At 74.2% G+C, this 57,671-nt stretch carries 46 protein-coding genes (1 of these 46 running past the window's edge); 28 read left to right on the top strand and 18 right to left on the bottom strand.

The window, feature by feature from the left end:
* From hisG to ACIQVT_RS16490, 4 genes are all read left to right on the top strand, one after another.
* Positions 1 to 328, top strand: partial view of an ATP phosphoribosyltransferase gene (hisG, locus tag ACIQVT_RS16505; protein WP_403753142.1) — the final stretch only. 521 nt of this gene lie to the left of the window's left edge; 328 of the gene's 849 nt are visible here — the last part of the coding sequence; its start codon lies off the left edge, out of view; it ends in the stop codon at positions 326 to 328.
* Between the two features lie 16 nt (positions 329 to 344).
* Positions 345 to 809 carry a PH domain-containing protein gene (locus ACIQVT_RS16500; protein WP_403753139.1) on the top strand — a complete coding sequence of 155 codons (465 nt, stop codon included), beginning with the start codon at positions 345 to 347 and terminating at the stop codon, positions 807 to 809.
* 226 nt (positions 810 to 1,035) lie between these two features.
* Complete coding sequence (locus ACIQVT_RS16495; RefSeq protein WP_403753136.1) at positions 1,036 to 2,370, top strand: hemolysin family protein; 1,335 nt, start codon at positions 1,036 to 1,038, stop codon at positions 2,368 to 2,370.
* Positions 2,367 to 3,455, top strand: coding sequence for a hemolysin family protein (locus ACIQVT_RS16490; protein WP_403753133.1), 1,089 nt, complete (start codon positions 2,367 to 2,369; stop codon positions 3,453 to 3,455). Before ACIQVT_RS16495 ends, ACIQVT_RS16490 begins: the two co-directional genes overlap by 4 nt.
* A 65-nt stretch (positions 3,456 to 3,520) precedes the next feature.
* On the opposite strand, the gene ACIQVT_RS16485 is transcribed toward ACIQVT_RS16490, so the two are convergent.
* Both ACIQVT_RS16485 and ACIQVT_RS16480 read right to left on the bottom strand, forming a co-directional pair.
* Complete coding sequence (locus tag ACIQVT_RS16485; RefSeq protein ID WP_403753130.1) at positions 3,521 to 5,383, bottom strand: AAA family ATPase; 1,863 nt, start codon at positions 5,381 to 5,383, stop codon at positions 3,521 to 3,523.
* 465 nt (positions 5,384 to 5,848) lie between these two features.
* Complete coding sequence (locus tag ACIQVT_RS16480; protein ID WP_403754076.1) at positions 5,849 to 6,433, bottom strand: uridine kinase; 585 nt, start codon at positions 6,431 to 6,433, stop codon at positions 5,849 to 5,851.
* A gap of 215 nt (positions 6,434 to 6,648) precedes the next feature.
* Here ACIQVT_RS16480 and ACIQVT_RS16475 point away from each other — a divergent pair, with 215 nt between their 5' ends.
* The 5 genes from ACIQVT_RS16475 (at position 6,649) to ACIQVT_RS16455 (ending at position 11,758) form a co-directional block, all read left to right on the top strand.
* Positions 6,649 to 7,605 (top strand): hypothetical protein, encoded by a 957-nt coding sequence (locus tag ACIQVT_RS16475; RefSeq protein WP_403753127.1) that lies wholly within the window; start codon positions 6,649 to 6,651, stop codon positions 7,603 to 7,605.
* Positions 7,606 to 7,685: 80 nt separating this feature from the next.
* On the top strand, positions 7,686 to 9,224 hold the full coding sequence (locus tag ACIQVT_RS16470; RefSeq protein ID WP_403753124.1) for an amino acid permease: 1,539 nt from the start codon (positions 7,686 to 7,688) through the stop codon (positions 9,222 to 9,224).
* Positions 9,225 to 9,428: 204 nt separating this feature from the next.
* Positions 9,429 to 10,787, top strand: a complete 1,359-nt coding sequence (locus ACIQVT_RS16465) for a peptidase C39 family protein (RefSeq protein WP_403753121.1) — start codon at positions 9,429 to 9,431, stop codon at positions 10,785 to 10,787.
* A gap of 103 nt (positions 10,788 to 10,890) precedes the next feature.
* On the top strand, positions 10,891 to 11,031 hold the full coding sequence (locus ACIQVT_RS16460) for an SCO1431 family membrane protein (protein ID WP_403753118.1): 141 nt from the start codon (positions 10,891 to 10,893) through the stop codon (positions 11,029 to 11,031).
* A 79-nt stretch (positions 11,032 to 11,110) separates the two neighbouring features.
* Positions 11,111 to 11,758 (top strand): TetR/AcrR family transcriptional regulator, encoded by a 648-nt coding sequence (locus tag ACIQVT_RS16455; RefSeq protein WP_403753115.1) that lies wholly within the window; start codon positions 11,111 to 11,113, stop codon positions 11,756 to 11,758.
* A gap of 75 nt (positions 11,759 to 11,833) precedes the next feature.
* On the opposite strand, the gene ACIQVT_RS16450 is transcribed toward ACIQVT_RS16455, so the two are convergent.
* Positions 11,834 to 13,066, bottom strand: a complete 1,233-nt coding sequence (locus tag ACIQVT_RS16450; protein ID WP_403753112.1) for a glycoside hydrolase family 18 protein — start codon at positions 13,064 to 13,066, stop codon at positions 11,834 to 11,836.
* 333 nt (positions 13,067 to 13,399) lie between these two features.
* On the opposite strand from ACIQVT_RS16450, the gene ACIQVT_RS16445 reads away from it, so the two are divergent.
* A complete protein-coding gene (locus ACIQVT_RS16445) occupies positions 13,400 to 14,572 on the top strand; it encodes an acyl-CoA dehydrogenase family protein (RefSeq protein ID WP_403753109.1) in 1,173 nt (390 codons plus the stop codon).
* 1,304 nt (positions 14,573 to 15,876) lie between these two features.
* Here the strand turns inward: ACIQVT_RS16445 and ACIQVT_RS16440 are convergent.
* Positions 15,877 to 16,320, bottom strand: a complete 444-nt coding sequence (locus ACIQVT_RS16440) for a hypothetical protein (protein ID WP_403753106.1) — start codon at positions 16,318 to 16,320, stop codon at positions 15,877 to 15,879.
* A gap of 234 nt (positions 16,321 to 16,554) precedes the next feature.
* Here ACIQVT_RS16440 and ACIQVT_RS16435 point away from each other — a divergent pair, with 234 nt between their 5' ends.
* The 4 genes from ACIQVT_RS16435 to fxsA all read left to right on the top strand — a co-directional run bounded on the left by ACIQVT_RS16435 (position 16,555) and on the right by fxsA (position 20,638).
* Positions 16,555 to 16,995: an Lrp/AsnC family transcriptional regulator gene (locus tag ACIQVT_RS16435; RefSeq protein WP_403753102.1), complete on the top strand. Its 441-nt coding sequence runs from the start codon at positions 16,555 to 16,557 to the stop codon at positions 16,993 to 16,995.
* Between the two features lie 52 nt (positions 16,996 to 17,047).
* The gene (locus ACIQVT_RS16430; protein ID WP_403753099.1) at positions 17,048 to 18,655 is read left to right on the top strand and encodes an amidohydrolase; all 1,608 of its coding nucleotides are present in this window, start codon (positions 17,048 to 17,050) and stop codon (positions 18,653 to 18,655) included.
* 556 nt (positions 18,656 to 19,211) lie between these two features.
* Positions 19,212 to 20,015, top strand: a complete 804-nt coding sequence (locus ACIQVT_RS16425) for a polyprenol monophosphomannose synthase (protein ID WP_403753096.1) — start codon at positions 19,212 to 19,214, stop codon at positions 20,013 to 20,015.
* Positions 20,016 to 20,083: 68 nt separating this feature from the next.
* A complete protein-coding gene (gene fxsA, locus ACIQVT_RS16420) occupies positions 20,084 to 20,638 on the top strand; it encodes an FxsA family membrane protein (protein ID WP_403753093.1) in 555 nt (184 codons plus the stop codon).
* 103 nt (positions 20,639 to 20,741) lie between these two features.
* Here the strand turns inward: fxsA and ACIQVT_RS16415 are convergent, their stop codons facing one another.
* The 3 genes from ACIQVT_RS16415 to ACIQVT_RS16405 all read right to left on the bottom strand — a co-directional run bounded on the left by ACIQVT_RS16415 (position 20,742) and on the right by ACIQVT_RS16405 (position 22,898).
* Positions 20,742 to 21,116, bottom strand: a complete 375-nt coding sequence (locus ACIQVT_RS16415) for an RNA polymerase-binding protein RbpA (protein WP_361987590.1) — start codon at positions 21,114 to 21,116, stop codon at positions 20,742 to 20,744.
* Positions 21,117 to 21,501: 385 nt separating this feature from the next.
* The gene (locus tag ACIQVT_RS16410) at positions 21,502 to 22,278 is read right to left on the bottom strand and encodes a glycerophosphodiester phosphodiesterase (RefSeq protein ID WP_403753090.1); all 777 of its coding nucleotides are present in this window, start codon (positions 22,276 to 22,278) and stop codon (positions 21,502 to 21,504) included.
* Positions 22,275 to 22,898: a YitT family protein gene (locus tag ACIQVT_RS16405; protein ID WP_403753087.1), complete on the bottom strand. Its 624-nt coding sequence runs from the start codon at positions 22,896 to 22,898 to the stop codon at positions 22,275 to 22,277. Before ACIQVT_RS16405 ends, ACIQVT_RS16410 begins: the two co-directional genes overlap by 4 nt.
* Before the next feature lie 135 nt (positions 22,899 to 23,033).
* On the opposite strand from ACIQVT_RS16405, the gene ACIQVT_RS16400 reads away from it, so the two are divergent.
* Positions 23,034 to 24,542: a PLP-dependent aminotransferase family protein gene (locus ACIQVT_RS16400; RefSeq protein ID WP_403753085.1), complete on the top strand. Its 1,509-nt coding sequence runs from the start codon at positions 23,034 to 23,036 to the stop codon at positions 24,540 to 24,542.
* 29 nt (positions 24,543 to 24,571) lie between these two features.
* Here ACIQVT_RS16400 and ACIQVT_RS16395 read toward each other — a convergent pair whose 3' ends face one another.
* Together ACIQVT_RS16395 and ACIQVT_RS16390 are read right to left on the bottom strand one after the other, a co-directional pair.
* A complete protein-coding gene (locus ACIQVT_RS16395; protein ID WP_403753082.1) occupies positions 24,572 to 26,212 on the bottom strand; it encodes a hypothetical protein in 1,641 nt (546 codons plus the stop codon).
* Positions 26,213 to 26,252: 40 nt separating this feature from the next.
* Positions 26,253 to 26,447, bottom strand: a complete 195-nt coding sequence (locus ACIQVT_RS16390) for a hypothetical protein (RefSeq protein WP_121789823.1) — start codon at positions 26,445 to 26,447, stop codon at positions 26,253 to 26,255.
* Positions 26,448 to 26,810: 363 nt separating this feature from the next.
* Here ACIQVT_RS16390 and ACIQVT_RS16385 point away from each other — a divergent pair, with 363 nt between their 5' ends.
* On the top strand, positions 26,811 to 27,203 hold the full coding sequence (locus ACIQVT_RS16385) for an ankyrin repeat domain-containing protein (RefSeq protein WP_403753078.1): 393 nt from the start codon (positions 26,811 to 26,813) through the stop codon (positions 27,201 to 27,203).
* Positions 27,204 to 27,502: 299 nt separating this feature from the next.
* On the top strand, positions 27,503 to 28,921 hold the full coding sequence (locus ACIQVT_RS16380; protein WP_403753075.1) for a HEAT repeat domain-containing protein: 1,419 nt from the start codon (positions 27,503 to 27,505) through the stop codon (positions 28,919 to 28,921).
* A 63-nt stretch (positions 28,922 to 28,984) separates the two neighbouring features.
* Here the strand turns inward: ACIQVT_RS16380 and ACIQVT_RS16375 are convergent, their stop codons facing one another.
* The 4 genes from ACIQVT_RS16375 to ACIQVT_RS16360 all read right to left on the bottom strand — a co-directional run bounded on the left by ACIQVT_RS16375 (position 28,985) and on the right by ACIQVT_RS16360 (position 32,706).
* The gene (locus tag ACIQVT_RS16375; protein WP_403753072.1) at positions 28,985 to 29,905 is read right to left on the bottom strand and encodes a biotin-dependent carboxyltransferase family protein; all 921 of its coding nucleotides are present in this window, start codon (positions 29,903 to 29,905) and stop codon (positions 28,985 to 28,987) included.
* Positions 29,902 to 30,519, bottom strand: a complete 618-nt coding sequence (pxpB, locus tag ACIQVT_RS16370) for a 5-oxoprolinase subunit PxpB (protein WP_403753069.1) — start codon at positions 30,517 to 30,519, stop codon at positions 29,902 to 29,904. The genes ACIQVT_RS16375 and pxpB overlap by 4 nt, the downstream gene beginning before the upstream one ends.
* Positions 30,516 to 31,274 carry a LamB/YcsF family protein gene (locus ACIQVT_RS16365; RefSeq protein ID WP_403754073.1) on the bottom strand — a complete coding sequence of 253 codons (759 nt, stop codon included), beginning with the start codon at positions 31,272 to 31,274 and terminating at the stop codon, positions 30,516 to 30,518. The genes pxpB and ACIQVT_RS16365 overlap by 4 nt, the downstream gene beginning before the upstream one ends.
* A gap of 115 nt (positions 31,275 to 31,389) precedes the next feature.
* Positions 31,390 to 32,706 (bottom strand): MFS transporter, encoded by a 1,317-nt coding sequence (locus tag ACIQVT_RS16360; RefSeq protein WP_403753066.1) that lies wholly within the window; start codon positions 32,704 to 32,706, stop codon positions 31,390 to 31,392.
* A gap of 160 nt (positions 32,707 to 32,866) precedes the next feature.
* Here ACIQVT_RS16360 and ACIQVT_RS16355 point away from each other — a divergent pair, with 160 nt between their 5' ends.
* The 4 genes from ACIQVT_RS16355 (at position 32,867) to ACIQVT_RS16340 (ending at position 41,114) form a co-directional block, all read left to right on the top strand.
* Positions 32,867 to 33,574, top strand: coding sequence for a GntR family transcriptional regulator (locus ACIQVT_RS16355; RefSeq protein ID WP_403753063.1), 708 nt, complete (start codon positions 32,867 to 32,869; stop codon positions 33,572 to 33,574).
* Positions 33,575 to 33,939: 365 nt separating this feature from the next.
* Positions 33,940 to 35,469, top strand: a complete 1,530-nt coding sequence (locus ACIQVT_RS16350) for a hypothetical protein (protein WP_403753060.1) — start codon at positions 33,940 to 33,942, stop codon at positions 35,467 to 35,469.
* 31 nt (positions 35,470 to 35,500) lie between these two features.
* The gene (locus ACIQVT_RS16345; RefSeq protein WP_403753057.1) at positions 35,501 to 36,391 is read left to right on the top strand and encodes a hypothetical protein; all 891 of its coding nucleotides are present in this window, start codon (positions 35,501 to 35,503) and stop codon (positions 36,389 to 36,391) included.
* A gap of 67 nt (positions 36,392 to 36,458) precedes the next feature.
* Positions 36,459 to 41,114: a hypothetical protein gene (locus ACIQVT_RS16340; protein ID WP_403753054.1), complete on the top strand. Its 4,656-nt coding sequence runs from the start codon at positions 36,459 to 36,461 to the stop codon at positions 41,112 to 41,114.
* A 163-nt stretch (positions 41,115 to 41,277) separates the two neighbouring features.
* Here the strand turns inward: ACIQVT_RS16340 and ACIQVT_RS16335 are convergent, their stop codons facing one another.
* Positions 41,278 to 41,817, bottom strand: coding sequence for a hypothetical protein (locus ACIQVT_RS16335; RefSeq protein ID WP_403753051.1), 540 nt, complete (start codon positions 41,815 to 41,817; stop codon positions 41,278 to 41,280).
* A gap of 412 nt (positions 41,818 to 42,229) precedes the next feature.
* Between ACIQVT_RS16335 and ACIQVT_RS16330 the strand changes: the two genes are divergently transcribed.
* The 4 genes from ACIQVT_RS16330 (at position 42,230) to ACIQVT_RS16315 (ending at position 46,680) form a co-directional block, all read left to right on the top strand.
* Positions 42,230 to 45,019, top strand: coding sequence for a nitrate- and nitrite sensing domain-containing protein (locus ACIQVT_RS16330; RefSeq protein WP_403753048.1), 2,790 nt, complete (start codon positions 42,230 to 42,232; stop codon positions 45,017 to 45,019).
* Positions 45,016 to 45,450, top strand: coding sequence for a roadblock/LC7 domain-containing protein (locus tag ACIQVT_RS16325; protein ID WP_403753045.1), 435 nt, complete (start codon positions 45,016 to 45,018; stop codon positions 45,448 to 45,450). The genes ACIQVT_RS16330 and ACIQVT_RS16325 overlap by 4 nt, the downstream gene beginning before the upstream one ends.
* A 9-nt stretch (positions 45,451 to 45,459) precedes the next feature.
* Positions 45,460 to 45,855, top strand: a complete 396-nt coding sequence (locus ACIQVT_RS16320; RefSeq protein ID WP_403753042.1) for a DUF742 domain-containing protein — start codon at positions 45,460 to 45,462, stop codon at positions 45,853 to 45,855.
* Positions 45,856 to 46,074: 219 nt separating this feature from the next.
* A complete protein-coding gene (locus tag ACIQVT_RS16315; protein ID WP_403753039.1) occupies positions 46,075 to 46,680 on the top strand; it encodes a GTP-binding protein in 606 nt (201 codons plus the stop codon).
* A 304-nt stretch (positions 46,681 to 46,984) separates the two neighbouring features.
* Here ACIQVT_RS16315 and ACIQVT_RS16310 read toward each other — a convergent pair whose 3' ends face one another.
* Complete coding sequence (locus ACIQVT_RS16310; RefSeq protein WP_403753036.1) at positions 46,985 to 48,637, bottom strand: GGDEF domain-containing protein; 1,653 nt, start codon at positions 48,635 to 48,637, stop codon at positions 46,985 to 46,987.
* 284 nt (positions 48,638 to 48,921) lie between these two features.
* On the opposite strand from ACIQVT_RS16310, the gene ACIQVT_RS16305 reads away from it, so the two are divergent.
* Positions 48,922 to 49,458 carry an NUDIX domain-containing protein gene (locus ACIQVT_RS16305; RefSeq protein WP_403753033.1) on the top strand — a complete coding sequence of 179 codons (537 nt, stop codon included), beginning with the start codon at positions 48,922 to 48,924 and terminating at the stop codon, positions 49,456 to 49,458.
* 10 nt (positions 49,459 to 49,468) lie between these two features.
* Here the strand turns inward: ACIQVT_RS16305 and ACIQVT_RS16300 are convergent, their stop codons facing one another.
* Positions 49,469 to 51,691: a glycoside hydrolase family 31 protein gene (locus ACIQVT_RS16300; RefSeq protein ID WP_403753031.1), complete on the bottom strand. Its 2,223-nt coding sequence runs from the start codon at positions 51,689 to 51,691 to the stop codon at positions 49,469 to 49,471.
* A gap of 214 nt (positions 51,692 to 51,905) precedes the next feature.
* Here ACIQVT_RS16300 and ACIQVT_RS16295 point away from each other — a divergent pair, with 214 nt between their 5' ends.
* Positions 51,906 to 53,882 (top strand): acetoacetate--CoA ligase, encoded by a 1,977-nt coding sequence (locus tag ACIQVT_RS16295; protein WP_403753028.1) that lies wholly within the window; start codon positions 51,906 to 51,908, stop codon positions 53,880 to 53,882.
* A gap of 165 nt (positions 53,883 to 54,047) precedes the next feature.
* Complete coding sequence (locus tag ACIQVT_RS16290) at positions 54,048 to 54,941, top strand: hypothetical protein (protein ID WP_403753025.1); 894 nt, start codon at positions 54,048 to 54,050, stop codon at positions 54,939 to 54,941.
* A 119-nt stretch (positions 54,942 to 55,060) separates the two neighbouring features.
* Here ACIQVT_RS16290 and ptsP read toward each other — a convergent pair whose 3' ends face one another.
* Positions 55,061 to 56,731: a phosphoenolpyruvate--protein phosphotransferase gene (gene ptsP, locus ACIQVT_RS16285; protein WP_403753022.1), complete on the bottom strand. Its 1,671-nt coding sequence runs from the start codon at positions 56,729 to 56,731 to the stop codon at positions 55,061 to 55,063.
* Between the two features lie 78 nt (positions 56,732 to 56,809).
* Positions 56,810 to 57,259, bottom strand: coding sequence for a PTS glucose transporter subunit IIA (locus ACIQVT_RS16280; protein WP_403753019.1), 450 nt, complete (start codon positions 57,257 to 57,259; stop codon positions 56,810 to 56,812).
* Positions 57,260 to 57,671: the final 412 nt, after the last annotated feature.

Raw genomic sequence — 57,671 nt, 5'->3', positions numbered from 1 at the left:
CATGAAGTCCGAGGCGATCGTCGTGCGACGCACCGGCGCCGACGCCGAGGAACCGAAGGTCCAGCAGTTCCTGCGCCGCCTCCAGGGCGTCCTGGTCGCCCGGACCTACGTGATGATGGACTACGACTGCCGGGTCGAGCAGCTGGAGAAGGCCGTGGCGCTCACCCCCGGCCTGGAGTCCCCGACCGTCTCCCCGCTGCACAACGAGGGCTGGGTCGCCGTGCGCGCCATGGTCCCCGCCAAGGAGGCGCAGCGGATCATGGACGACCTCTACGGCATCGGTGCCCGCGCTATCCTGACCACGGCCATTCACGCCTGCCGCCTGTAGGGGTACACGCACCGAGATGTCCGACCTCCCCGACCTCCCCGCGCTTCCCGTCACCTTCCGGCCGGGCCACACCCGGGCCATCCTGCTCACCGCCGGTGTGGTGATCCTCGTGGTCCTCAGCGGGATCGGGTTGCTCCTGGAGCACCTCGGCCCCGGCTCGCGCCTCAGCTTCGTCGTCACCGGAGCACTGATCTTCTGGGCCCTGGCCCAGCTCGCCCGGATCAAGGTCGTCGCCGACGAGTCCGGCGTCACCGTCGTCAACATCGCGAGCAAGCGGCGCCTGGCGTGGGCGGAGATCCTCCGGGTGAACCTCCGCCCGGGTGACGCCTGGGTCTTCCTCGACCTCAGCGACGGCACCAGCCTGCCCGCGCTCGGCATCCAGCCCGGCATCGCCCGGCAGCGGGCCATCGCCGACGCGCGCGCCCTCCGCGCCCTGGCCGAGGCCCACGCCACGGCCCGGGCGGCGGAGGGTCGGGGCTGACTCGGGGCGGGATCAGGGACCGCTCCGGGGCGTCCGCCCTGCCGCACCCGCCCATATCTTGATTAATCTGGTGACGGAGGCCTTTTCCCCCGCGCCTCCGCCCCTGCGCGCCGCCCGGCACCCAGGGGTTCCTGCTACCCGAGGAGTGACTCCCTCCAGCGATGGACGGATCGTCCTGTAGTACCTGCGCCGCCCCGACCCGACACAGCGGGAAGGCGGTGGCAGCGTGACCATCCCCCTGCTGCTCCTCGGAGCGGCGTTCCTGCTGATCCTGGCCAACGGCTTCTTCGTGGCCGCCGAGTTCGGTCTGGTGACCGTCGAGCGTCCCGAGGCCGAGAAGGCCGCCGCCGACGGCGACGCACGCGCCCGTACGGTCGTGGAGTCGCTGAAGGAACTCTCCTTCCAGCTCTCCGGCACCCAGCTCGGCATCACCATCACCTCCCTGGTCGTCGGCATGCTCGCCGAACCGGCCCTGGCCGAGCTGCTGCACGGCCCGTTCGCCGCGCTCGGCCTCCCCGGCGGCGCCGTCTCCGGTGTCGCCGTGGTCACCGGCATGCTGCTGGCCTCGGCGGTCCAGATGGTGATCGGTGAACTCGTGCCCAAGAACTGGGCCGTGTCCCGGCCGCTGCCGGTGGCCCGCTTCGTCGCCGGCCCCCAGCACCGCTTCGCCCTCCTGTTCCGTCCGGTGATCTCCGCGCTGAACACGGTCGCCAACCGGCTGGTCCGCGCCCTCGGCGTCGAACCCGCCGACGAACTGGCCTCCGCCCGCACCCCCGGGGAACTGGTCTCCCTGGCCCGGCACTCGGCGCAGGCCGGCGCGCTGGAACAGGACACCGCCGACCTGTTCGTGCGCACCCTGTCCCTGGGCGAGCTCACCGCGCAGCACGTCATGACCCCCCGCGTGCGGGTCAGCGCCCTCCAGGACTCGGCCACCGCCGAGGACGTCGTCAACCTCACCCGCGCCACCGGCCTGTCCCGCTTCCCCGTCTACCGGGAGAAGATCGACGAGGTCGTGGGCATGGCCCACCTCAAGGACGCCCTCGCGGTCCCGGCCGCCGACCGCCTGCGCACCCCGGTCGGACGCATCGCCCGCAAGGCGCTCCTCGTCCCCGAGACCCTGCCCGTCCAGCCCCTCCTCGCCCGGCTGCGCAGCGAGCAGCCCATCGCCGTCGTGGTCGACGAGTACGGCGGCACGGCCGGCGTGGTCACGCTGGAGGACATCGTCGAGGAACTCGTCGGCGAGGTCCGCGACGAGCACGACGGCCAGGACGTGCCCGAGCTGGCCCCGGCCCCGCCCGAGGACGGCAGGGCGGCCTGGGACGTCGACGGCAGCTGCCGGGTCGACCTGCTCCAGCGCATAGGCCTGGAGGTGCCCGAGGGGCCGTACGAGACCGTGGCCGGCCTCGTCGCCGACCTGCTCGGGCGGATCCCGGCCCCCGGCGACCGGGCCGAACTGCCCGGCTGGCGGCTCGCCGTCCGCCAGGTCGGCCACTACCGCGCCGAACGGGTCCGGGTGGTCAGGACGGCCCCGGCCGCCAACATGACGGAGGCCGCCCGGTGAGCGTCCTCCAGCTGGCCTTCGCCGCGCTGCTCGTGCTCGCCAACGGCTTCTTCGTCGGCGCCGAGTTCGCGCTCGTCTCCGTCCGCCGCAGCCAGATCGAACCGCTCGGCACCGCCCGCGCCCGCCAGGTGCTGTACGGCCTGGAGCGGCTGCCGCAGATGATGGCCGCCGCCCAGTTCGGCATCACGGTGTGCTCGCTGACGCTCGGCGCGGTCGCCGAGCCCACCGTGGCCCACCTGCTGGAACCGCTGTTCGAGGGCATCCACCTCCCGGACGGCGTGATCCACCCCCTCGGTTACGTGATCGCCCTGGCCGCCGTGGTCTTCTGCCACCTGGTCATCGGTGAGATGGTGCCGAAGAACCTCGCGATGGCCGCGCCCGAGAAGGCGGCCCTCTGGCTCAGCCCGGGCCTGGTCTACTTCGCCCGGCTGTGCCGGCCGATCACCGTGGCCCTCGGCGCCTGCGCCCGGGGCGTCCTGCGGCTGTTCCGGGTCGAGCCGAGGGACGAGGTCGAGGCGGTCGTCACCACCGAACAGCTCAACCGCCTGCTGGAGGACTCCGGCCAGGCGGGCCTCCTGGACCCCGAGGAGCAGGAGCGCCTGGAGGACGCCCTGGAGCTGGGCTCCCGCCCGGTCACGGACGTCCTGCTGCGCCGCGAGTCCCTGGTCACGGTGACCCCCGCGGTCACCCCCGGTCAGATCGTGGAGCTGACCGCCCGCACGGGCTACTCCCGCTTCCCGGTCGCGGCCGCCGAGAAGGGCCCCTTCATGGGCTACGTGCACGTCAAGGACGTGCTCGATCTGGAGGAGTCGGACCGGGCGGTCCCGCAGCACGTGTGGCGCCCGATGGCCACGCTCCGTTCCGAGCTGCCGCTCGACGACGCCCTCACGGTGATGCGCCGGGCGGCCACGCACCTGGCCCAGGTGGCGGACGCCTCCGGCAAGGTGTTGGGGCTGGTGGCGCTGGAGGACGCACTGGAACTCCTGGTGGGCGAGGTCAGGGACCCCGCGCACCGGGAGCCGGCCGCCGTCCGGCTGACCGAGCCCCGGGTGAGCGGGGAACCGGAGGGAGTGCTGACGACGTAGGCCGCGTCGCACGCGGACGCGCGGGGAGCGGCCACACCCTCCCCGCGCCCCGCCGGGAGGGCGGTCTACGGGGCCGAGGGGTCCTGCGGTCCCCGTCCCGACAGCACCTCCCCGTACGCCTGCATCAGATCGGGCAGCCGCAGCGTCGCCAGGTCCTTGCGGGACAGGTCACCCGGGCAGACGGACAACCGCAGGTCCCGGTAGGCGCAGCTCTTCTCGTACAGCGTCCGCAGGAAGCGGCCGTTGCCCAGCTCGTCGATCCACCCCTGGCCCACGACGTGCCCGGCGACGGACCGCAGCTCCTCCAGCGCCTCCTCGTCCCACAGGTCCCCGTTCTCCGCCGCCAGCACCTTGCCGATCTCGGTGAGTTCCTGCGGCCGGTAGGAGGGGAAGTCCACGCGGGTGGTGAAGCGGGAGGAGAGCCCGGGGTTGGCGGCGAGCAGGCGGTCCATCCCCTCGGGGTAGCCGGCCAGGATCACCACCAGGTGGTCCCGGTTGTCCTCGGCCCGCTTCAGCAGCACCTGGAGCGCCTCGTCGCCGTACGCGTCCCCCTTGCCGTAGCCCGAGTTGGACAGCGAGTACGCCTCGTCCACGAACAGCACCCCGCCGATCGCGGAGTCGATCAGCTCGTTGGCCTTCACGGCCGTCTGCCCGAGGTACTCGCCGACCAGGTCGGCGCGCTGGGCCTCCACCAGGTGGTCGCCGCCGAGCAGGCCGAGGGCGTAGAAGACGCGGCCCAGGATGCGCGCGACGGTGGTCTTGCCCGTACCGGACGGGCCGGAGAAGACGAAGTGCCGTTTCGGCGGCTGTACCGGCAGACCCTGCCCGGCCCGCAGCCGGGCCATGTTCAGCTGCGCCGACAACGCTTTGACCTGGCGTTTCACGGGTTCCAACCCGACCATGCGCTCCAGTTCGGCGAGCGCCTCCTCGAGTAACGCGGGGTCGGTCGGACCGGCCGGCACCGGCGGGGCGGACACCCCGCTCCTCACCCGCACCGCGGGGTCGGACACCGACGGCAGCGGCCCGGTCGGCAGGTCGGGCTCCGGCAGCCGCAGATCCCGGCCCTCCGCGCCGAACAGCGGGTCGAAGCCGTCCGGCCCGTCCACCGTGTCCAGCCCCGCGCCGGTCAGGGTGATCGCGGCGAGGTCGGACGTGTCGTCGTACCCGTCGCCCTCGGCGATCGCGGCGAGCCGGGCGGAGGTGTCCATGAAGGCGGGATCGGCCCGGTGCACCGCCCGGTACAGGGGGAGGGCGGCGGCGCTGCGGCCGGTGCCCTCGTGGGCGCGTGCCAGCCAGTACCGCAGCTCCTTGCGCTGCGGCTGTTCGCTGCGGCAGCGCATCAGCGCCGCCGACAGCAGCGGCTCGGCCTGGCCGTACATCTCCAGCCGGACCCGGGCCATGCCGCCGAACAGGCCGGCCTCGATGCCGAGCAGGGTGTCGTCCAGCAGCGGGTCGGTGTGCCGTATCAGCTGCTCCCAGTCCTTGACCAGGTAGGAGCGGCAGGCGTGCAGGAAGCGGACCTGCGCGTCGGTGTCGACCGGGGGCAGCCCGGCGAGAGCCCGGTCCAGCTCGGGCACGTGCCGTCCGTCCAGCCAGTGGGAGGCGTGCGCCAGCAGCAGGTCGCGCGGGCTCTCCAGCACCGGCTGCACCCACCAGCCCAGCCAGTACCAGGAGTTCAGGGACCGACGGTGCCGGGTGCGCTGTTCCCCGAAACGCTCGCGGTGGCGGAACATGCGCAGCAGCGCCGTCGTCGTGTCCACCCGGAGCGCGTGCAGTCCCAGCCAGGCGTCGGCCATGCCCGGGTCCATCCGCACCGCGGTGCGGAACTCCTCCTCCGCCTGTGGGTAGGCGCCCATCGTGTAGGCGTCCACGCCCCGCAGCCAGGCGAGGTCGGCCGGGGCCTCGGGGCCCCGCGTGCCGAAGTCCATCACGTCCCCCCACAGACCGTGCCCCCGTGGTTCACCACCGGGCGGACGCCCGACGGCCGCCGCGGTCGAACCGCCGGGCCGCGGGCCGGAGTTGCAGGTGCGCCAGGCAGACGCGAAGGTCGCACCGAAGGCATCGTACCCGCGTCGTGACCTCGCGCCGTAGGGTGCCGCACCAGCCGTCGTACGAGGTGGGAGTGGACGGGGCGCACACGATGCCGTGACCGACGGTGATCGGATCGGTGCGCGGGGCGCCCGGCGAGACGGGCCGCGGGCAGAACGAAGCCCCCGGTCACGGGGGAACAACCGGGGGCTTCGCGTCGACGGGCGGCCACCGCCGGCCGCACATTGAGAACGTAAGACCTGTACGGCCCAGGGGTCAAGCAGAGTTGGGCCACTCGCGGAACTTGTCCGGCCGGCGTCTTCACGACTTCACCACATCGCGGACGGTCCGTCACACTCAGTCACCTAGAGGTCCGTCGTGCGGGCCGCGCCGGGTCCCGGCAGCACCTCGTACTCCTCCCGGATCCGCAGCACCAGGAGATCGGCATGGGGGCGTGAGGGGTCGGCGGCGAAATGCGCGCGCTCCGCCGCGACCCAGCCGTCCCAGAACTCCCCCTGCTCCGGACCGTCCCGCAGCCGGCCGCGCCGCCAGGCCTCCGCCGCCGGCACCTCCATCCACAGCAGCCGCGCCAGGTGCGGGCGCAGCGCCCGGCGGCCGGCGCCGACACCCTCGATCAGGACCACGGGCGCGGGCGGCAGCGGGCACGGGGCGCCGAAGGCGCGGGCCCGCCAGTCGTAGGGGGTGAGGTGCGCGTCCTCGCCGCGGCCGAAGGGCTCGACGACCTGGGCCGTGAACCGGTCCGCCCAGTCGAAGAGCCGCTCGTGGCTGGCGATGTCGTCGAGGTGCAGCACCGGGGCGCCGCCCAGCGCCTGGGCCAGCCGCGCGGCGAAGGTGGACTTGCCGGAGCCGGCGTGGCCGTCGACGCCGATCAGCCGGACCGGGCCGAGGGACGGGGGGAGCCCGCGCAGCCGGGCGGCGAGGTCGTGAATGGCGTTTCCCGGGGTGTGGTGCGGTGCGGGAGGTTTTCCGCGAAACAGTGTAGTCGCGTCTTGAACCATCGGCTGCCGGCCAGTCAATGACACCGATAAACGTTGCGAATCCCCTGACCGATATGTCGAATTCGGCGTTTCGGGTGTGCCCGACGCTGAGTAAGGTGCCTCCTGCGCAACGTGATGCGAGACGTACGGGGACCGGCAGGGGGGACATGGCCGCGGAGTTATTCGAGGGGCACTACGTATGGCATCCGGCGGCCGACGACCGGGTCCTGGCGAGCGTATGTGTCGACGTGCGCGCCGGACGATATCGATACGCGCACGAGGCACTCGCCGAGACGCGGTCCGACTTCGCCCTGCGGGCCCACCGCTCGCTGGTGCTCGCCTCCGAGGCGGCCGGCACCGACCTGGTCGAGCGATGGCTCGACGAGGAGCCGACACCCGAGGCGGCACTGATGTGGGCCCGGGTGGCGGTGCAGCGCGCCCTGCGGGCCGCCGACGCGCGCGACGACCGTGCCGAACGGCTGGAGCGCATAGCGCTGACCGCCTGCGACCGCGCCGCCGCCGAAGCCCCCCAGGACCCCACCCCCTGGGTGGCCAGGCTCTCCATGGCCCGGCTGCACCGGCTGCGCGACCCGGCCCCGCAGGGCCTGCTCACCGCGCCGCCCGGCCCCTGGCGACTGTTCGCCCACATCCTGTCCCTCGACCCCTGGAACCGGGAGGCGCACCACCGCTTCCTGTCCTTCTTCTTCACCCGCCACGGCGGCTCGGTCAACGCGGCCTGGGACGTGGCCGCCTTCCTCAGCCAGCGGGCACCCGTCGACTCCGCGCTCCGGCTGCTGCCCCTGGTGGCCCTCGTGGAGAGCTACAACCCGACCCGGCTGCTCGCCGACCGGATCTGGGAGGAGCCCCAGTGGCGCTCCACCGCGCTCGCGGTCTACCAGAACTGGCTGCCCGCGCTGGCCGGCTACCGCTTCACCCCGGTGCTCGACCTGGCCTACCTCGCGCACGCGCTGGTGATGGCCCAGTGCGAGTTCGAGGCCCGGGCGGTGTTCACCGCCATGGGTCCGTACGCCTCGCGCATGCCGTGGAGCGCCTTCGGTGACCCCGCCGAGCAGCTCTCCCGGGCCCGGCGCGTCTGCGGCCTGCCCGTCCCCGCACCCGCCTGACCCCGACCGCACACCGCACCGCCCGCACCACCCGCCCGTCCCCCTTCGTCCCCCTGCCCCATCGAGAGAAAGGCCGATCTGTGTCGGAACGGATGTCGACTCCCCGGGCGCGGACGCGCGCGGCGGACTCCGTCGTGCTCGACGACGACGCGACCCTGCACGCGATGGGTTATCCGCGAAAACTCACCCGGCGCTTCCAGGCGTTCGACAATTTCGCGATCTCCTTCACCATCATCAATATCCTCTCGGGTATCTTCTCGTCCTTCGGATTCGGTATGAACGCGGGCGGGCCGCGTATTCTCGTGTTCGGCTGGATCGGTGTCTCCGTCATGGTGCTGCTCATCGGCGCGGCCATGGCGGAAGTCGCCTCGGCCTTCCCGACGAGCGGCGCCCTCTATTTCTCGGCCGGAAAACTCGCCAAGCGGCACAAGGGCGCTTGGTCCTGGTTCACGGGCTGGCTGAACTTCGTGGGCCAGATCGGCGGCACCGCCGCCACCGGCTATGCCGCCGCCACCTTCATCCAGGTCTTCGTGCAGCTTCAGTGGCCCTCCTACCAGCCGACGACGCACCAGACGGTGCTGATCACGGCCCTCGTGATCGTCCTCCAAGGGCTGGCGAACACCTACACCGTGCAGCTCGTCGCCCTGCTGAACCGCATTTCCGTGTGGTGGCTCCTGATCGGACTCGTGGTGATCGTGGGCGCACTCATCGTGATGCCCGATCAACACCGGTCCGCGTCCTTCGTGACGCATTTCGAGAACAACACCGGCTTCACGAGCGGACTTTACGGCGGCATGCTCGGTCTGCTGGTCACCAGTTGGACCTTCACGGGCTTCGACGGCAGCTTCCACATGTCCGAGGAAACGGTCCGCGCCACGGTGAGCGCCCCCAAGGGGATCACCCGCGCCATCGCCTTTTCCGCGATCACCGGCCTGGTTCTGATGCTGGCACTGGTCTACAGCATCGGCGACTACGCCGAGGTGGCCGGTTCGGCCGCGCCTCCCGTCCAGATCCTCATCGACGGCCTCGGTCTCGGCGCCGCCAAGCTCATGCTCCTCATCGTCATCGGCGCCATGCTCTTCTGCGGCCTCGCCAACCTCACCAGCAACACCCGGCAGATCTTCGCCTTCTCCCGGGACGGCGCCATGCCCGGCTCCCGCTGGTGGCACTCGGTCTCGCCGCGCACCCGCACGCCCGTGAAGGCCGTCTGGTTCGCGGTGGCCTGCTCGCTGGCCCTGGTGGTGCCGGGCTGGTGGTCGCACACCGCGTTCACCGCGATCGTCAGCGTCAACGTGGTCGGGCTGTTCCTCGCCTACGCCGTACCGATCTTCCTGCGGCTGCGGCTCGGGGACGCCTTCCGGCCCGGGCCCTGGCACCTGGGCCGCTGGGGCCGGCCGATCGGCTGGCTCGCGGTCGTCTGGATCCTGCTCAGCAGCGTCCTGTTCATGCTGCCGCAGGCCTCGCCGATCACCGTCGACTCCTTCAACTACGCGCCGATCGCGCTCGCCGTCGTCCTGCTGGTGGCCACGGTGTGGTGGTTCGCCACCGCCCGCCGCCGCTTCCAGGGCCCGGTCAGCTACGGCCGCCCCGACGAGGTCGCCGCGATGGACCTGGTCTGACCGGCCGGACGAACGGCCCCGGCGCCCCGCGGACCGCGCGCCGGGGCCGTTCCGTACCCGTCATGACCCCTTTCGGCGGACCAGACCAATATTCGTGCCGCGGCATGCGCGCAAGTGCTGGCAGGGCGATCCGCCCTGCTCCATAGTTGGCGCACAACCGTGCACCGGACCAGCCCACTCGGACACCTGGGGGTCGTCGCGCCCATGAGCCAAGCCCAACAGCCGTCCCGCAGAACCGTCCTGGCCGCCGCCGTCGCCGCGGCGGTGACCGGCACCGCGGCCCCCGCGGTCGCCGCGCCGCGCGCCGCCACCGCGCCCGGCCGGACGCAGCCCCGCCCGATCGACTACCGCGCCTGGACCACGTACGCCGACTGGCGCTCCGGCACCGCCGAGGGCACCCGGCCCTTCTCCGGCCGGCGCCCCGGCCTGGCGATCGGCGTCCCCGCCGGCCGCACCGACTACACCGACCCGCACACCGGCACCACCGCCACCTGGGAGTACGGCACGTGGACCTCCCCGGTCCACCGTCTCCCCACGCCCGCGACCGAGGCCGTCGTCTCGTGGAACGCGCACACCCCCGAGGGCACCTGGCTCCAGGCCGAACTCCGGGGCACGTACTCCGACGGCACCGACACGCCCTGGTACGTGATGGGGCGGTGGGCCTCCGGCGACCAGGACATCAAGCGGACCTCGGTGGACGACCAGAGCGACGGCAGGAGCAGTGTCTGGACCGACACCTTCGCCGTCGACGACCCGGGCACCGGCCTGCGCCTGGCCTCGTACCGGCTGCGGCTCACCCTCTACCGTCGGCCCGGCACCTCCCTCACCCCGACCGTCCGGCGGTTCGGCGCGATGGGCTCCGACATCCCCGACCGCTTCACCGTCCCGGCCTCCACTCCCGGCCTCGCCCAGGAGCTGGCCGTCCCGCGCTACTCGCAGGAGATCCACCAGGGGCAGTACCCGGAGTACGACAACGGTGGCGAGGCCTGGTGCAGTCCGACCTCCTCGCAGATGATCATCGAGTACTGGGGCGGCCGGCTCACCGCGGAGCAGCTGTCCTGGGTGGATCCGTCCTACGCCGACCCGCAGGTCGACCACGCGGCCCGCTCCACCTACGACCACCAGTACCAGGGCTGCGGCAACTGGCCCTTCAACGCCGCCTACGCCGCCACCTTCACGGGCGTCCAGGGCGTGGTCACCCGGCTCGCCTCCCTCACCGACCTGGAGACGCTGATCGCCGCCGGCATCCCGGCCATCACGTCCCAGTCGTTCCTCAAGACCGAGCTGACCGGAGCCGGTTACGGCACCTCGGGCCACCTGATGACGGTGATCGGCTTCACGGCCGAGGGCGACGTGATCGCCAACGACCCGGCCTCCCCGGACGACGAGGCGGTCCGACGGGTCTACCGGCGCCGGGAGTTCGAGAACATCTGGCTGCGCACCAAGCGGTACAACGCCTCCGGGAAGGTCGTCTCCGGCTCCGGAGGGGTCTGCTACCTGTACTTCCCGGCCCATCCGACCGCGCACCAGCGCAGCGCCCTGGCGGCGGTGGGCGTGCACTGATCCGTGTGACCAAGTTCATGGCCGTGCGTACCGGCGCGGGTGGCATGGTTGATGCGGGACGGGGAAGTCCCGCCCCTCACGTCCGACCTCTGCGAGTACTCATATGACCGCATACCCGGCCACCGCCCCCCGCGCCGCCACCGGCGGCCCCAAGGAAGACGGCCCGAAGATCGTCGAGCAGGTGATGGGCTGGGTCCTCGTCGTGGTGTTCGCGATGCTCGTGACCCAGCTCGGCCTGCTCTGAGCGACCGGTCCCACGCCCGGCATGTTCTGACATACTGCGGGAGTCCCGCCGGCCGCCTAGACCAGGGTCGACCTTGAACATGCCGCAGCAGCGTGCCGTCACCCCGGTGCGCGGCACCGAGCGCTCCGCGACGCGTCGCGCCGAACTCATCGCCATCGGGCGGAAGCTGTTCGCCGACACGTCCTACGACGCGCTGTCCATGGACGACATCGCCCGGCAGGCGCGCGTCGCCAAGGGGCTCATCTACTACTACTTCCGCTCCAAGCGCGGCTATTACCTGGCGATCGTCCAGGACTCCGTCGCCGCCCTCGTCACCTCCGCGGCCGGCGGCGCCCGGCTGCCGGCCACGGACCGCGTGCACCGCACCGTCGACGGCTACCTGCGCTACGCCGAGAGCCATCAGGCCGCCTACCGCACCATCGTCAGCGGCGGCGTCGGCTCCGACACCGAGGTGCACGCGATCCGGGACGGCGTGCGCGAGGTCATCGTCACCACCATCGCCGAAGGCGCCTACGGCCGCGGCGACATCCCCGCCGTGGCCCGGATGGGCCTGCTCGGCTGGGTGTGCAGCGTGGAGGGCGCCACCCTGGAGTGGATCGACCGCCCCGGGCTGCCCCGGGACACGATGCGCGAACTGCTGGTGCGGACGCTCGGCGGGACCCTGCGCGCCATCGAGGAACTGGACCCCGCCTGCCCGGCCCCGCCGGCCGCCCGCCGGGACGGCTGACCCCGGGCGGCGCCGGGGAACGGAACGGGAGCGGGGGCTCGTGGTCCCCCGCTCCCGACTCCCCCCGGTGAGGGGCTAGTTGATGGCCTTGATCAGCTCACCGTTGGCGGTGTCGCCGCTCAGCTCCCAGAAGAAGGTGCCGCCGAGCCCCTGCTGGTTCTTGTACGTCATCTTCGTGCCGATGGTCGACGGGGTGTCGTAACTCCACCAGGCGCTGCCGCACTTGGCGTACGCGGTGCCGGCCACCGTGCCGGTCGCGGGGCACTTGGTCTTGAGCACCTTGTAGTCGTCGATGCCCTGCTCGTACGTCCCGGCCGCCGGGCCCGTGGCCGTACCGCCGGGCGCCGCCTGGGTGACCCCGGTCCAGCCGCGCCCGTAGAAGCCGATGCCGAGCAGCAGCTTGGCGGCCGGGATGCCGAGGCCCCGGAGCTTGGCGATGGTCGCCGAGGTGTTGTAGTCGGCCTTCGGGATGCCGGAGTAGGAGGTCAGCGGGGAGTGCGGGGCGGTCGGGCCCTTCGCGTCCCAGGCGCCGAAGTAGTCGTACGTCATCGGGTTGTACCAGTCGACGTACTGGGCGGCGCCGGCGTAGTCCGCGGCGTCGATCTTGCCGCCGCTGGTGGCGTCCGCGGTGATCGCGGCGGTGACCAGGCCGCTGGAGCCGAACTTCGACCGCAGGGCGGCCATCACGTTGCGGAACGCGTCCCGGCCACTGGCGTCGCAGGTGTTGCCGCAGGCGTTCGGGTACTCCCAGTCGATGTCGATGCCGTCGAAGACCCCCGACCACTTGGAGTTCTTCACCAGGTCGTAGCAGGACTGGGCGAAGGCGGCCGGGTTCTTCGCGGCCTCCCCGAACCCGTTGGACCAGGTCCAGCCGCCGAAGGACCACAGCACCTTCAGACCCGGATGCTTCTTCTTCAGCTTCAGCAACTGGTTGAAGTTGCCGCGCAGCGGCTGGTCCCACGTGTCGGCGACGCCGTCGACGGACTCTGCGGCGGTGTAGGCGCGGTCGGTGGCCGCGTAGGAGTCGCCCATCGCGCACTTGCCGCCGGTGACGTTGCCGAAGGCGTAGTTGATGTGGGTGAGCTTCGCCGCGGAGCCGGAGGTCTCGACGTTCTTGACGTAGTACTTGCGGTCGTACGTGCCCCATTCGGTGAAGTAACCGACGACCTTGGAGCCGGCCGTGGCCTGCGGTGCGGCCGGGGTCGCCGCGGTCGCCGTGCCCGAGCCGGCCAGCAGTCCGGCGCCCAGGGCGGCGGTACACGCGGCCGAGACGAGGGCCCGCAGGGCGGACCGGTGGGGAGTGTGCATCGGGTGTCTCCTCGTGGGGGAAGAGGGGATCGCGCGCCGATTGGCATGAACGCGGTAAAGCGTTGGTCATGCACAGTAGGAGGACTAGACCAGTCCGGTCAATGGTTCGGACCAATTTCCGCCCCGGCGTGACCCCCGGGTAGCGCTCCGAAGTAAGCGGTCGTTAACTGGTGACGGGAGGTCGCCGATCGGGCATACTCACAGCGCATGCCGCTGGTCAGCAGCTTCCGAGACCCGGGAGCGGGCCCCCACCGGCAGGCGTGACGAACAGGCGGAGCCGCCCCCACCCCCGGGCCGGACCGCCGGTGCCCGAACAGGGAGGAGCCCGACGCCATGTCCGACCGCGACCCGCAGCCGGTGGAGCGTCAACTGCCCACGGACGAGGCGAGGGATCTGCTCGCCCTCGTCCGGGACATCGCCCGGCGTGAGATCGCCCCGCAGGCCGCCGAGGAGGAGGACGCGGGCCGCTTCCCGCGCGAGGTCTTCACCCTGCTCTCCGAGTCCGGCCTGCTCGGCCTGCCGTACGCCGCCGAGCACGGCGGCGGTGACCAGCCGTACGAGGTCTACCTCCAGGTCCTGGAGGAGCTCGCCGCGGCCCGCCTCACCGTCGGCCTCGGCGTCAGCGTCCACACCCTCGCCTCCTACGCCCTCGCCGCGTACGGCGCCAAGCAACAGCAGGTCGAGCACCTGCCGACGATGCTCGGCGGCGGCCTCCTGGGCGCCTACTGCCTCTCCGAGCCGTCCTCCGGCTCCGACGCGGCCTCCCTGCGCACCAGGGCCGTCCGGGACGGCGACGACTGGGTGATCGACGGCACCAAGGCCTGGATCACGCACGGCGGGATCGCCGACTTCTACACCGTGATGGCCCGCACCGGCGAGGACGGCCCGCGCGGCATCACCGCCTTCCTCGTGCCCGGCGACGCCCCCGGCCTGAGCGGCGCCGCCCCCGAGAAGAAGATGGGCATGAAGGGCTCGCCCACCGCCCAGGTCCACTTCGACGGCGTCCGGGTCCCCGACGAGCGGCGGATCGGCGAGGAGGGACAGGGCTTCGCCATCGCCCTGGCCGCCCTCGACTCCGGCCGCCTCGGCATCGCGGCCTGCGCGATCGGCCTCGCCCAGGCCGCGCTGGACGAGGCCGTCGGCTACGCCACGCAGCGCCGGCAGTTCGGCCGGCCCGTCGCCGACTTCCAGGGCCTGCGCTTCATGCTCGCCGACATGGCCACCCAGATCGAGGCCGGCCGCGCGCTCTACCTCGCCGCGGCCCGTCTGCGCGACGCGGGCCGGCCGTTCGCCAAGCAGGCCGCCATGGCCAAACTGCACTGCACGGACACGGCCATGAAGGTCACCACGGACGCCGTGCAGATCCTGGGGGGCTACGGCTACACCGCCGACTTCCCGGCCGAGCGCTACATGCGCGAGGCCAAGGTCCTCCAGATCGTGGAGGGCACCAATCAGATCCAGCGCATGGTCATCGCCCGTCACGTGGCGGGACCCGAGGGTCGCTGAACTGCCCCCGCAGGACCGTCGGCGCCGCCAGCCTGACCCACTCCGGGTCGTGGCGGCCCGGCAGGGTCCGGCCCCGGTCGGCCCAGGTCCGCAGCAGCTCACGGTAGATGGGCGGGTCCTGCGGCACCGGTGGCGGAACCGATTCCCCGGGGCGCGGGGCGAACACGCGGCGCCGGTACCCGGCCGCCGAGTCCATGAGGCTCATACCCGGGCCAACGCGGCGGCGGCCGGACAGGTCACCGCCCGGCGAATTAGAGCGTCAGTTCACCCACCCCCACCGCGCGCCGAAGCCCCTCATCGCGGCCCGGCACGGGGGGCGTCAGGCGACTTCGCTGCGCACCGGGCGGGAGCCCCGCCCCGCCGTCCACGGAAGCCGTAAGGCCGACGGCCCCGGGCACGCCGGGGCCTGCGCCACGGCCCGGCACCGGGGCGTCAGGCGACTTCGGGACGTATCGCCGGTAGGTGCATCGGGCGGGAGCCCGGCCCCGCCGTCTGCGACCTTCTTGCTCTCGGGCGGTCGCCGTACGGTCGACGGCCCCGAGTACGCCGGTGCCTGCACCATGGCCTGGCACGGGGCGTCAGGCGACTTAGCGGCGCCTCGCGGGTAGGCGCACCGGACGGGACCCGGACCCGCCGTCCGCGATCTTCCTCCCTGTCGGGGCGGTCGCCGTACGGTCGACGGTCCCGGGGGCGGTGCCTGCACCATGGCCCGGCACTGGCGCGTCAGGCGACTTCGCGTCGCCCCGCGGTACGCGCACCGGGTCGGGCCCGCCCGGCCGACCGCGCCTCGTTGGCCCTCGGGCAGACGCCGTGCGGCCCCGGGTGCGCCGGCGCCCCGCTCCGCGACTGCCGTACGGGGCGCGGGCGACGGGTCGGTAGCCGGGCGGAACGAGCGGTTACGCGGTGCCTCGTGGGTACGTGCACCGGGCTCGTCCCGCCGACCGCGTCTAGTTGCCCGTCCGGGGACGCCGTGGGCGCGCCGGTGCCCCGCATCGCCACCGCCGTACGGCGTGCGGCCGACGGGTCGACAGCGGGGCGGGGCGAGCGGTTGCGCGCACCGGGCTCGTCCCGCCGACCGCGTCTAGTTGCCCGTCCGGGGACGCCGTGGGCGCGCCGGTGCCCCGCACCGCCACCGCCGTACGGCGTGCGGCCGACGGGTCGACAACGGGGCGGGGCGAGCGGTTGCGCGCACCGGGCTCGTCCCGCCGACCGCGTCCAGTTGCCCGTCCGGGGACGCCGTGGGCGCGCCGGTGCCCCGCACCACACCGCCGTACGCGGTGCGGGTGCGGGACGGTGGCGGAGCGTCAGGCGGCTTCGCGGCGCATCGCCGGTACGCGCATCGGGCGGGAGCCCGGGCCGCCGACGTGCGAGAAGGGCTGCGTCCGCCAGTCCAGGCCCTGGGGGAGCGTCAGCAGCAGCGCGGTGTCCTGCTCCTGGGGTTCGCAGGACTCGTCCGCGGGGCGGGCGTCGGCCGCCGCGCGGCCCGTGCCGGCGCACACCGTCAGCCCGAACGGGTTCCAGGGCGAGGCGCACAGCGCGTGCTCCGGCAGGACCTCCTCGTCCGCCAGCAGCGCGATCGGCTGGGCGCAGTCCGGGCAGACCACCCGGTACATCTCGAAGGTGTCGTAGGCGTCCAGTTCCAGTTCCTCGTCGAAGAGGTCGTCGGGTTCGACGCCCTCCGGTTCGGGCTCGAGGACGGACTGCCGACGCGTGGACGCGGAACGATCAGGGTGGCTGACACTCTGCATGGGCTTCTCCCCCTAGGACTGGGCCGTGACGGCGCTGCGGTCCCGGCCACAGCAAGCACTTCCCGTCCGGTCCGGGCGGTAATCACGAGAACATCACGGAGCCTGCACGTGGCGTGTGGCGTTGGTCACATGCCGCGCGCAGGTGCCCGTTCCGGCGGCTTTTCCGCCCCACGGGGAATGACCTGCGCCTCCGAGGTATCCGGGGAGATCAGCCGCACTGTAGGTTTTGGCGACATGGAGGAGCTGGACCGACAGATCGTGCAGCTGCTCGTCGTCGACGGGCGGATGAGCTACACAGACCTGGGCAAGGCCACGGGCCTGTCCACGTCGGCCGTGCACCAGCGGGTGCGCCGGCTGGAACAGCGTGGCGTCATCCGGGGCTATGCCGCGGTGGTCGACCCGGAGGCCGTCGGGCTGCCGCTCACCGCGTTCATCTCGGTCAAGCCGTTCGACCCCAGCGCCCCCGACGACATCGCGGAGCGCCTCGCCGGCGTCCCCGAGATCGAGGCGTGCCACAGCGTGGCCGGTGACGAGAACTACATCCTCAAGGTGCGCGTCGCCACCCCGCACGAACTGGAGGAACTGCTGGCCCGGGTGCGCACCCTGGCCGGCGTCTCGACCCGCACCACCGTGGTGCTGTCGACTCCCTACGAGGCGCGCGCCCCGAAGATCTGACCGGGCCGCCCCGGTGCCCGGCGCACCCCGCGCACGCGAGAGACTGTGCGTCATGAGTGAGCAGTCCGCCGAGCCCCAGACCGTCCTCCTGCGCCGCGGCGAGGTGCACAGCCCCGCCGACCCCTTCGCCACCGCGATGGTCGTGGAGCGAGGCCAGGTCGCGTGGGTCGGCTCCGAGGGCGCCGCCGACGCCTTCGCCGACGGTGTGGACGAGGTGGTCGACCTCGACGGCGCCCTCGTCACCCCCGCCTTCACCGACGCCCATGTGCACACCACCGCCACGGGCCTGGCCCTGACCGGCCTCGACCTGTCGGGCGCCCCCTCCCTGGAGGCGGCCCTCGCCCGTGTCCGCGAGTTCGCCGCGGCCCGCCCCGGTGACCGGGTCCTGCTGGGCCACGGCTGGGACGCGGCACGCTGGCCCGGTGGCCGTCCGCCGACCCGTGCGGAGCTGGACGACGCCACCGGGGGACGGCCGCTGTACCTGTCCCGCATCGACGTGCACTCGGCGGTCGTCACCACCGCCCTGCTGGACCTGATCCCCGGGCCGGTCCCGCGCGGGGACGCCCCGCTGACCGGGGACGCGCACCACGCCGTCCGCGCGGCGGCCCTCGCCGCCGTCACCCCGGCCCAGCGCGCCGAGGCCCAGCGCACCGCCCTGGCCCACGCGGCCTCGCTCGGCATCGGCACCGTCCACGAGTGCGGCGGCCCGCAGATCTCCTCCGAGGACGACTTCACCGGCCTGCTGGAGCTCGCCGCCGGGACGCCGGGCCCCCGGGTGGTCGGCTACTGGGCGGAGCAGGACCCGGCGAAGGCCCGTGAGCTGGGCGCGGCCGGCGCAGCGGGCGACCTCTTCGCCGACGGCGCCCTCGGCTCGCACACCGCCTGCCTGCACGAGCCCTACGCCGACGCCGCCGCCCACACCGGCACCCTCCACCTGGACGCCGACGCCGTCGCCGCCCACGTCCTGGCCTGCACCGAGGCCGGACTCCAGGCGGGCTTCCACGCCATCGGCGACGCCGCGGTGTCCGCCGTGGTCGACGGCGTGCGCGCCGCCGCCGAGAAGGCGGGCCTGGCCCGCGTCCGCGCCGCCCGGCACCGCGTCGAGCACGCCGAGATGCTCACTCCCGAGACCGTCGCCGGCTTCGCCGAGCTGGGACTGATCGCCTCCGTCCAGCCCGCGTTCGACGCCCTGTGGGGCGGCGAGGACGGCATGTACGCCCGGCGGCTGGGCGCCGAACGGGCCCGCACCCTCAACCCGTACGCCGCGCTGCTGCGCGCCGGCGTGCCGCTCGCGTTCGGGTCCGACAGCCCGGTCACCCCGCTCGGCCCCTGGGGCACGGTCCGCGCCGCCGCCTTCCACCACACGCCCGAGCACCGGATCTCCGTCCGTGCCGCGTTCACGGCGCACACCCGGGGCGGCTGGCGGGCCGTCGGCCGCGACGACGCGGGGATCCTCGTGCCGGGCGCGCCCGCGGACTACGCCGTCTGGCGGACCGGCGAGCTGATCGTCCAGGCCCCCGACGACCGGGTCGCCCGCTGGTCCACCGACCCGCGCTCCGGCACCCCCGGTCTGCCCGACCTGGCCCCCGGCCGCGACCTGCCGGTCTGTCTGCGCACCGTCGTGGGCGGCCGGACGGTGTTCGTACGGCCGGGCGAGTGATCTCCGGGGGTGGCGCGGCGGTCCCCGGCCGCCGCGGGCCCGCCGCCCCACCTGCGCATCCTCCCCGCCGACGACGCCCCGTCAACGGTCGCCGCAGGTCAGACGGCTGTTGACAGTCGGCGGCGGGAGGCCGGTAGGTTCGGCCGGGTCCACCACCGGACGCCCGACCGAGGAGCGTTCAGAACACCTGTCGCAGCGCCGCTGGGTCAGGGACGGTGTGCCGCACCGGGCACCGTCGCTGGGAGCCAGGCTCAGCGCCCGCGCCGACGGGGGAACGCCCAGCCGGTCGGCCAGGTGTGACCCGGGTGGGGCCCGGGCGCTCAGTAGACAACGGCTTTCGGTCGATCCGCAGCCAGCGGGTCCCTGGTCGGCCCGAAGGGCGCCGGGCCCCCATCCGCCGTGCCACCGAGGTGGGGCGGACGTAAGGTGAGGGGGCCGGAAACCGGGCTCTTACCCCGTTCTTGTGCGATCGACACCAAATGACGCACGAGCCGTCACGTCCTCCCAGGCGGGGCCCACTATGGTGGTCCCCTGCGTACGACATGAAGGGGCAGCAGTGAACGACGGCGACGGGACCCTCGCGGCCAAGGCCCAGGAGCGGCGGTTCGGCCCGCTCGGTACCGCCTTGGTGATCATTCCGACCTACAACGAGGCGGAGAATATCAGGACCATCGTCGGCCGGGTGCGTGAGGCCGTCCCCGACGCGCACGTGCTGATCGCGGACGACAACAGCCCCGACGGCACCGGCAAGCTCGCCGACGAGCTGGCCGCCGGGGACGATCACGTCCAGGTGCTGCACCGCAAGGGCAAGGAGGGCCTCGGCGCCGCCTACCTCGCGGGTTTCCGCTGGGGTCTGGAGCGGGACTACGGCGTACTGGTCGAGATGGACGCCGACGGTTCCCACCAGCCGGAGGAACTGCCCCGGCTGCTCACCGCCCTCAAGGGCGCCGACCTGGTCCTCGGCTCCCGCTGGGTGCCCGGCGGCCGGGTGGTGAACTGGCCGAAGTCCCGCGAGTTCCTCTCCCGCGGCGGCTCCACCTACTCCCGGCTCCTGCTCGACGTGCCGCTCCGTGACGTGACCGGCGGCTTCCGGGCCTTCCGCCGCGAGACCTTGGAGGGACTGGGTCTCGCCGAGGTCTCCTCGCAGGGCTACTGCTTCCAGGTCGACCTGGCGCGCCGCGCGGTGAAGTCCGGCTACCACGTCGTCGAGGTCCCCATCACCTTCGTCGAGCGCGAACTGGGCGACTCCAAGATGAGCCGGGACATCGTGGTCGAGGCGCTGTGGCGGGTCACCGCCTGGGGCGTCGGCGAGCGCATCGGCAAGCTCACCGGCAAGGACGGCAAGGAGCGCCAGGCCTGAGCGCGCCCCTCCGGCCGGCCGGTCACTCCCTTATCCCGCGCTGAGCCACGCCCAGGCACACTGGAAGCATGACGACTGGCGCTCCGACCTCCCCGTACACCGCCCGGCCCCGGCGGCGCTCCCGGTTGCGCAGGTACCTGCCGCTGGGTCTCGCCGGGTGGCTGGTGCTGGAGATCTGGCTGCTGACCCTGGTCGCGGGGGCGGCGGGGGGCCTCGGCGTGTTCCTGCTGCTGGCCGCGGGCGTGGTGGCCGGCTCCGTGATCATCAAGCGGGCGGGCCGGCGCGCCTTCCGCAACCTCGACGAGGCGCTCCGGCGGGGCGGCTCCCCGGCGCGCGGCGGCGGCAACGGCCTGACGATGCTCGGTGGCCTGCTGCTGGTGATCCCCGGCATGATCTCGGACGCCCTGGGCCTGCTCCTGCTGCTCCCGCCGGTCCAGCGGGCGGTGAGCCGCCGCACCGGGAGCGCGCTGGAGCGCAGGCTCCGCGAGGCGGCCCCGGGCACTCTGGGCGGCGCCTTCCAGCAGGCCCGTGTGCACCGGCCCGACGGCAAGGTGGTGCAGGGCGAGGTCATCAGGGAGGACCGCTCCGAGCCGGGGGAGCGGCGGCCCCCGCTGACGCGCTGATCCGGCCGTGCCCGGGCGGCACCGGCCGTCCGGGCGGCACGAAACCGCGGGCGCCGTACGTCTTCACGTACGGCGCCCGCGGTTATCGGTGTTCGTCTCGCAGTTATGCGCTCTTGCGGCTGTCCCTGGGGTGAACGGCGATGTTCATCGCCCCGGAACGGAGAACCGCCAGACGCTCCTCGAGGACCTCTTCGAGCTCCTCGCGGGTGCGTCGCTCCATCAGCATGTCCCAATGGGTACGCGCGGGCTTGGCCTTCTTCTCTTCCGGGCCGTCGCCGTCCACCAGGAGTGCCGGGGCCCCGCAGACCTTGCACTCCCACTCCGGCGGGATCTCCGCCTCGACCGAGAAGGGCATCTCGAAGCGATGGCCCCTCTCACATGCGTACTCCACGGCCTGGCGCGGGGCCAGGTCGATGCCGCGGTCCGTCTCGTAGCTGGTCACCACGAGGCGCGTACCGCGAAGAGCTCGCTCACTCATGAATCGTGCCTCCCGGGCTTTGTCGCCCACAGGACAGGTGTCGCTGTCGTCGTCATCCGGTCAACGTCCGGTCGGCGGTAAAGATTCCCGTTCCGAGTCCCGTTCCGGGTCGTGCGTCGCCGTCGTAGCCGCCCCTTGTTCTACCCACAGGCGCCCGGTTTGTCACATCTGCTAGCAGATGTCACCCAGCGCTCGGCATCATTGACGCGCAGTAACGGTACGCCTGGCAGGCCAAACGCGTACACTACCGCCCTTTCGCGCCGAGCGCTAAATCGACGCCAGATCCTTTCCGGTACCGGGTGCCCCGCCCGGCCGATCGCACGCCCCGTACCGGTAACGCCCGTACCGCTGCGCGGCGAACCACCGGGTGAGTGGGGCCGCGCGATCAGACCCAGACGCCGCGGTCCTCCATGACCTCGCGCAGCATCTCGATGTGGTCGGTCATGATGCCGTCGACCCCCAGATCCAGCAGCCGGTGCACGCGCCGGGGCTCGTTCACCGTCCACACGTGCACGTGCAGGCCGCGGGCGTGGGCGGCGCGCACGAAGCGCTGGTCCACCACGGGAACGCCCGACTGCGCCTCGGGCACCTGCGCGGCCACGGCCGACCGGCGCACCGCACCCGGCAGTCCCCAGGACCGCAGCCGCAGGTTCAGCACCCCGCGCGTCCCGAAGGAGGTGGCCAGACGCGGCCCGCCCAGCCGCTGGGCCCGCAACACGCGAGCCTCCGAGAAGGAGCCCACGCACACCCGGTCCCAGGCGTCCGCGCGCTCGATCAGCCCCAGCAGGGGCCGCAGCGCCTGCTCCGCCTTGACGTCGACGTTCCAGCGCACCCCGGGAAAAGTTTCCAGCAGCTCCTCGAACAGCGGCACCGGCTCCCGGCCGTCCACGCGCGCGTGCCGTATCTCCGCCCACGGCAGGTCGGCGATCCGGCCCGCCGCGTCGGTGACCCGGTCCAGGGTCGCGTCGTGGAAGGCGACCAGCCGGCCGTCCGCCGAGGCGTGCACATCCGTCTCGATGTACCGGTACCCGAGCTCGACCGCGCGCCGGAACTGCGCCACGGTGTTCTCCAGGCCCCCGGCGGCCCCGCCCCGGTGGGCGAAGGCGATCGGGCCGGGATGGTCCAGGTACGGGTGGCGCGGTGCCGGTGTCGTGAGGGTCACGGACGCAGTATGGCCCCCTCCGGTGACGCCGTGGCGACGACCGCCGTGCCGGCGGGTGCCGGCCGCACGGCGAACACCCGCAGGAACAGCTGGACCAGCGGACCGATGGCCAGCGCGTACAGCACGGTGCCCGGGCCGACGGTGCCGCCGAGGACGAACCCGGTGACCACCACCGCCACCTCGACCGCCGTCCGCATCAGCCGGACCGACCGGCCGGTGCGCCGGTGCAGACCCGTCATCAACCCGTCGCGCGGACCCGGACCGAAGCTCGCCGCGATGTACAGGCCGGTCGCCACGCCGTTCAGCGCGATCCCCGCCACCATCAGCGGAACGCGTACGGCGAGGGAGCGCAGGTCCGGGACGAGCGCGAGCGTGCCGTCCATGGCCAGCCCCACCACGAAGACGTTGGAGACCGTGCCGAGCCCGGGCCGCTGGCGCAGCGGGATCCACAGCAGCAGCACCACCGCGCCCACGACGATCGACACGGCCCCGATGCTCAGCCCGGTCAGCTCGGCGAGCCCCTGGTGCAGCACGTTCCAGGGCTCCAGCCCCAGCCCCGCCGCCACGAGCAGCGCGGAACTCGCGCCGTACAGCACGAGTCCGGCGTACAGCTGGATCAACCGTCGTCCTATGTGGCGACCGGGACTGGACACGACATACCCCCCTGGGTAGTGGAACTGGACTGGCACATGCCACTCTGTGGCTCGGGATGGAACTCCATCCATGGCCAATCCGGGGAAGGTGGACTGATCTTCATGGCGCAGTGGACCTCGGCGGTGGGGGCCGCGCAGCTCGCCCGGCTCCTCAACTCCCAGCAGGACCGCCCGGCCGGACCCGGCACCCGCCGGCCCCCCGCCTATCGTGCCCTCGCCGACGGCATCCGGCTGCTGGTGCTCGAGGGCCGGGTCCCGGTGGCCGCCCGCCTCCCCGCGGAACGCGAGCTCGCGCTGTCCCTCTCCGTCAGTCGCACGACGGTCGCGGCGGCCTACGAGGCGCTGCGCGGCGAGGGCTTCCTGGAGTCCCGGCGCGGAGCCGGGAGCTGGACCGCCGTACCCGCCGGCAACCCGGTCCCCGCCCGGGGGCTGGAGCCGCTGCCCCCGGAGGCCCTCGGTTCGATGATCGACCTGGGCTGCGCCTCGCTCCCGGCGCCGGAGCCGTGGCTCACCCGGGCCGTGCGGGGTGCCCTGGAGGAACTGCCGCCCTACGCCCACACGCACGGCGACTACCCGGCCGGACTGCCCGCCCTGCGCTCGATGATCGCCGAGCGGTACACCGCCGGCGGTATCCCCACCATGCCCGAGCAGATCATGGTGACGACCGGCGCGATGGGCGCCATCGACGCCATCTGCCATCTCTTCGCGGGCCGCGGCGAGCGCATCGCGGTGGAGTCCCCGTCCTACGCCAACATCCTCCAGCTGATGCGGGAGACGGGCGCCCGGCTGGTCCCCATCGCGATGGCCGGGGGGCTGTCCGGCTGGGACATGGACCGCTGGCGCCAGGTCCTGCGTGAGGCCGCGCCTCGCCTCGCCTACGTCGTCGCCGACTTCCACAACCCCACCGGCGCGCTCGCCGACGAGGACCAGCGGCGCCGGCTCGTGGACGCGGCCCGCTCGGCCGGCACGGTCCTCGTCGCCGACGAGACGATGACCGAACTGTGGCTGGAGGAGGAGTTCCGGGACGGCGGCATGCCCCGGCCGGTGTGCGCCTTCGACCCGGCCGGCTCCACGGTGATCACGGTCGGCTCGGCCAGCAAGGCGTTCTGGGCGGGCATGCGCATCGGCTGGGTGCGGGCGGCGCCGGACGTGGTCCGCAGCCTCGTCGCCGCCCGCGCGTACGCCGATCTCGGTACCCCGGTGCTGGAGCAGCTGGCCGTGAACTGGCTGTTCAGCACCGGCGGCTGGGCGCAGGCGGTCGACCTGCGCCGCGCCCAGGCCCGGGGGAACCGGGACGCGCTGGTGGCCGCGCTCCGCCGGGAGCTGCCGAGCTGGGAGTTCGAGGTGCCGCGCGGCGGCCTGACCCTCTGGGTCCGGGCCGGCGGCCTCTCCGGCTCCCGCCTCGCCGAGGCGGGCGAACGCACCGGCGTGCGCGTCCCGTCCGGTCCCCGCTTCGGCGTCGACGGCGCGTTCGAGGGCTACGTCCGGCTGCCGTTCACCGTCGGGGGAGCGGTGGCGGACGAGGCGGCGGCCCGGCTCGCCGCCGCGGCGCGGCTGGTCGAATCGGGCGCGACGGGAGCGGGGGAGTCGCCGCGGACCCTCGTGGCCTAGGGCACGCGCACCCGGGGGCGCGGTCCGGCTCAGGCGGTCTCGGCGCCCACGGCCTCCGCGGTCAGCGGGGCCCGCTCGATCACCGGTTCCGGCGGCTCCGTCGTATCCGTCGTCTCCGGCGGCACCGGCGCCTCCGCGTCCGCGGGGGTGGTGCGGGCCGGCAGCAGGGCCAGTACCGCCTGCCGGTCGGCGTCGCTCGTGGCGTCGTCGTACGGATCGGGGGTGCGCGGGACCTGGAGGCGGTGCACCGGACCGGACCCCAGCCGGGCGTAGCCCCGCCCGGGCGGCATGTGCACGAGGGTCGTCGTGTGCGGGGGCGCGCCGAGCACCGCCTCCACCTGCTGCGGCGCCGCGGCCCCGAGCACGACCCGGGCCCGCGTGTGCTGCCGCACCGCCTCGCTCAGCGCCTCGCCGCTCTCGAACTGCTCGGCGACGACCACGGTGACGTTCGCCGCGCGGCCGTGCCGCAACGGAACCTGGAGCAGTGCCTGCGGATCCTTGCGGCCCTCCGCCCCCGCGAGGTGCGCGAAGACGCCGGGCCGGTCCAGCAGGATCCACAGCGGGCGCCGGGTGTCCGCGGGCGGCGGCTCGCCCGCCTGCCGGGCCAGGTTGATCGCGACGAGCCGCCGCTCGGTCTCCTGCGCGGCCCACTCCAGGCTGGCCAGGGCCCCGGCGAGGGCGCACTCCACGGCGAGCACGCCGTCCCGGCCGGTCAGGCAGGCGTACTCGCCGGTGCCGCCGCCGTCGACGATCAGCACGTCGCCGTACTCCAGGGCCTGGAGGGCGACGGAGCGCAGCAGGGTGGAGGTGCCGCTGCCGGGATGGCCCATCGCCAGCAGGTGCGGCTCGGTGGAGCGGATGCCGGTGCGCCAGACGATGGGCGGGACGTCGATGTGTTCCTCGCCGTACGAGAGCGGGAGCGTGCGCTGGACCTCGCTCGGGTCGGTGAAGCCGAGGACGGTCTCTCCCGGTGCGGTGACGAAGCGCTGGGCGGGGACGTCGGCGGGCAGCGGGGCGAGCACCGTGACGGTGAGCCGGTTGCCCTCCTCGTCCCACGCGAAGCGGTACTCGCGGCCCCGGCCGGCCTTCACGGTGAGCAGGTGCTCGATCCGGGCGCGGGCCGCGGGCTCGCCGTCCGGGAAGTAGGCGGGGTAGCGGATCACGAGGTGACCGACGCGGCCGGTGTCGTCGAACTCGTGGTCCGTGAAGGCGTTCTCCCACTCCCCGCCGTGTGCGTACAGCGGCGCCGGGTCGTCGGGGCCGGAGAAGTACGGCACCAGGGCCTCGTACAGCGCTTGGAGCCGCTCGGACTGGGACTCGTCGGGCCCGTCGGACGCCGACGGGTTGCGGTCGCGGCCCTGCCAGGCCGCCGCTCCCATCACGGTGATGACGGTGAGCAGCGGCCCGTACGGCAGCAGGGCCACCACCAGGAACAGCGAGGCCACCAGGAACATCAGGGGCCCGCGCTTGTCCTTGGGGGTCTCCGCCCACCTGCGCCGCCCGGCCGAGGCCAGCCGGCGCAGTCCGCGCGAGACGGTGATCAGCGGGTGGAGGACGTCGGTGGCGCTGTCGGCCGCCGTCCGGGCCAGCTCCCGGCTCCGGGCGATCTGCGTCCGGGCGATCTGCGCGCTGTCTTTGCTCAGAATGCGGGGGAGAGGGCGCCGGGCCACTGCTGTCTCCTGATCGTGCGTGCGGGCGTGACGGGCGGGGTCAGAACTTGATGCCGCCGAGGAGGCTCGCCAGACTCTCGCCGCCGGCCTTGATGCTGGGGGCGATGGCCGTGCTCGACAGGTAGAACCCGAACAGGGCCGTGACCGCGGCGTGCGAGCCCTTCAGCCCGTCCTTGCGGAAGAAGAGGAAGACGATCGTGCCGAGCAGGAACACGCCTGACAGGGAGAGGATCATTTGGGGCCTCCTGGTGTCGAAGGTGGGGGACAGTCACCATGAGTTCTTCCAGGATCACAGGATGTATCCATACGATTAAAGGTGCAACTGGGTGAAATACGGCTGTTTTCCCCCGGCTGGCGGAGTGGTGGCGACCCCGCTGACCAGGACGGTTGCCTCCGGCGGGCGCTGTTGGCGATCTTTACCTCGGGCACATCGGGTCATGTGCCCCACGAGCCAGTACGCTGGCGATTCACCCGTACGGCAGCGCTCCGCTCGCCGCCGTACGCCCGCTCGCTCCCGGAGCGGGCCCCGAGCGGCCCCGAAGCGCGTCCGAGCGGTCCCCGAGCAGTACCCCCTACGCAAGGAGAGGCGGTCCGGCCGATGAGTGAAGCCCCCGACCCCGAGGTCGTGGAGCTGGCGACCAAGATCTTCGATCTGGCCCGGCAGGGGCAGACCGAGGCGCTCGTGGCGTACGTCGACGCGGGCGTCCCGGCCGACCTCACCAACGACCGCGGCGACTCCCTGGTGATGCTCGCCGCCTACCACGGCCACGCCGACGCCGTCCGCGCGCTGCTCGCCCGCGGCGCGACGGCCGACCAGATCAACGACCGGGGCCAGACCCCCCTCGCCGGCGCCGTCTTCAAGGGCGGGACCGACGTCATCAAGGCGCTGGTGGAAGGCGGTGCCGACCCCACCGCGGGAACGCCGTCGGCCGTCGACACGGCAAGGATGTTCGGCAGGACCGAGCTGCTGGAGCTGTTCGGCGTCCGCTGACGGCGCCGACCGACCGGATACGACACACAAAACGGGGGAGGCGGTAGCAGGCCGCCGGAAATACGGTCGCGGCAGGACACACCGCGGGTCATCATGACGACGTGATTCACGGACGCGATGGCCGGGCGGGTGATGCCGCGCCGCGCGGGCCGTGACGCGGTCCGTATGGGCCACCGACGAGAGGCAGAGAGAGATGGTTCACAGCAAGCAAGAGACGGCGGGCACTCCGACGTTGTGTCACGCGGCCAGGTAATGCGTGTCTCCCGGTTGCGTCGACGCTTGATGTGAGGCTGTTTCCCATGTTCGATCCGGTCATAGCGCCCAGCGGTACGCTGCTCGGGCTGCTCCAGCGCGGTCGTGGCGACGGCACGCTGCATGCGCTCACCGCCCCGCGGGCCGAGGCGCTCGCGGCGCTCAACCACTGTGTCCTGCGCGACCCCCGCCACGACTGGCAGGTGGAGAACCGCTCCCTGTACTACGCCCGCCTCCACCTCGACCTGAACGCCGAGCTGGACGCCGTCGAGGCGCACCTCTTCGGCGTGGACGACGTCCTGGACACCGACGAGTCCCGTACCGGCCTCGCTCTGGCCGTCCTCGGACACCTCGCCTCCTACGGCAGGCGGGACGCCCTCGAACTGCTGCGCCGGTACGCCGCCCAGGGCGCCAACTGGGCCTGGGCCCTGGACGAGCTGGCCCTGCGGGACGACGACGCCGGCCTGCGCGCCCTCGCCGCCCCCGTCCTGGCCCGCTTCGGCACCGACCCCGAGGGCGAGGCCGAGCTGGCCACCGCCGTGCGCGACGCCTTCGAACCCCGGCCCTGGCGGCTGTGGGCGGAGGACGCGCGTCCGTCGATCGCCACCCGGGTGCGTGCCGCCCGGGAGACCGGCTGCTTCGATCGCTGGCAACGCCAGCTGCGCCCCACCGGGCCCCGCCCGGGATGGAGCGTCCGCGCCGTCTTCGAATGGGCCCAGCAGGGCATGGAGCGCGGCGTCGCCCTGTACGTGCCCGCCGCCCGCTGCCTGGTCGCCGTGGCCGGCCCCGAGGACCGGCCCGAGATCCTGCGGGCCGCGCGCGACGGCATCGACGGCGCCCGCTGCACCGCGCTGCGCTACCTCGCCGACGGCAACGACCCCGGCGCCCTCGACCTCATCGAGGCCGCGGTCGCCGACGGCACGTCCCCCGTCGCTCAGGCCGCGGTGGACGCCTTCGAGCGGATGCGCAGTGTCGCCGCCGTCGACCGCGCCCGCGGCTGGACCGGGCGTCCCGACGCGCTCGGCGCCGCCGCCGGCCGCGTACTCGCCTGCCGCGGCGCCGCCCGGGACAGCGACCTCGTCCTCGGCGCCCTCCGCGACGCCGTCCGGGGCGAGGGCCCGGACGCACCCACCCTGTGGACCCTCGTCGACGGCGCCGGACGCCTCGGCATCGCCTGCGCGGCACCCGTGCTGCGCCACGTCTACCGCGAGACCGCCTCCTCCCACCTGCGGGGCCGGGCCGCCCGCGCGCTCGCCGCCACCGACCCCTCCTTCGCCACCGGGTTCGCCGTCGAGTGCCTGTGGGACTGCGAGGAGACCACCCGCGAACTCGCCGCCCGGCACGCCGAGACCGGCGACACCCGGGTCGTCGAACGACTGCGCCGCCTGGCCGCCGACCCGGCCGAGGAGGCGGAGGTGCAGACCGCCGTCCGCAGCCGCTTCGGGCCCGACGCGACGCTCGGCTGACCCCGCGCCCGCCCGGCCCCGGCCCGCTCGGGGGCCCCGCCGCGACGCGGGGTGCGCCGGGGCTCAGCGGCGGCGTACCGGCAGGAACCGGACCGGGATGCCCGGCAGGGCCTGCGCCGCGGCCGGAAGATCGGCGGCGCGGACCACGGCGATCACCGGGTAGCCCCCCGTGGTCGGATGGTCCGCGAGGAACACCACCGGGCGCCCGTCCGGCGGCACCTGCACCGCGCCCAGCACCAGACCCTCGCTGGGCAGTTCCCCGGTCCGGGCCCGCTCCAGCGCGGGCCCCTCGGTGCGCAGACCGATGCGGTTGCTCGCCGCGGAGACGCGGTACGCGCGCGTGGTCAGGTCCCGCACCGCCCGTGCCGTGAACCAGTCGTCGCGCGGACCGGGCGTCACGCGCAGCACGAGCTCGGCCGGTGGACGCGGCTGGGGAACGGCGTCCACGCGCGCGGGCGGACCGGCCGGGGCGCCCAGCGGCAGTGTCGTGCCGTCGACCAGCGGTGCCGGCCCCAGACCGGACAGCAGGTCGGTGGCCCGGCTGCCCAGCACCGGTTCGACGGCGACGCCCCCGCCGACGGCGACGTAGGCGCGCACCCCGGCCGTGGCCCTGCCCACCTCCAGCAGCGCCCCGGCCGGTACGGCGACCGGGGCGCCCCAGGCCGCCGGCCGGCCGTCCACCCACACCGGGCAGGGCGCTCCGCCGACCGCGACGGTCACCGCGGCGCGGGTACGTACCGCACAGCCGTCGAGGGTGGTCTCCAGTACGGCGGCGTCGGGCGGATTGCCGACGAGCCGGTTCACGAGGGCCGCCGTCGGCGGGTCGAGCGCGCCGGAACGCGGCACACCGAGGTGCGCGTACCCCGGGCGACCGCCGTCCTGCACGGTGGTCAGTGCCCCGGCGCGCACCACCACCAGCACCCGGTCACGCGGGCGCGCCCCGGCCGGGGTGCGCGGGTCGGCCGGGTCGTCCGCCCCGGTCACGGCCCCTCCACCGGTACGAACCGCACCCGTGCCCCCGGTGCCAGCAGCGCCGCCGGTACCCGGGCCGGGTCCCACAGCACCGCGTCCGTCGTGCCGATCAGCTGCCAGCCGCCCGGCGAGGAACGCGGGTACACGCCCGTGTACGGCCCGGCCAGCCCCACGGCACCGGCCGGGACCGCCGTGCGCGGGGTCGCGCGGCGCGGCACGTGGTAGCGGGCCGGGAGGCCGGTGAGGTAGCCGAAGCCGGGCGTGAACCCGCAGAAGGCCACCGTGAACTCGGTGTCCGCGTGGACGCGGGCCACGTCCCGCTCGGCCACCCCCCAGTGCGCGGCCACGTCCGCGAGGTCGGGGCCGTCGTAGCGCACGGGCAGTTCGACCAGCTCACGCGCGCGTGGCGGCGCCGCCGGCACCGGGCGCGCCGTCAGCTCGGCCGCCCAGCGGGCCCGGTCGGTCAGCCCGTCCAGCAGCACCGTACGGGCCGCCGGGACGATCTCCCGGACGCTGAGCACGCCCTCCTCGCGGCGGCGCACCAACTGCGCGTGCAGGGCCTGCGCCTCCTCCCCGGAGGCCACCTCGACCAGCAGGGCGTCGTCACCGACGGGCAGCGTCCTCACGCGAACGCCTCCAGCCGCACCCCGGCCGCCACCAGCCGCTCCCGCACCCGGCGGGCCAGCTCCACCGCGCCGGGGGTGTCACCGTGCAGGCACAGCGACCGGGCGCGCACCTCGATGCGCGCGCCGGAGTGCGCCGTGACCGTGCCGGAGCACGCGAGACCCACCGAGCGCTCCACGACGGCCTCCGGGTCGGTCACCACGGCACCGTCGAGGCCGCGCGGCACGAGCGTGCCCTCGTCGGTGTAGGCGCGGTCCGCGAACGCCTCCGTGACGACCGGCAGCCCTGCCCGCGCGGCCAGCTCCAACAGCCGGGAACCGGGCAGTCCCAGCACCGGGAGCGCCGCGCCGGCGAGGAGCACGCCCTCGACGACCGCGCCGGCCTGCTCCGGGTCGCGCACGACGCGGTTGTACAGCGCGCCGTGCGGTTTGACGTAGGCGACGCGTGCCCCGGCCGCCCGCGCGAACACGTCCAGGGCCCCGATCTGGTAGGCGACCTCGGCCGCCAGCTCGGCGGGCGGCACGTCCATCGCGCGCCGCCCGAACCCGGCGAGGTCCCGGTAGGAGACCTGCGCGCCGATCGTCACCCCGCGCGCGGCCGCGAGGTCGCACACCCGGCGCATGGTGGCCGGGTCCCCGGCGTGGAACCCGCAGGCCACGTTGGCACTGGTGACGACGGACAGCAGCCGCTCGTCGTCGGTCAGCCGCCAGCGGCCGAACCCCTCGCCCAGGTCGGCGTTCAGATCGATCGCGGTCATGGTGTTCTCGTCGAGCGCGCTCACGGTGTTCCCCTGTCCTCCGGTTCTCGCGGGGCTGTCGGCCGGGCGGCCCCGGCCGGTCCGTCCCGCTGCTCGCGGGCAACGCTCGCCCTCCTCACGCCAGCTCCTTCCCGCGCGTCTCCGGCAGCCCGAGCAGTGCCAGCGCGGCCAGGCCGTAACCGATCGCGCCGAAGACCAGCGCACCGCCCACACCCCAACTCTCGGCGAGGAAGCCGACCAGGGTCGGGAACACCGCGCCCACCGCGCGGCCGGTGTTGTACGTGAAGCCCTGCCCGGTGCCGCGCACCGCCGTCGGGTACAGCTCGCTCAGGTAGGAGCCGAAGCCGCTGAAGATGGCCGACATGCAGAAGCCGAGCGGGAACCCGAGCACCAGCAGGAGGGTGCCGGAGCCCTGCGGGATGTTCGCGTACACCAGGATGCACAGCGCCGACAGCAGCGCGAACAGCCAGATGTTGGCGCGCCGGCCGAGCCAGTCGGTGAGGTGGCCGCCCGTCAGGTAGCCGAGGAACGCGCCCGAGATGAGGAAGGCCAGGTAGCCCCCGGTACCGACGACCGACAGGCCGCGCTCGGACTTGAGGTACGTCGGCACCCAGGTCGCCAGCGTGTAGTAGCCGCCCTGCACGCCCGTGGACAGCAGGCTCGCGAAGACCGTGGTGCGCAGCAGGCCCGGGGCACCGTCCCGGCCCGGCCGGAAGACGGCGGCGAACGAGCCCCGCCCGGCGTCCCGCTCGCGCGCGGCCGTCGCCGTGGGGGCGTCGTGCACCCGGCGGCGCAGCCACACCACGAACAGCGCGGGCAGCGCACCGGTCCAGAACATGATCCGCCAGGCCAGGTCGTCACCGGCGACGGAGAAGACGAGGGTGTACGCGACCGCCGCGAGCGCCCAGCCGGCCGCCCAGGCGCTCTGGACCGCGCCGAGCGTACGTCCCCGGTGGCGCGCGCCCGCGTACTCGGCGACCAGGATCGCCCCGACCGCCCACTCGCCGCCGAAACCGAGGCCCTGGAGCGCGCGGAAGACCAACAGCGACTCGTAATCGGGCGCGAAGCCGCAGGCGACGGTGAAGACCGCGTACGTGAGCACGGTGATCATCAGGGCCCGGACCCGGCCCACCCGGTCCGCCACCACACCCGCCGCGGCGCCGCCGACCGCCGAGACGACGAGGGTGACGGTGGTGAACAGGCCGGTCTGCCCGCTGCTTAGACCGAAGTGGACCGAGAGCGCCACCATGCTGAGCGGCAGGGTGAAGTAGTCGTACGAATCCAGGGCGTAGCCGCCGAACGCCCCGGTGAACGCGCGCCGGCCGTCCGGGCCGAGGGCGCGCAGCCAGCCGAACGCGCCGTCCTCGCCGGCGCCGTCGGCTCCCGGGCGTACCCCGGGGGGCACGGACCGGGGCGGTGGGGTCGTGCTCATGGGCACCTCGCAGAGGGGGGACGGAGGGTGCGGGAGGTGAGCGCCGCACGGCGGCCGTGCCACGGCCGTGGGCCGTGCGGTGTGAGCACCGTAGAGGATCGTTCAACGATCCTTCAATACCCACGTTGTACCGTTCCCGCGTCTGCGGTTGAATCCCGGCATGGCGGAGCAGACGGCGGGACTGGCCGACGACCGAGCCCTCCTGGGGCGCACGAGTACGGCGGAGCGGGTCGCGGACATCCTCAGGAGCCGGATAGCGGACGGGTACTTCCCGCCCGGCACCCGCCTGTCCGAGGACAGCATCGGCGGCGCGCTGGGGGTCTCCCGCAACACCCTGCGCGAGGCGTTCCGGCTGCTCACGCACGAGCGTCTGCTGGTGCACGAGCTGAACCGCGGCGTGTTCGTGCGGGTGCTGACCGTGGAGGACGTCACGGACATCTACCGGACGCGCTCCCTCGTCGAGTGCGCCGTCGTCCGCGGTCTGGGCGACCCCCCGTACCCGCTCCACGGGCTGGCCGAGGCGGTCGCCGAGGGCGAGCGGGCGGCCGCCGTGGGCGACTGGAAGGCGGTGGGTACGGCCAACATCCACTTCCACCGGGAACTGGTCGCCCTCGCCGGCAGCGAGCGCACCGACGAGCTGATGCGCAGCGTCTTCGCCGAACTGCGGCTGGCCTTCCACGTGGTGGACGACCCGCACCGGCTGCACGAGCCGTACCTCGCCCGCAACCGCCGCATCCTGCGCACCCTGGAGGCCGGGGACCGCGGCGAGGCCGGGCGGCTGCTGGAGACCTACCTGGCCGACTCCCTGGAACGCGTCGTGGAGGTCTACGTGCGACGGGTGGGGGAGGACGTCACCGACACCTCCTGACCCGGCCCGGCCCTTCCCCGGACGGACTCTGCTCCGGCACCGGCGCCGGCGCTGTCCCGGCTGTGGTCCGGTGCCGGGCGCGCCCTGTGGTGCCTTGGGCCGGTGCTTGGCGGATGCCTTGTGGTGCCCGGGCCTCTGGCCCCCGTGGTGCCCCGTCGCGCCTGGGGTCCGGCGTCGGGGGGACGCCGTGTGGTGTCTTCGGCCGGTGCCCGGCGTGGGCCCCGTCGCGTTAGCGGCCCGGCGCTCGGCGGGCGTCCCGTCGGCCTTCGGCCGGGCCCCGCGGACGCGCTGTCGTGCGTCCGTGACGGCCGTGGCATCTGCGTCCGTTTGGGTCGATGTCGGACCGAGGACCTAGTCTGTGCACCGTGACTTCGCCTGCACCGACGGACCGTGTTCCGCCCCAGCTCAGCGCGGGACCGCGCCCGGCTCCGGGCCCGGCCGCCGACGAGGGGCTGGCGCGCCGGCTGCGCGCGCTCGCCTGCACCGCGCCGCTGCACGACCTCGACGCCCGCAAGGCCAACCTGGCCGGCGAGTACTCGGTGTACGGGATGGCCGAGGTGGCGCTGGCCGCCATCGACCTCGTCACGCTCAACATGGACTTCGACACCGGCGCCGACCACGAGCAGATCGTCGCCCGGCTCGTCCCGCGCATCGCCGCCCAAGCCCCGCGGCGCGACGCCGGGGAGCACGAACGGGTGGCCCGCTGGGTCCTGGAGAACCTGATCAACGTCGGCAGCGTGGACCGCGGCTTCCGCGCGGTGTACGGCACCTTCGCGCCGGACGGCACCTACGTCCGCCGCGACTACGACTTCAAGCTGATCGAGGAGGTCCCCGGCCCCGGCGGCACGGTCTACCTGCGGACGACGGACGAGGCGGTCAACGTCCTCGTCGGCGCCCTGGACACCGACGTCACCAGCGCCCAGATCGCCGCCGAGGTCAAGCTGGAGGTGCTGATCAACCGCGGCCGGCTCGCCGACGCCCAGCTCGCCGCCGAGCAGGCCCGCTACCGCACGGTGCAGTACTCCGAGACGCTCCGCCGGGCCCTGGACGCCACCCGGCGCAACGTCCGCGCGGTCGACTGGCTCAACGCAGTCCCCGACATGATCGCCGAGGCCCTCGACCACGTGGCCGAGCGCTACCGCCACGAGAACGCCATCCTCACCAACATCCGCAAGGCCCGCGACGAGACCGAGGACACCGAGCACAAGCGGCGCGCCGCCGAACTGGTCGACATCGTCAAGGACTGCATCCGGCGCCACACCCAGCTCCAGGCGCGCCTGCTGGAGGCCGGCCCGCTCTTCCGCGCCGAACAGGACCGGCAGGCCTTCGCCACCCCGGCGGCGACCTCCGGCACGGACCTCTACGGCCACCTCCTCGCCCCCGTCCTGCCACTGCCCCTGGAACAGGCGATCCGGGTCACGGACGCCTTCTTCGCGCACGGCACGGGGCTCAGGACGCCGGTGTCCGTCCGGGTCGCCGACCTCGTGGACATCCTGCTGACACCCCCCGTGGAGCGCGAGCACCTCGGCGCCGAGATGCCCGAACCCGACCTGATCGTCACCCCGGACGACAGCCGGTTCAGCGAGGAGCAGCTCGCCGCGGCGACCGAACTGCTCGACCTGCCGGCGGACGCCCCCAGGAGACTGTCGGGACTGCTGGCCGAGGCCCGCCGCACCGGCGACCCGGACCTCGCCTACCTCGTGGCACTGCTGGCGGTCCACGCGGCCAGCCCGGCCGTCGGCACCGCCTACCGGCAGGGCGAGCAGAAACTGCTGTTCGCCGTGGACGACGGCACCGAACTGGACGACCCCGAGTTCGGCGGGGCCGACCTCATCGTCGGCACCGCCCTGCTCGACGCGGCCGGCATGGCCGCGGACCGGACGGAAGCAGCATGACCGAGCACCACCGCGACAAGGAGCCCACCCCGTGACCGAGCACGCCGACCGGAGCGAGCCGGAGTCCGCCGCCGCGCCGGCCAACGCCGCCGTCACACCCGCCGACGCCGCCGACGCGGCGCGGCTCGTCGCCTTCGGCCTCCAGCCCAGGCTCCAGCCCGCCCGCGACCAGGAGTACACCGAACTGCTGCGCCGCCACCGCGACGACCCGGCGTTCGCACGGCTCGCCGACGCCGTCGCCGCAGGCCTGGGCCTCGTCGTCCTGGAGGTGTCCCCGCGCGCGGGGATGGCCGTGACGGCCGCCGAGGACTCGGTCTTCGCCGTCCGCATGGGTGACTACGCGCGTCGCACCGCCGCCGACTCCGGCGACCGCTTCCTGCACGGACTCGCCCACCTCGCCGCCGCCGCGCTCGCCTTCCCGCGCCCGGAGGACCTCGCCGACGACGGCTACATCGGCCGGGTCACGGTCAACGGCGTCGACGCCTTCGTCCGGCAGGCCTGCCGCCGCCTGGAGGAACGCGCGGAGGAGCACGGCGAGAACACCGACCCGGTGACCGACGCGCCCGGGCTGGAGGCCGCCTGGCGGATCTGGGCCAGACGCAGCGCCACCGGCGCCACGAAGGACGCCCGCCGACCGGCCGCCTCCACCACCGGCATCGTGGCGAAGGCCCTGGCCTTCCTCACCGACTCCGGATTCCTCCAGCGCACCGGGGACGACAGCGGCGGCACCTACCGCACCACCGCCCGCTACCAGCTCCAGGTCCGTGACCTGGCCGGCAGCGCGGCCCTGGCCGAACTGCTCGAACTGGGCGTCGTCCCGGTCACCGACGGCACGGCCAGCCTGCTGCCCGCCGAGGACACCGACGACCTGGACCTGGTGGCCGACGCCGGTCTGCCGTTCCACGCGCCCTCGCACCCCTGACCACGCCAGACCACCGCACGCACCGCACCACCGCACCGATCCGCCAGAAGACTGACGAGAGTCCGCCATGTACGAGCTGTCCCGGGTCCGCCTCTACTCCATCGGTCCCGCCGGTGCGCGCTACGCCGACACCGTGCTTGACCTGCGGGGTGTCGGCGAGCCCGTGCCCGACCCGGCGCCCACCCAGGCGGAGTTCTTCCAGGAGGAGCCGTCCGGCCCGCCACGCCGTCCCGCGCCCGCGGGCGTGCTGTTCCTGGAGAACGGCGGCGGCAAGTCCGTGCTGCTCAAGCTGATCTTCTCGGTGATGCTGCCGGGACACCGCAACACGCTCGGCGGCGCCAGCTCCGGCGTGCTGCGCAAGTTCCTCCTCGCCGACGACTGCGGTCACGTGGCCCTGGAATGGCAGCACGTGCTCACCGGTGAGTGCGTGGTCGTCGGCAAGGTCAGCGAGTGGCGCGGCCGGCAGGTCTCCAACGACCCGCGCAAGTTCGCCGAGGCCTGGTACTCCTTCCGGCCCGGCCCGGGACTGAGCCTGGACAACCTGCCCGTCGCCGAGGCCACCGCCGTACGACCGCCCGTCGAGGGCACCTCCGGCGCACAGGGCCGCCGCCGCACCATGAAGGGCTTCCGTGACGCGCTCATGGAGGCCGGCAAGGCCTACCCGCACCTGGAGGTGCACTGGGAGGAGATCCACGACCGCTGGAACGAACACCTCGGCGACCTCGGCCTCGACCCCGAACTCTTCCGCTACCAGCGTGAGATGAACGCCGACGAGGGCGAGGCGGCCGGTCTCTTCGCGGTCAAGAAGGACTCCGACTTCACCGACCTGCTGCTACGCGCGGTCACCGACACCCGCGACACCGACGGCCTGGCCGACCTCGTCAGCGGCTTCGGCAGCAAACTCGGCCGGCGCGCCGAACTCATCGCCGAACGGGACTTCACCGCCGGCTCCGCCGACCTGCTCGGCCGCATCGTGGAGGCCGCCGGGACACGCTCCCGCGCGCGGGAGGTCCACGCCGGCGCCGAGCGCCGCACCCGCACCCTGGCCCGGCGGCTGTCCGCGCGGGCCGTGCGCGAGCGGGTCCGCGCCGCCGACCTCGCCCAGCGCGTCACGGCCGCCGCGTACGCCGTCACGCACTCCGAGGGCGCGCGGGAGCGCAGCGCCCTGATCGCCGCCGAACTCGCCTACCGGCACGCCTCCCTGGCCCTCGCCGCGGCCGAGAAGTCCGCGGCGGCGCAGAAGCGCGAGCTGGCCGACGCCCGCACCCTGCACGCGGCCTGGCAGGCCGCGGAGGCCGTGCTGCGCCACCGTGCCGCCGCCGACCGCGTCGCGCGGGTCTCCGCCGCCATCCAGGAGGCCGAGCGGGACGCGGCGCCCGCCCTCGCCGCCCGCGCCAGGGCCGCCGTGGACCTCGTACGCGCCCTGCGCGGGGCCGCCGCGAGCGCGGAGGCCCTCGCCAACGAGGAGGAGGAGCGGTCCGCCGCCCTCCAGGAGGCCGGCGACGCCGCCCACCGGGACTCCACCGCCGCCGCCACCGAGGCGCAGCGCGCCCGCAGCGAGACCGGGCACCTGCGCCAGCGGCTGGCCGAGGTCGAGCAGGAGACCGCCGAGGCGGTCCGCGCCGGCTGGCTCGACGACAGTGCCCCGGACGCCGACCCGGCGCGGGCCGCGCTCGCCGCCAGCGACGCCGAGAAGACCGCGGTGGCCGCCTGGGACACCGCCCGCGAGGCCGCCCGCAAGGCCACCGAGCACGCGCGCGAGGCGGCGGCCGCCGAGTCCCGCGCGGAGCTGGCCGCGGCCCGCGCGGCCGACGCCGCGACCGGCGCCGGACGGGCGTACGAGGCGGAACGCCGCCTGGCCGAATCGCTGGCCGCCGAGGAACGCCTCGCGGAGCTGCTGAGCCTGCCGGGCGCGCCGGGGACGGCACGCGTCGGCGTACCGGGTCCCAGGTCCGGCTCCGACGACGACGCCGCTCCGGCCCCCGGGAACACCACCCGCGCCCCCGGTGAAGGCCCGCTCACCGCCATCGAACTCGACCGCTTCGCCGACGAGTTGCGCGCGCTCCTCGACGACGCCGTGGCGACCGCCGAACGCCACCTGTTCGACCTCCGCACGGCCGCGGCCGACGACGCCCGCATCCTGGGCGCCCTCGGCGACGGCGGACTGCTGCCGCCCGGCCCGGACGTGCTCGCCACCGTGGAGTTCCTCGGTGAGCACGGCATTCCCGCGCTCCCCGGCTGGCGCTACCTGGCGCAGGCCGTCGACCCCGGTGACCACGCGCGCGTGCTCGCCGCCCGGCCCGAACTGGTCGACGGCGTCATCATCACCGACCCCGACACCCACGCGCGTGCCCGCGAGGCGCTGAACGCCGCCGCCCTGCTGCCCCGCTCCGCGGTGGCCGTCGGCACCGCCGCCGCCCTGCTCGCCCCGACCCCCGCGGCAGCCCCGGACGACGTCTTCCTCGTACCGCCGAACCCGGCCATGCACGACGAGTACGCCGCCGACGAGGAACGGCAGACCCTGCGCGCGCGGGCCACCGAGCGCGACGAGGAGATCCGGGCCCTGGCCGCCCGGCTCGGCAAGGACCGCGAACTGGCCGCCCGGCTCACCTCCTGGCGCACCGGCTGCCCCGCCGGACGCCTCACCGAACTGGCCCGGGCCGCCGAGGAGGCCGGCACGGCCGCCGAGGAGAGCGAGGCGTCACTGGCCGAGGCGCGGACCGTGCGAGCGGAGGCCGACGAGGCCGCCGCCGAGGCCGTCCGGGTCCGCGACGAACGGCAGGACGCCGCCCAGCGGGCCCGCCGCGCCGCCGACGCCCTCGCGGGCCTGGCCCACCGGCTCCGCGAGCGCGCCGGCTGGCAGGCGCGGCTGCGTGAACTCGCCGACGAGGCCACCGAGTCCGAGGCCCGCGCCCAGACCTGCCTGGAGCGGGCCCGGGCCGCCGACGAGGACCGCCGCGCCGCCCAGCGCGCCGCCGACGACGCCCGCCGCACCGCGCGCGCCCTGCGTGCCGAGCGTGCGGAGATCGCCGGCGCCCCCGACGACGTACCCGCCGAGGACGCGCAGACGTCCGAGGCCTCCCTGCCCGCCCTGCGCGAGGCCTACCGGGCCGCCTCCCAGCTCTACGAGAAGGTCGGTGTCGGCGCAGACCTGCGCGCCGAACAGGCCCGCGCGGAGAGCGACGAGAGCGCCGCCCGCGCCGAACTGGACCGGCTCAGCAACAAGGTCCGCGTCCGCGCCGAACAGCTGCTGCGCTCGCCCGACGGTGCCGACGGCCCCTCCCGGCAGTCCGCCGCCACGCGCGCCGAGGAGCTGGTGCAGCTCCTGGAGGCCCGCGTGTCGACCGCGAGCGAGCAGCTCGGCCGACTGCGCGGCGAGGCCGAGCGGCACGCGCCCGAGGACGGCGCGACGCACACCGCGCTGGCCGAGGAACTCGTCCCGCGCGACGCCGAGCACGCCCAGGCCCTGCTGCGTACGGCCACGGCCGAACTGTCCGCCCGCGCCGAGGCCCTCGCCGGGGCCCGCGAGGCGCACGCGGAACTGCTGGAGGCCCACCGCGCCGCCGAGGACGCGGCCGGCGGCTTCGAGGAGATCGCCGCCATGCTCCGCGACCTGCTGCGCGAACACACCCACGACGAGGAGCGGGAGGAGCCCGAGCCGTACCCCGGCACGCTGGAGGAGGCGCGGCACTCCGCCGCCGAGGCCCGCCGCTCGCTGCGCGGCTGCGCCGCCGACCTCTCCGCCGCCGAGACGGCGGTGCGCGAGGCGAGCGACGTCCTTGTCCGGCACGCCAACTCCACGCGGTACGAGCAGGTCCGCACCCCCGCCCGGCAGCAGATCCGCGAACTGCCCGCCGCCGCGCTGCCCGAGCACGCCCAGAAGTGGGCGGACGCCTTCGCACCGCGGCTGCGCGTCCTGACGGACGAGCTGGCCCAGCTGGAACGCAACCGCGACTCGATCCTGGACCGGCTGCGCGGCCTGGTGGAGTCGGCCCTCGCGACCCTGAGGTCGGCCCAGCGGCTCTCCCGGCTCCCCGAGGGGCTCGGCGAGTGGTCCGGGCAGGAGTTCCTGCGCATCCGCTTCGAGGAGCCCGACCAGGCCGTCCTCACCGAACGGCTCGGCGAGGTCATCGACGAGGCCACGCGCGCGGCCGTGAAGAAGAACTCCGACCTGCGGCGCGACGGCATGTCCCTGCTGCTGCGCGGAGTGGCCGCCGCGCTCCAGCCCAGGGGAGTGGCCGTGGAGATCCTCAAGCCGGACGCCGTGCTGCGCGCCGAACGCGTCCCCGTCGGCCAGATGGGCGACGTCTTCTCCGGCGGCCAGCTGCTCACGGCCGCCATCGCCCTGTACTGCACGATGGCCGCGCTGCGCTCGAACGACCGGGGCCGGGACAAGCACCGGCACGCCGGCACGCTGTTCCTGGACAACCCGATCGGCCGTGCCAACGCGACGTACCTGCTGGAACTCCAGCGTGCCGTCTCCGACGCGCTGGGCGTGCAGCTGCTCTACACCACCGGCCTGTTCGACACGACCGCCCTCGCCGAGTTCCCGCTGGTCATCCGGCTGCGCAACGACGCGGACCTGCGGGCGGGCCTGAAGTACATCAGCGTGGAGGAGCACCTGCGGCCGGGACTGCCGCAGCCGCCCGAGGCGGGCGAGACCGTGCACAGCGAGATCACCGCGACCCGGATGTTCCGCAAGCCGGCGCCGACCTCGAACTGATCGCGGCGGCTCCGGGGCCGGCGACGGAACGGCGGGACCACCCGCCGAACCACCCGCCACCCCGGAGCCACCCGCCGCGCCGAAGCCGTGGACCCCCCGCGAAGCCGTGGACCCCGCGACGGAGCCGGGGACCCCGCCGGAGCCCCGGCCCCCGCCGCCCGGGTCAGGGGTGCGACAGCCGGCCGGTGCCGCCGCGCCGGGCTATCCGGTCCCGGTCCCGCAGCGCCGTCCGCTCCTGGCGGCGGCGGGCCCGCCGCTCGCGGCGCAGGGCCCGGGCCGTACTGCTCGGCTCGGAGACCACGCCGTGCCGCTGGTTCCACACCTGGCGGGTCACCCACACGTCCACCACCGCCCAGGTGGCGGCCACCGTGCTCGCCACACTGCCGATCACCATGGGGAACGCCGGCCAGGAGCCGGCCATCGCGCACAGGAACGCCACCATCGCCTGGAGCAGCGTCACCGATATGACGAGGAGCGCCCGCACCGCCGCCCTGCGCACCGGATCCGGCGTGGGATGCCGGCGCGCGGGCTCCTCGATCCACAACGGCCGGTAGTCGTGCTGTTGTTCACCGGCGGCGGCCTCGTCGACGTACCGCTGTCCGGGAATGCCGGAAGCCGCCTCCCGCTGCCGCCGCCGTGTCCGCGCGCGCGTCGCCCCGCTCTCCCCGGACGCCTCGCGCCGTTCCGCCGTGCCCGTCACCATGTCACTCCCCACCGCCGGCGGACCGTTCGCCCCGACGTCCGAAGCCCCGATACCCAGTGCCTGCCCGGCTTGCGCTGCTTTACGCCGCCGGGGTACGGCACGCGACTCCCGTGACCCATTCCGCCCCCAATTCCCGTAGAGGAGGACGAACGAGACCGCACGAAGATTCCCACCCGGCGAAAAGATTCGGCCAACCCCCGGTCCGTGCGGCCACGACCCCGCGCACCACGGGTGCCCGGAGGGCGGTGGCAATCTCCCGTAATGCCCGGACAACTCGTCATCTCTCGTTCGCAGTGCGGAAGTTCGCCCTCCGGACATGTCTTCGAGTTAACTGTGCGGCGGTAGTAGGCTCGCGCCGTTTGTTGACGGACATGTGCGCCCCCGACCGGCGGGGGTCCAGCTGGGGGAGGCCATGCGCTTTCGCGGGAAGTCGATCCGCCGGAAGATCGTGGCGCTGCTTCTCGTGCCGCTGGTTTCCCTGACCGCCGTCTGGGGCTTCGCCACGGTACTCACGGGACGCGAGGTGGCCCGGCTCTTCCGTGTGTCCGACATCGTCGAGGACATCGGCTACCCCACCGAGGACGCCGTGCGCGTCCTCCAGCAGGAGCGCCGCCAGACCCTCGTCTACCTCGCCGACCCACGGGCCTCCCAGACCCTCAGCGCCCTGCACCGCACCCGCGCCGCCACCGACCGGGCGATCGCCGAGGTCCGCAGGAACGCCCGGGACCGCGGCCTGCGCCACGGCATGGACGTCGACGACAAGGACAGCCTGACCGCCGTCCTGGACGCCTTCGGCAGCCTCGAACCCCTGCGCCGCGGCGTCGAGGAGGGCACCGTCACCCGGGCCCAGGCCCTCGACGCCTACGACCGGCTCGTCGACCCCTGCTTCGCGCTGCTCGCCACCCTCGACGGCATCGACGACGTGGAGCTCGACAAGCAGGCCCGCGCCCTGGTCAACGTCCTGCGCGCCCGTGAACTGCTCTCCCGCGAGGACGCCCTGCTCGGCTCCGCCCTCGTGGTCGGCCGGATCACCGGCGAGGAGAGCCGCGACATCTCCGACCTGGTCGCCCAGCGCTCGCTGCTGTACGAGATCAGCCTGCCGCTGCTGCCCTCCGACGAGTGCGAGCGCTACGAACGCGTCTGGAAGAACGCCATCACGGCGCCGCTGCGGATGACCGAACAGACCGTCGCCGAGACCGATTCCGGCACCCCCCACGGGGTCACCGCCAAGAGCTGGGACGCCGCCGCGGCCGCCGCCCTGGACCAGCTCGGCCACCTGGACGACCAGATCGGCGACCGCCTGCGGCACCGTACGCACCCCGTCGCCGTCGGCGTCATCCTCCAGGCCGCCGTCTCGGGCTTCCTGGGACTGGCCGCCCTGCTGTTCTCGATCGTCCTCTCCGTGCGGATCGGTCGCAGTCTCATCCGCGACCTGCGCCAGCTGCGGCTGGAGGCGCACGAGGCGTCCGGTGTCCGGCTGCCCAGCGTGATGCGCCGCCTGTCCGCGGGCGAACAGGTCGACGTGGAGACCGAGGTGCCGCGCCTGGAGTACGACAAGAACGAGATCGGCGAGGTCGGCCAGGCCCTCAACACCCTCCAGCGCGCCGCCGTCGAAGCCGCCGTCAAACAGGCCGAACTGCGCTCCGGCGTGTCCGAGGTCTTCGTGAACCTCGCCCGCCGCAGCCAGGTACTGCTGCACAAGCAGCTCACCCTGCTCGACAGCATGGAGCGCCGGACCGAGGACACCGACGAACTCGCCGACCTCTTCCGCCTGGACCACCTGACCACCCGTATGCGCCGGCACGCCGAGGGCCTGGTGATCCTCTCCGGCGCCGCACCGTCCCGGCAGTGGCGCAGACCCGTGCAGCTGATGGACATCGTCCGCGCCGCCGTCGCCGAGGTCGAGGACTACGAGCGCATCGAGGTCCGCCGGCTGCCGCGGGTCGCCGTCACCGGCCCCGCCGTCGCCGACCTCACCCACCTGGTGGCCGAACTGCTGGAGAACGCCACGGTGTTCTCACCCCCGCACACCGCCGTACAGGTCCTCGGCGAGCGGGTCGCCAACGGCTTCACCCTGGAGATCCACGACCGGGGGCTCGGCATGACGGCCGAAGCGCTCCTGGACGCCAACCTCAGACTCGCCGAGACCCCCGAGTTCGAACTCTCCGACACCGACCGGCTCGGCCTGTTCGTGGTCAGCCGCCTCGCCCAGCGCCAGAACGTCCGCGTCTCCCTCCAGCCGTCGCCGTACGGCGGCACCACCGCCGTCGTCCTCATCCCCGACACGCTGCTGACCGAAGACGTCCCGGACACCAACGGCATCGGCTTCCGGCTCGACCGGGATCGCCCGGCCAAGGGCGCCGAGCAGGCGGTCGGCCGTGCCGCCGGACCGGCCCCGCTCCAGCTGCCCGGCCTGCCGACCTCCCTGCTGGACGGTCCGGTCGAACTGGAGGCGCCCGTCGATCTCGACGCCCTCGAGGAGTTCCCCGGCATCCTCGCCGACGAGGACAGCGAGCGCGGCGGTCTGTTCCGCCACCGCCGTCCCCGCGCGGCCGCCGACGACGAGGCCGTTCCGTCGGCGGGCCGGCTCCCGCACGACGGGACCGGCGACCTCGGAGCCGTACCGCTGCCCCGGCGCCAGACCCCCAAGCTCGTCAGCTCGCACGGCAAGCCCGTCACCGGCCAGCGGGCCCGCCGCGGCGAACCGGACCAGCAGCCCGCCGCGCCGCACCGCCCCGACACGGGCGGCCCGGCCCCGCTGCCCGCCCGCCGCCGCGGCCCGGCACCGCTCCGCGCCACCGACGCCACCGAGACCCCCGGGGGACCCCGGGCCGCGGACGCCGACGCGAAGCCCGAGGTGCCGGAACTGCCGAGGCGGACCCGGTCCGGCGCGACCGGCCCCGGCGACACCTCACCGCCGCGCGGCGGCACGGCGACTCCCGCCGGAGACCCGCGGGCGGAACCGGACACCGGGCAGCTGCCCCGGCGCGTGCGCCAGGCCAGCCTGGCCCCCCAGCTCAAGCGGGCCACCGAACGGCCGGCCGAGCGCACGGCGGAGCCCGCCGACCGCGACGCCGACGAGGTCCGCAGCCGGATGGCCTCGCTCCAGCGCGGCTGGCAGCGCGGCCGCGAGGAGAACGCCTCGGGCGACGGAACCCAAGACGGCACAGCACCAGGAACGACTAAGGGGGACGGTCGATGACCGCACCGAAGGCGACCGGCCACACGGCGACGAACCAGAGGGAGCTGAACTGGCTCCTGGACGACCTGGTCGACCGGGTCGCCAGCATCCGCAAGGCCGTCGTCCTGTCCGGCGACGGACTGGCCACGGGGGTGTCCAAGGACCTCACCAGGGAGGACGGTGAGCATCTGGCCGCCGTGGCCTCCGGGTTCCACAGCCTCGCCAAGGGCGTGGGCCGCCACTTCGACGCGGGCAGCGTCCGGCAGACGGTGGTCGAACTCGACGAGGCCTTCCTGTTCGTCACCGCGGCCGGCGACGGCAGCTGTCTGGCCGTCCTCTCGGACGCCGACTCCGACGTCGGACAGGTCGCCTACGAGATGACGCTCCTCGTCAAGCGGGTCGGCGTGCATCTGGGCACCGCCCCGCGCACCGATCAGTCCGCGGGCGGGTAGTGGGATGACATGAGTGGAGACGGTCAGGCAGGAAACCACTGGTTCGACGACGAGGCCGGACCGGTCGTCCGTCCGTACGCCATGACGCGTGGCCGCACCACGAGTACGGCCCAGCACCGCCTCGACGTGATCGCGGTGGTCGTCACCGAGCCCGGCACCGGGGACCCGGAAGCCGATCCGGCACTGTCACCGGAGCACGTGGAGATCGTCGGGCTGTGCCGGGACACGCCGCAGTCGGTCGCCGAGCTGGCCGCGGAACTCGACCTGCCCATCGGCGTGGTCCGCGTCCTCATCGGCGACCTCGTGCACGCGGAGTTCGTCCACGTGACACGGCCGGTGCCGCCGGCCGAGCTGCCGGACGAGAGCATCCTGCGCGATGTGATCAACGGCCTCCGGGCGTTGTGACCGGCGCGGGAGCGGGGCGGTGACGTGACCCGTCGGCGGCTCGCCCACGCCGTCGGGCGCGGCGCGCCCGCCCCCGCACGACCCGGTCGCGGTCCGGCCGCTGGCCCCCGCGCACTGCGGGCGGGCGCGGGTGCCGACCGCGTACCCGCCCCTGAGACCCCTGGTGCCGGCGGCCGCGGCCGACCGTCGCCCGACCCCATCAAGCAGGAGAAGAGATCGATGATCTTCGGGCGTTCTGAGCGCGGCAAGCCCCCGGTCGAGCCCGTCACGCTCAAGATCCTGGTGGCCGGCGGCTTCGGCGTGGGCAAGACGACCCTCGTCGGCGCGGTCAGCGAGATCAGGCCGCTGCGCACCGAGGAACTGCTGACCGAGGCCGGCCGGCCCGTGGACGACACCAGCGGTGTCGAGGGCAAGCACACCACCACGGTGGCCATGGACTTCGGCCGCATCACCCTGCGCGAGAACCTGGTGCTGTACCTGTTCGGCACGCCCGGGCAGGAGCGGTTCTGGTTCATGTGGGACGAACTGTCCGAGGGGGCGCTCGGCGCGGTGGTCCTCGCCGACACGCGCCGCCTGGAGGACTGCTTCGCCGCCGTCGACTACTTCGAGCGGCGCTCCATCCCCTTCGTGGTCAGCGTCAACTGCTTCGAAGGCGCGGCGCGTTACCCGGCCGAGGCCGTCCGCCAGGCCCTCGACCTGGACGGGGACGTGCCCGTCCTGCTGTGCGACGCCCGGGACCGGGAGTCGGTCAAGGAGGTGCTCATCGGCGTCGTGCGGCACGCCATGGATCACGCGGCCGACCGCCGCCGGGCCGTCACGGGCTGACCCCCCCGGCCACCGGCGGGCGGTCCGCCGGCCGGCACCGGGCACCGGGCGCGGCCCGTACCCCCGCCGACCGGGGTACGGGCCGCCGTCCTGTACGGCCGCCCGGGGGCGCCTCCCCGGGCGCCACCACGAAGGTCCCGCGGCGGCACGGAGCCGTGCCGCGAAGTCCGTCGACGCCCGGAATGCGCGGGGATGTCGGCCGACACCGGGAAGTGTTCACCGGCCTCCCGGGGGCGTCAAGGCCGCCGACAGCGATGGTGACACGGCGCCGCCCGCCGGCCGGCGCCCCCCGTGGCGGCGTGGTTCACCAGCCCGGCTCGGCGGCTGCGTACCCGGCCCGCGCCGCGGCCGGCCCCGGGCCGCCGCGCCGCACCTCGTGGCCGGGGAACCCGGCGCGCCCGACCACCCAGCTGGCGCCGTCCAGGGCCTTGGCCGCCCGCTTCAGCGGAGCGAGCCGGGCGGCGGCCTGGTGGTGGTCGTCCACGGTGCCCGCTCCGCAGACGACGGTCGCCAGGGAGAGCGTGACCGGCCGCCCGCCCGCCGACCAGGGAGCGTCCAGCACGGCGGCGACCAGCGGACGCAGCGCGTCCTCGTCGCCCAGCACCAGGAAGTCGTCCCCGCCGATGTGCCCCACGCGCGCCTGCCCCGCCACCGACTGCTGGAGCGTCCGGCCCACCGCGCGGATCAGCTCGTCGCCCGCGGCGAACCCGGCGTCGTCGTTGACCTGTTTGAAGTGGTCGACGTCCAGCCAGCTGAGCGTGAACGCCCGCCCGTCCCGGATGCGCCGGTCGACCTCGTCGACGATGGCGTCCGAACCGGGCAGCCGGGTCAGCGGGTTGAGCCCGGCCGCCTCCTCGACCCGGCTCTCGGCCAGCGCCCGCACTAGGTCCGCGAGCCGTACGACCCCCGCGCACCGGCCGTGTTCGTCGACCACCGCCACGTCGTCGGAGGTCCGGTCCCGGCCGCCGACCGCGACCACGTCCAGCACCTCCCAGGCCGTCGCGCCGGCACCGACCGTGCGGGGCGCGTCCCCCAGCCTGACGGCCGGCCGGTCGGCGTAGAGGGCGTGCCCGTAGGGGCCGGACATCGACAGCAGGAAGCGCGAGCGGTGCACGGACCGCACCGGCCGCCCCATACGGTCCACCAGCAGCACTCCGGAGACGTCCGCGGCACCGGTGAGCAGCGCCCGCACCTGCCCCGCCGACGCGGTCACCGGCAGCATCGCCGCGGGGCGCACGAACTCCCGCACCGACGGCCCCGGGCGCGGCGCGGCCGGCACACCGGGGGCCCGCGGCGGAACGTACACGTCCGCGACCGGGATCCGGGCCGGCGGCGCGAACAGCTCGCCCTGGGCCAGCTGCGCGCCGGCCGACACCGCCACCGCGTACTGCCCCTCGGTCTCCACGCCCTCCACCGCGACCAGGGCGCCCAGTTCCTCGCACAGCGTCCGCATCGCCCGCACCGCGGCCGGCCGCGCCAGCAGGGACGCGTCGAGCTTGACCAGGTCGGGGGAGAGGTCGGTGAGCAGCCTGAGCGGCACGTCGCCGTCGCCGATGCCGTCCGCGCTGATCCGGAAGCCCTGCTCGCGCAGCGAGGCCACCGCCTCCAGCAGCGCCCGCCGCGGCACGTGCGTGCAGGGCGGCACTACGTCGACCGTCACCTCCCAGGGCAGGCGCCCGGCCGCGCGCACGGCGTCGTGCAGCGGGGTCAGGCCGCCGAGGTCGGCGAGGGTCGCCGCGAACACGTTGAGGTGCAGCGGCAGCAGCGTCTCCCTGCGCGCCGCGGCCCGCAGCGCCAGCACGGCCAGCCGGCCGTCCAGTTCCGGGTCGCGGCGCGCCTCGGCCAGGACGTCGCCGCTCTCCGGGCGGGCGAGCGTCTCCAGCGCGGCGACCGCACCGGTCCTCAGGTTGACCACGGGCTGGAAGGCGAAGCGCACGGTTTCCGTCCAGGAAGGCACGCCAGCATCATGGCGCCGCCCGCCCGCGCCCAGGACCGGTTCATGAGACGTTCACGCGGCATTCCGGCCCGACGGGACGGCGCCGGCCCGGCCGTGGGGGCCCGCCCCGGAAGAGGAGCGGGACGGGGGCGTCCGCACGCGAACCGAACGGGCCCGTACGGCGTCGTGGTAGACGAAGGGTGGCCGGGACCGACGGGGGTGGTTCCGGCCACCCTTCTCCAGCGCCCGTTCCTGGCGCATCACCGGCGGAAGACGCCCGTCCCCTGATCGGATACAGTCCGCGCGTGTCCGAAACTCAGCGTCCGACCGTCAACTCCGTGCCCGGCTCCCACTGTTCGAGCTGCGGAGCGCCCTACGGACAGGGCATTTCCGGCTGGCCCCGCACCTGCCCGTCCTGCGGAGCCGTCGCCTACCGCAACCCGCTGCCGGTCGCCGTCGCCCTCCAGCCCGTGTACGACACGCAGGGAGCCGCCCTGGTCGTCATCACCCGGACCGTAGCCCCCGCGCGCGGAGGCACGGCCCTGCCCGGCGGCTACATCGACGACCGCGAGGACTGGAAGCAGGCCGTCGTACGCGAACTCGCCGAGGAGACCGGCATCGACGCGGCCGCCCGGGACGTGCGGCTCGTGGACGCCATGAGCTCCCCCGACGGGCACCTGCTGCTCTTCGGGGCCCTGCCCGAACGCCCGGCCGACGGGCTCCCGCCCTTCGTCCCCACGGACGAGACGGACGGCCGGCACCTGCTGCGCAGGCCCGGGCAGCTCGCCTTCCCGCTGCACACCGCCGCGGTGCGGGCGTGGTTCGAGGGCCGCTACGTCTGACCCGGACCGCTCAGCCGAGCCCCCGCACCCGTACCGGCCAGGGCGGCTCACCCGCGCCGTCCTCCCCCTCCAGGGTGACCACCACGCGGTCGCCGTGGCGGCGGGCCACGCAGCGTTCGATCCCCGGGGCGTCCCGCCCGCCGTCCGCGTCCGGCACCACCAGGCCGCCGCCCGTGCGCCCGCGCGCGGGCGCCCACGCCTCCAGTTCCAGCCCGCCGCCGGCACCCCGCACCGGCAGCACCGCCCCCGCGCGCGCGAGCACCGGTGTCCGGGACAGCGGCGCCTCCACGACGACCTGGGCCGGACCCTCGTAAGCCTCCTCCGTCACCGTGTCGTACCAGCGGCCCCGCGGCAGCCGCACCGAGCGCCGCCGGGCCCCCGCCTCCAGCACCGGGGCGACCAGCAGGTCGTCACCCAGCAGGAACGCGTCCTCGCAGTCCCGCAGCGCCCGGTCCTCCGGCGCCGCCCACCACAGCGGCCGCGCGTAGGGCGCGCCGGTCCGCCGCGCCAGATGCGCCAGCGTCAGGAAGTACGGCAGCAGCCGTCGCCGTTCGAGCAGCGCCCCGCGCGCGTGCTCCAGTACCTCGGCGCCGAACTCCCCGGGCTCCCCGCACCCCGCCCCCGGACGCGCGTCCGTGCGGAACAGCGGCAGGTACGCCCCGAGCTGGAGCCACCGCAGGTACAGCTCCGGTGACGGATCGCCGTCGCCACCGCCCAGGTCCGGGCCCGAGTACGGCACCCCGCACAGCCCCAGCCCCAGCACCTGCGACAACGACGCCCGCAGCCCCGGCCAGCCCGTCACCCCGGTCTCCGACCAGGTGCCGCCGTACCGCTGCGACCCCGCCCGGGCCGAGCGCGAGAACCGGAACGCGGGCTCCCCGGGAGACAGTTCGCGCAGCGCTTCCCAGTCTGCCCGGGCCACGCACGGCGCGGGCCCGCCGCGCACCGCCGGCCGCTCACCGCCCCGCCCATCCGGCGCGTACGGCGGCGACGCCGCCCCGGCCCCGTCCGGCCGGACTCCCACGAAGATCCGCCCCCGCCCCTCCGGGACCTCCGGCCCGCGCACCCGCGCCGCGGCGTTCGTACCGCCGCCGCACCCGCCGTCGTCCCCGTCCGTCGGTATCCCGGCGCCGACGACCGACACCAGTCGTATCCCGGCGCCGCGCAACTCCTCGGCCAGCCCGGCGGCGGACTCCTCGCCGCCGGACGCCCCCGGGTCACCGGCACCGTCCGGGTCGAGGTGGACGACGTCCAGCGGAAGCCCCCGCTCCCGGTACTCCCCGACGATCCGGCGCACTTCCCGCTCGCCGTTCGCGCCGCGTCCCGCGTGCTGGTGGCCCAACGCCCATGCGGGCGGCAGCGCGGGCGCCCCGCTCAGCGAGGCCCAGCCGTGCAGCACGCGCGCGGGCGTGCCCACCACCACCCAGCAGCGCAGCGGCCCGCCGTCCATCCGCAGCTCGCAGTGGCCCGACCGGTCGTGTCCCGACCCGGCCCCCTCCTCACCCTCGCCGATCAGCACGTTCCCGTCCGAGGCGGTGTCGTGGAACACCAGGTGCGTGCCGACGTCGGCCACCACCAGCTGCACCGGCACCGTTCCCTCCGGCCGCTCGTCACCCCGCCCGGGCGCACGGCCCGCCACGCCGTCGCCCAGCCGGTGGACGCCGTCCCGCAGCAGGGGCCCGCCCGCGCGCCCGCCCAGGCCGAAGAACCGGGCGTCCGCCGCCACCTCCGAGCGCTGCACCCACCGGGCCGCGCCGCCCCCGGCCGGCTCCCACCAGCGCGGCGGCAGCTCCCGCCGCAGCAGCACCCCGCCCGGCGTGCGCACCTCCACCGCGCCGTACCGCGAGACGACGACCGTCATCCGCTCGGCCACCACCCGCCAGCCGCCGTCCTTGTCCGGCTCCAGCACCGCCCGCGGGTCCGGATCGGGACCGCTGTCCGCGATGGCGTGCGACGGCAGCGGACCGGCCCCGTCCCAACCCCAGAACACCGCCCCGTTCACCGCGACGACGATCCGCAGCTCCGAACGGGCGAACCGCAGCAGACCACCTCCGGGACCCGGCTCCACGTCCTGCATCCGCCCCGGCACCCGGGCCCGCTCCGGCCCCCGCGGCGCCGCCCCGGCGGCGCCCACCCGCCGCCCGCGCCAGGCGGCGGGTACGGAACGCAACCCCCGAGCAGCCCACCCCGAACCGACCACACTCATCCGACGCACCAGGTCACGACCGTTCATGCCGCTCACCCTGTCACCGCGCCACCCACCGGCGGGCGGCGTTCAACTGCCGTTCACCCATGCCGGCACCACATCTTCAGGACACCGACTATGTGGGGCACACCCTGGTGCAGAAATCGATCACATGGCATCGTCCCTGTCAGCCGCGTCACGCGCACACCCCAGCCCGTGCGCGGACCGACGCCCACGACGCGCACAGCCCGGGAGCCGCCCCATGTCGACCGCGAACCCCCAGCCGCTCTGGCAGCCCGATCCCCAGCGGATCGCCCAGGCCCGCATCACCCGGTTCCAGGCATGGGCCGCCGAACACCACGGCGCGCCCGCCGACGGCGGCTACCCCGCCCTGCACCGGTGGTCCGTCGACCAGCTCGACACCTTCTGGGCGGCCGTCGCCGAGTGGTTCGACGTACGCTTCTCCACGCCCTGCACGCGCGTGCTCGGCGACCGCGACATGCCCGGCGCCCAATGGTTCACCGGAGCCACCCTCAACTACGCCGAACACGCCCTGCGCGCCGCCGCCGACCGCCCGGGCGAAGCCGCCCTCCTCCACGTCGACGAGACCCACGAACCGCGCCCGGTGACCTGGTCCGAGCTGCGCCGCCAGGTCGGCTCCCTCGCCGCGCACCTGCGCGGGCTCGGGGTCCGGCCCGGCGACCGCGTCAGCGGCTACCTCCCCAACGTCCCGCAGGCCGTCGTCGCGCTGCTCGCCACGGCCGCCGTCGGCGCCGTGTGGACCTCCTGCGCCCCCGACTTCGGCGCCCGCAGCGTCCTCGACCGGTTCCAGCAGGTCGAGCCCGTCGTCCTGTTCACCGTCGACGGCTACCGCTACGGCGGCAAGGAGCACGACCGCCGTGAGACGGTCGCCGAGCTGCGCCGCGAACTGCCCACCCTGCGCGCCGTCGTCCACATCCCGCTGCTGGGCACCGCCGCACCCGAGGGCGCCCTGGAGTGGTCGGAGCTGACGGCCGGGGACACCGAGCCGGTCTTCGAACCGGTCCCGTTCGACCACCCGCTGTGGGTCCTGTACTCCTCCGGCACGACCGGCCTGCCCAAGGCCATCGTCCAGTCGCAGGGCGGCATCCTGGTCGAACACCTCAAACAGCTCGGCCTCCACTGCGACCTGGGCCCCGAGGACCGGTTCTTCTGGTACACCTCGACCGGCTGGATGATGTGGAACTTCCTCGTCTCCGGCCTGCTCACGGGCACCACGATCGTCCTGTACGACGGCAGCCCCGGCTTCCCCGACACCGGCGCCCAGTGGCGGATCGCCGAACGCACCAAGGCCACCCTGTACGGCACCTCCGCCGCCTACGTCATGGCCTGCCGCAAGGCCGGCGTCCACCCCGCCCGGGACCACGACCTGTCCGCGGTGAAATGCGTCGCCACCACCGGCTCCCCGCTGCCCCCCGACGGCTTCCGCTGGCTGCACGACGAGTTCGCCGAGAGCGGGGCCGACCTGTGGATCGCCTCCGTCAGCGGCGGCACCGACGTCTGCTCCTGCTTCGCCGGCGCCGTCCCCACCCTCCCGGTCCACACCGGCGAACTCCAGGCACCCGGGCTCGGCACCGACCTCCAGTCCTGGGACCCGGCCGGCAAGCCCCTCGTGGACGAGGTCGGCGAGCTGGTCGTCACCAATCCCATGCCCTCCATGCCGATCCGCTTCTGGAACGACCCCGACGGCAGCCGCTACCACGACAGCTACTTCGACACCTACCCCGGCGTCTGGCGCCACGGCGACTGGATCACCCTCACCTCCCGCGGCACCGTGATCATCCACGGCCGCTCCGACTCCACCCTCAACCGCCAGGGCGTCCGCATGGGCTCGGCCGACATCTACGAGGTCGTCGAACGCCTGCCGGAGATCCGGGAATCCCTCGTCATCGGCGTCGAACAACCCGACGGTGGCTACTGGATGCCGCTGTTCGTGCACCTCGCACCGGGCGCCACGCTCGACGAGCCCCTCCTGGACCGCATCAAGCGCTCCATCCGCGAACAGCTCTCCCCCCGGCACATCCCCGACGAGGTCATCGAAGTGCCCGGCATCCCGCACACCCTCACCGGCAAGCGCATCGAGGTCCCCGTCAAACGCCTGCTGCAAGGAACCCCGCTGGAGAAGGCGGTCAACCCCGGCTCCATCGACGACCTCGCCCTGCTCGGCTTCTACGAGGAACTCGCCCGCACCCGCGCCTGACCCGCCGGAGCATCACCCTCCGCATCCCCCGCCCCACACCACGGAACCGTTCTGACCTGCGCAGACGGCGACAACGTCGATCCCCGCACCCCCGGCGGCACCCCCATTGTCAGTGCCGCCGGTTACGGTGAGTGAGCATTGATCGACCGCGCTCCAGGGGGAGACATGGCGCACACCCACCACCAGACCATGCGACGCGTCCTGCGCCGCGAGATCGCCGGCACCATCGGCGTGCTCACCGACGAACACGACTTCCGCGCCATGCGGCGCTACCGCAGCTTCACCTTCGACGACCACACGGCCTACCTCCAGCAGCTGGAGACCGTCCTGCGCACCCGCGCCGCACAGGGCACCCACACCACCCTCGCCCTGTTCGACCCCGAGGACTACGCCGCCTACTGCGCCGACACCGGCCTCGACCCCGAGACACCGGCCAGCCGCTCCCGGTTCACCGCGGAACTCGCGGCCACCGGTCCCACCGTCCCCTACGACGGCCGGCCCCTCACCGAACTCCTGCCCGCCCTCGTCGACGAAGCCGTACGCCAGGCCACCTGGGAGTACGCCACCACCCTCCTGACCCGCCTCGGCCCCTGCCGCACCTGCGGCGAGGACATCGGCAGGGCCGCCTTCACCCGCGCCGCCGACCTGGTGGTCCGCATCCTCGACGCCGCGCCGCCCGGCGACCGGCACCTGGTGTGCACCGTCTCCGCGGCCCCCGACACCGTCGACGCCGTCCTGCACGGCGACCAGGACCCCCACGGCGTGACCCGCCTGGACGAGGCGGAGGCCCTCGAGTTCACCAGCGTCCTCGCCCTCGGCCTGGCCACCCGCAGCCCCGGCGGACTCGTCGTCCGCGCCACCGCCACCGGCACGCCCGACCAGGTCTACGGCTGGCGGCTGCGCGCCGGCGCCCTGGAACCCCTGACCGCGTCCGAGGTCTTCGACGCCTACTGCACGGACGCCGAGACCGGCGACCTGATCCCCCCGGAGTCCGGCGTCGACTACCGGGAGCCACCCGACCTCGGAGCGGACAGCACGGCACCGGACCACCGCCACTGACACCGGCGACGACCGACCGACAGGCCGGCCGACCGGACGGACGGACGGACACCGAAGGGCGCCCCACCCGAAGGCGGGACGCCCCTGAACCCGCGACGCCGTGGGGCGCGCCGGTACGGCTACTCGCCGGACAGCACCGCCTGAGCCGCGCCGCGCGCCTCCTCGGCGCTGTCCGCCGCACGCGCCGCCGCCGCGGCCCGCTCGCACTGCGCCAGCGTGTACTTGGCCAGCGTCGACCGGACGTAGGGGATCGACGCGGCACCCATGGAGAGGGAGGTGACACCCAGACCGGTCAGCACGCACGCCAGCAGCGGCTCGGACGCGGCCTCACCGCACACCCCGCAGCTCTTGCCCTCGGCCCTGGCCGACTCGGCCGACAGCGCGACCAGGTCGAGCAGCGCCGGCTGCCACGGGTCCTGGAGCCGCGACACCGCGCCCACCTGCCGGTCAGCCGCGAACGTGTACTGCGCCAGGTCATTGGTGCCCAGCGACAGGAACTCCACCTCTTGGAGGATCGAACGCGCCCGCAGCGCGGCCGACGGAATCTCCACCATCGCGCCGAACTTGGCCCGCAGCCCCGCCTCGCGGCAGGCGTCCGCGAACGCCTTGGCGTCCCTGCGGTCCGCCACCATGGGCGCCATCACCTCGAGGTAGACGGGCAGCCCCTCCGCGGCCCGCGCCAGCGCGGTCAGCTGCGTGCGCAGCACCTCGGGGTGGTCCAGCAGCGTCCGCAGGCCCCGCACGCCCAACGCCGGGTTCGGTTCGTCCGCGGGCGTCAGGAAGTCCAGCGGCTTGTCGGCGCCCGCGTCCAGCACCCGCACGACCACACGACCCTCGGGGAACGCCTCCAGCACCTGCCGGTAGGCCTCCACCTGCTTCTCCTCGGAAGGAGCGTTCTTGCTGTCGTCCAGGAACAGGAACTCGGTACGGAACAGACCGACACCCTCGGCCCCGGCCTCCACGGCCGCCGGCACGTCCGCGGGTCCGCCCACGTTGGCCAGCAGGGGCACCTTGTGCCCGTCCGCGGTCGCCCCGGGCCCGGTGGACGCGGACAGCGCCGCCCTGCGCTCGGCGGCCGAGGCCTCCAGCTGCGCCTTCCTCTCCTCACCCGGGTTCACGAAGACGTCGCCGGTGCTGCCGTCCACGGCCACCACCGTCCCCTCGGCCAGCTCACCGGCACCGGGCAGCGCCACGACGGCCGGCACACCCAGCGCCCGCGCCAGGATGGCGCTGTGGCTGGTCGGCCCACCCTCCTCGGTGACGAAACCGAGCACCAGGGACGGGTCCAGCAGCGCGGTGTCCGCAGGGGCCAGGTCCCGGGCCACCAGCACGTAGGGCCGGTCACTGTCCGGGACACCCGGCATCGGCACGCCCAGCAGCCGGGCGACGATACGGTTGCGCACGTCGTCGAGGTCGGCCACCCGGCCGGCCAGGTACTCGCCCGCACCGGCCAGCAGCTCCCGGTACGCGGCGAACGCGTCGTACACGGCACGCTCGGCCGAGCTGCCGACGGCGATCCGCCGGTCGACGTCCGCCATCAGCTCGGGGTCCTGCGCCATCATGGCCTGGGCCTCGAGTACGGCCTGGGCCTCACCGCCCGCCAGGTTGCCCCGCGCCGTCAGGTCGGCGGCGACCGCGTCCACGGCCTGACGGGCGCGACCCTGCTCGCGCCCGGCCTCCTGCGCGGGGATCTGCTTGGCCGGCGGCTCAAGCACCGCCGTACCCATGTGCCGAACCTCGCCGATCGCCACGCCATGGCTCACGCCGACGCCTCGCAGCGTTGTCTCCATCTCACCCGTCTCCGATAGTGCGGCAGGCCCCGCCGCCGCGGTGGTTGTGCTGTCCGCCGCCCTGCGGCGGCACTGCCGTCAGTTCCAGGAGAAGAGGCCGTCGCCGGTCTTCACGTCACCGCTGTCCCGAAGGTCGGTGAGGGACTCGGCGGTGGCTTCCAGCGCGACGACCGGGCACACCGGCGACTTGCCGGCGGCCTCGACGGAGGAGGGGTCCCAACGCACGACACCCTGGCCGCGCCGCACGGTGTCGCCCTTGTTGACGAGCAGCTCGAAGCCCTCGCCGTTGAGCTGGACCGTGTCGATGCCGAGGTGCGTCAGCACGCCGTGCCCGTTCTCGTCGACCACGACGAACGCGTGCGGGTGCAGGGACACGATGACGCCGTCCACGGGAGCGACGGCCTCGGAGGGCTCGCGCACGGGGTCGATCGCGGTGCCCGGGCCGACCATGGCCCCGGAGAAGACGGGATCCGGCACTGCGGCCAGTCCGATGGCCCGTCCGGAGAGAGGGGACGTCACGGTGGTCATGGGAAGCCTCCCAGCAGTGGAGCCGCTCGCGGGCCGTCCCCAGCGGTCCGGGACGGTGCGTCGAGCAGCAGGCTATGTCATGTGAAGTGGTGGTTCCGTATGGAAGCTAGCAGCTAGTGGTCTAGACCACCAACCCGACAGATTTGCACCCGCTCCTCGGCCCCGTGTACAGTCGTAACCCTGCTCGGGACGGAGCGGCGCGGAACCGCGTCCTCACCCGGCAGAACCCAAACTCGTCAGATCCTATCTCTGGATCTCCTTCTGCGTGCTCGCAGCGAGGTGGTCAGGGAGACGGAAAAACCCTGGTAGAGTTTGAGACGCAAGACCGAAGGGAAGCGCCCGGAGGAAAGCCCGAGAGGGTGAGTACAAAGGAAGCGACCGTTCCTTGAGAACTCAACAGCGTGCCAAAAGT

The organism is Streptomyces sp. NPDC100445 (assembly GCF_044759735.1).
In the GTDB taxonomy this organism is placed as follows: domain Bacteria; phylum Actinomycetota; class Actinomycetes; order Streptomycetales; family Streptomycetaceae; genus Streptomyces.
This window is presented reverse-complemented; position numbering and strand designations above follow the sequence as displayed.

Bases quoted from the DNA above. Each gene is read 5' to 3' on its own strand.
- ACIQVT_RS16500 (WP_403753139.1), top strand. From the start codon at position 345: ATGTCCGACCTCCCCGACCTCCCCGCGCTTCCCGTCACCTTCCGGCCG.
- ACIQVT_RS16485 (WP_403753130.1), bottom strand. From the start codon at position 5,383: ATGGACTTCGGCACGCGGGGCCCCGAGGCCCCGGCCGACCTCGCCTGG.
- ACIQVT_RS16475 (WP_403753127.1), top strand. From the start codon at position 6,649: ATGGCCGCGGAGTTATTCGAGGGGCACTACGTATGGCATCCGGCGGCC.
- ACIQVT_RS16465 (WP_403753121.1), top strand. From the start codon at position 9,429: ATGAGCCAAGCCCAACAGCCGTCCCGCAGAACCGTCCTGGCCGCCGCC.
- ACIQVT_RS16460 (WP_403753118.1), top strand. From the start codon at position 10,891: ATGACCGCATACCCGGCCACCGCCCCCCGCGCCGCCACCGGCGGCCCC.
- ACIQVT_RS16455 (WP_403753115.1), top strand. From the start codon at position 11,111: ATGCCGCAGCAGCGTGCCGTCACCCCGGTGCGCGGCACCGAGCGCTCC.
- ACIQVT_RS16450 (WP_403753112.1), bottom strand. From the start codon at position 13,066: ATGCACACTCCCCACCGGTCCGCCCTGCGGGCCCTCGTCTCGGCCGCG.
- ACIQVT_RS16445 (WP_403753109.1), top strand. From the start codon at position 13,400: ATGTCCGACCGCGACCCGCAGCCGGTGGAGCGTCAACTGCCCACGGAC.
- ACIQVT_RS16440 (WP_403753106.1), bottom strand. From the start codon at position 16,320: ATGCAGAGTGTCAGCCACCCTGATCGTTCCGCGTCCACGCGTCGGCAG.
- ACIQVT_RS16435 (WP_403753102.1), top strand. From the start codon at position 16,555: ATGGAGGAGCTGGACCGACAGATCGTGCAGCTGCTCGTCGTCGACGGG.
- ACIQVT_RS16430 (WP_403753099.1), top strand. From the start codon at position 17,048: ATGAGTGAGCAGTCCGCCGAGCCCCAGACCGTCCTCCTGCGCCGCGGC.
- fxsA (WP_403753093.1), top strand. From the start codon at position 20,084: ATGACGACTGGCGCTCCGACCTCCCCGTACACCGCCCGGCCCCGGCGG.
- ACIQVT_RS16415 (WP_361987590.1), bottom strand. From the start codon at position 21,116: ATGAGTGAGCGAGCTCTTCGCGGTACGCGCCTCGTGGTGACCAGCTAC.
- ACIQVT_RS16400 (WP_403753085.1), top strand. From the start codon at position 23,034: ATGGCGCAGTGGACCTCGGCGGTGGGGGCCGCGCAGCTCGCCCGGCTC.
- ACIQVT_RS16390 (WP_121789823.1), bottom strand. From the start codon at position 26,447: ATGATCCTCTCCCTGTCAGGCGTGTTCCTGCTCGGCACGATCGTCTTC.
- ACIQVT_RS16385 (WP_403753078.1), top strand. From the start codon at position 26,811: ATGAGTGAAGCCCCCGACCCCGAGGTCGTGGAGCTGGCGACCAAGATC.
- ACIQVT_RS16380 (WP_403753075.1), top strand. From the start codon at position 27,503: ATGTTCGATCCGGTCATAGCGCCCAGCGGTACGCTGCTCGGGCTGCTC.
- ACIQVT_RS16365 (WP_403754073.1), bottom strand. From the start codon at position 31,274: ATGACCGCGATCGATCTGAACGCCGACCTGGGCGAGGGGTTCGGCCGC.
- ACIQVT_RS16360 (WP_403753066.1), bottom strand. From the start codon at position 32,706: ATGAGCACGACCCCACCGCCCCGGTCCGTGCCCCCCGGGGTACGCCCG.
- ACIQVT_RS16355 (WP_403753063.1), top strand. From the start codon at position 32,867: ATGGCGGAGCAGACGGCGGGACTGGCCGACGACCGAGCCCTCCTGGGG.
- ACIQVT_RS16340 (WP_403753054.1), top strand. From the start codon at position 36,459: ATGTACGAGCTGTCCCGGGTCCGCCTCTACTCCATCGGTCCCGCCGGT.
- ACIQVT_RS16335 (WP_403753051.1), bottom strand. From the start codon at position 41,817: ATGGTGACGGGCACGGCGGAACGGCGCGAGGCGTCCGGGGAGAGCGGG.
- ACIQVT_RS16330 (WP_403753048.1), top strand. From the start codon at position 42,230: ATGCGCTTTCGCGGGAAGTCGATCCGCCGGAAGATCGTGGCGCTGCTT.
- ACIQVT_RS16325 (WP_403753045.1), top strand. From the start codon at position 45,016: ATGACCGCACCGAAGGCGACCGGCCACACGGCGACGAACCAGAGGGAG.
- ACIQVT_RS16320 (WP_403753042.1), top strand. From the start codon at position 45,460: ATGAGTGGAGACGGTCAGGCAGGAAACCACTGGTTCGACGACGAGGCC.
- ACIQVT_RS16315 (WP_403753039.1), top strand. From the start codon at position 46,075: ATGATCTTCGGGCGTTCTGAGCGCGGCAAGCCCCCGGTCGAGCCCGTC.
- ACIQVT_RS16300 (WP_403753031.1), bottom strand. From the start codon at position 51,691: ATGAACGGTCGTGACCTGGTGCGTCGGATGAGTGTGGTCGGTTCGGGG.
- ACIQVT_RS16295 (WP_403753028.1), top strand. From the start codon at position 51,906: ATGTCGACCGCGAACCCCCAGCCGCTCTGGCAGCCCGATCCCCAGCGG.
- ACIQVT_RS16290 (WP_403753025.1), top strand. From the start codon at position 54,048: ATGGCGCACACCCACCACCAGACCATGCGACGCGTCCTGCGCCGCGAG.
- ptsP (WP_403753022.1), bottom strand. From the start codon at position 56,731: ATGGAGACAACGCTGCGAGGCGTCGGCGTGAGCCATGGCGTGGCGATC.
- ACIQVT_RS16280 (WP_403753019.1), bottom strand. From the start codon at position 57,259: ATGACCACCGTGACGTCCCCTCTCTCCGGACGGGCCATCGGACTGGCC.